The sequence below is a fragment of the Streptomyces sp. NPDC102406 genome (genome assembly GCF_044765725.1).
Classification (GTDB): domain Bacteria; phylum Actinomycetota; class Actinomycetes; order Streptomycetales; family Streptomycetaceae; genus Streptomyces.
Map to the genome: position 1 here is coordinate 1 of NZ_JBIWKP010000007.1, position 57,671 is coordinate 57,671.

General features: G+C 70.5%; 47 protein-coding genes (1 of these 47 running past the window's edge). 16 read left to right on the forward strand and 31 right to left on the reverse strand.

Features of this window, described 5'->3' with window-relative positions; all coding sequences use genetic code 11:
* Positions 1-400: 400 nt before the first annotated feature.
* The 3 genes from ACIRF8_RS25930 to thyX all read right to left on the reverse strand — a co-directional run bounded on the left by ACIRF8_RS25930 (position 401) and on the right by thyX (position 4,096).
* Positions 401-2,086, reverse strand: coding sequence for a ribonuclease J (locus ACIRF8_RS25930; RefSeq protein WP_404218226.1), 1,686 nt, complete (start codon positions 2,084-2,086; stop codon positions 401-403).
* Between the two features lie 139 nt (positions 2,087-2,225).
* The gene (dapA, locus tag ACIRF8_RS25935; protein WP_404218228.1) at positions 2,226-3,125 is read right to left on the reverse strand and encodes a 4-hydroxy-tetrahydrodipicolinate synthase; all 900 of its coding nucleotides are present in this window, start codon (positions 3,123-3,125) and stop codon (positions 2,226-2,228) included.
* 230 nt (positions 3,126-3,355) lie between these two features.
* The gene (gene thyX / locus ACIRF8_RS25940; RefSeq protein ID WP_404218230.1) at positions 3,356-4,096 is read right to left on the reverse strand and encodes an FAD-dependent thymidylate synthase; all 741 of its coding nucleotides are present in this window, start codon (positions 4,094-4,096) and stop codon (positions 3,356-3,358) included.
* 222 nt (positions 4,097-4,318) lie between these two features.
* Between thyX and ACIRF8_RS25945 the strand changes: the two genes are divergently transcribed.
* Together ACIRF8_RS25945 and ACIRF8_RS25950 are read left to right on the forward strand one after the other, a co-directional pair.
* Complete coding sequence (locus ACIRF8_RS25945) at positions 4,319-4,558, forward strand: hypothetical protein (protein ID WP_404218233.1); 240 nt, start codon at positions 4,319-4,321, stop codon at positions 4,556-4,558.
* Positions 4,559-4,663: 105 nt separating this feature from the next.
* Positions 4,664-5,218 carry a hypothetical protein gene (locus ACIRF8_RS25950; protein WP_404218235.1) on the forward strand — a complete coding sequence of 185 codons (555 nt, stop codon included), beginning with the start codon at positions 4,664-4,666 and terminating at the stop codon, positions 5,216-5,218.
* A gap of 80 nt (positions 5,219-5,298) precedes the next feature.
* Here ACIRF8_RS25950 and ACIRF8_RS25955 read toward each other — a convergent pair whose 3' ends face one another.
* The 6 genes from ACIRF8_RS25955 to eccD all read right to left on the reverse strand — a co-directional run bounded on the left by ACIRF8_RS25955 (position 5,299) and on the right by eccD (position 12,415).
* On the reverse strand, positions 5,299-5,751 hold the full coding sequence (locus tag ACIRF8_RS25955; protein ID WP_404218237.1) for a hypothetical protein: 453 nt from the start codon (positions 5,749-5,751) through the stop codon (positions 5,299-5,301).
* Positions 5,752-5,759: 8 nt separating this feature from the next.
* A complete protein-coding gene (gene dapB / locus ACIRF8_RS25960) occupies positions 5,760-6,515 on the reverse strand; it encodes a 4-hydroxy-tetrahydrodipicolinate reductase (protein WP_404218239.1) in 756 nt (251 codons plus the stop codon).
* A gap of 29 nt (positions 6,516-6,544) precedes the next feature.
* Positions 6,545-7,924, reverse strand: coding sequence for a M16 family metallopeptidase (locus tag ACIRF8_RS25965; protein ID WP_404218241.1), 1,380 nt, complete (start codon positions 7,922-7,924; stop codon positions 6,545-6,547).
* Positions 7,921-10,137, reverse strand: a complete 2,217-nt coding sequence (locus ACIRF8_RS25970) for a polyribonucleotide nucleotidyltransferase (protein ID WP_404218243.1) — start codon at positions 10,135-10,137, stop codon at positions 7,921-7,923. The genes ACIRF8_RS25965 and ACIRF8_RS25970 overlap by 4 nt, the downstream gene beginning before the upstream one ends.
* Before the next feature lie 282 nt (positions 10,138-10,419).
* The gene (gene rpsO, locus ACIRF8_RS25975) at positions 10,420-10,707 is read right to left on the reverse strand and encodes a 30S ribosomal protein S15 (protein ID WP_324768127.1); all 288 of its coding nucleotides are present in this window, start codon (positions 10,705-10,707) and stop codon (positions 10,420-10,422) included.
* Positions 10,708-10,900: 193 nt separating this feature from the next.
* Positions 10,901-12,415: a type VII secretion integral membrane protein EccD gene (eccD, locus tag ACIRF8_RS25980; RefSeq protein ID WP_404218768.1), complete on the reverse strand. Its 1,515-nt coding sequence runs from the start codon at positions 12,413-12,415 to the stop codon at positions 10,901-10,903.
* Between the two features lie 393 nt (positions 12,416-12,808).
* Here eccD and eccCa point away from each other — a divergent pair, with 393 nt between their 5' ends.
* The 3 genes from eccCa (at position 12,809) to ACIRF8_RS25995 (ending at position 18,572) form a co-directional block, all read left to right on the forward strand.
* The gene (gene eccCa, locus ACIRF8_RS25985; RefSeq protein ID WP_404218246.1) at positions 12,809-16,774 is read left to right on the forward strand and encodes a type VII secretion protein EccCa; all 3,966 of its coding nucleotides are present in this window, start codon (positions 12,809-12,811) and stop codon (positions 16,772-16,774) included.
* 179 nt (positions 16,775-16,953) lie between these two features.
* Positions 16,954-17,298, forward strand: a complete 345-nt coding sequence (locus tag ACIRF8_RS25990) for a DUF397 domain-containing protein (protein ID WP_404218248.1) — start codon at positions 16,954-16,956, stop codon at positions 17,296-17,298.
* Between the two features lie 104 nt (positions 17,299-17,402).
* Positions 17,403-18,572 carry a hypothetical protein gene (locus tag ACIRF8_RS25995; protein ID WP_404218250.1) on the forward strand — a complete coding sequence of 390 codons (1,170 nt, stop codon included), beginning with the start codon at positions 17,403-17,405 and terminating at the stop codon, positions 18,570-18,572.
* A gap of 41 nt (positions 18,573-18,613) precedes the next feature.
* Here the strand turns inward: ACIRF8_RS25995 and ACIRF8_RS26000 are convergent, their stop codons facing one another.
* The 7 genes from ACIRF8_RS26000 to ACIRF8_RS26030 all read right to left on the reverse strand — a co-directional run bounded on the left by ACIRF8_RS26000 (position 18,614) and on the right by ACIRF8_RS26030 (position 25,687).
* The gene (locus tag ACIRF8_RS26000) at positions 18,614-19,660 is read right to left on the reverse strand and encodes a hypothetical protein (protein WP_404218252.1); all 1,047 of its coding nucleotides are present in this window, start codon (positions 19,658-19,660) and stop codon (positions 18,614-18,616) included.
* A 34-nt stretch (positions 19,661-19,694) separates the two neighbouring features.
* Positions 19,695-21,170, reverse strand: coding sequence for a PQQ-binding-like beta-propeller repeat protein (locus tag ACIRF8_RS26005; protein ID WP_404218254.1), 1,476 nt, complete (start codon positions 21,168-21,170; stop codon positions 19,695-19,697).
* Positions 21,171-21,293: 123 nt separating this feature from the next.
* Positions 21,294-21,593, reverse strand: a complete 300-nt coding sequence (locus ACIRF8_RS26010) for a WXG100 family type VII secretion target (protein WP_404218256.1) — start codon at positions 21,591-21,593, stop codon at positions 21,294-21,296.
* Positions 21,594-21,655: 62 nt separating this feature from the next.
* On the reverse strand, positions 21,656-21,991 hold the full coding sequence (locus ACIRF8_RS26015; RefSeq protein ID WP_404218259.1) for a WXG100 family type VII secretion target: 336 nt from the start codon (positions 21,989-21,991) through the stop codon (positions 21,656-21,658).
* Between the two features lie 121 nt (positions 21,992-22,112).
* On the reverse strand, positions 22,113-23,345 hold the full coding sequence (locus ACIRF8_RS26020; protein WP_404218770.1) for a S8 family serine peptidase: 1,233 nt from the start codon (positions 23,343-23,345) through the stop codon (positions 22,113-22,115).
* Positions 23,346-23,435: 90 nt separating this feature from the next.
* Positions 23,436-25,238 (reverse strand): hypothetical protein, encoded by a 1,803-nt coding sequence (locus tag ACIRF8_RS26025; RefSeq protein ID WP_404218262.1) that lies wholly within the window; start codon positions 25,236-25,238, stop codon positions 23,436-23,438.
* Between the two features lie 2 nt (positions 25,239-25,240).
* Positions 25,241-25,687: a hypothetical protein gene (locus ACIRF8_RS26030; protein WP_404218264.1), complete on the reverse strand. Its 447-nt coding sequence runs from the start codon at positions 25,685-25,687 to the stop codon at positions 25,241-25,243.
* 785 nt (positions 25,688-26,472) lie between these two features.
* Between ACIRF8_RS26030 and ACIRF8_RS26035 the strand changes: the two genes are divergently transcribed.
* A complete protein-coding gene (locus ACIRF8_RS26035; protein WP_404218266.1) occupies positions 26,473-27,135 on the forward strand; it encodes a hypothetical protein in 663 nt (220 codons plus the stop codon).
* A gap of 23 nt (positions 27,136-27,158) precedes the next feature.
* Here the strand turns inward: ACIRF8_RS26035 and ACIRF8_RS26040 are convergent, their stop codons facing one another.
* The 5 genes from ACIRF8_RS26040 to eccB form a co-directional block, all read right to left on the reverse strand.
* A complete protein-coding gene (locus tag ACIRF8_RS26040) occupies positions 27,159-27,677 on the reverse strand; it encodes a hypothetical protein (RefSeq protein WP_404218268.1) in 519 nt (172 codons plus the stop codon).
* Between the two features lie 71 nt (positions 27,678-27,748).
* Positions 27,749-29,044: a putative T7SS-secreted protein gene (locus ACIRF8_RS26045; protein ID WP_404218270.1), complete on the reverse strand. Its 1,296-nt coding sequence runs from the start codon at positions 29,042-29,044 to the stop codon at positions 27,749-27,751.
* 55 nt (positions 29,045-29,099) lie between these two features.
* Complete coding sequence (locus ACIRF8_RS26050) at positions 29,100-29,405, reverse strand: hypothetical protein (protein WP_404218272.1); 306 nt, start codon at positions 29,403-29,405, stop codon at positions 29,100-29,102.
* A gap of 153 nt (positions 29,406-29,558) precedes the next feature.
* On the reverse strand, positions 29,559-30,824 hold the full coding sequence (gene mycP / locus ACIRF8_RS26055) for a type VII secretion-associated serine protease mycosin (protein WP_404218274.1): 1,266 nt from the start codon (positions 30,822-30,824) through the stop codon (positions 29,559-29,561).
* A gap of 74 nt (positions 30,825-30,898) precedes the next feature.
* A complete protein-coding gene (eccB, locus tag ACIRF8_RS26060; RefSeq protein ID WP_404218276.1) occupies positions 30,899-32,428 on the reverse strand; it encodes a type VII secretion protein EccB in 1,530 nt (509 codons plus the stop codon).
* 261 nt (positions 32,429-32,689) lie between these two features.
* Between eccB and eccE the strand changes: the two genes are divergently transcribed.
* From eccE to ACIRF8_RS26100, 8 genes are all read left to right on the forward strand, one after another.
* Positions 32,690-34,102 (forward strand): type VII secretion protein EccE, encoded by a 1,413-nt coding sequence (gene eccE, locus ACIRF8_RS26065; RefSeq protein ID WP_404218278.1) that lies wholly within the window; start codon positions 32,690-32,692, stop codon positions 34,100-34,102.
* A gap of 5 nt (positions 34,103-34,107) precedes the next feature.
* Positions 34,108-34,839, forward strand: coding sequence for a hypothetical protein (locus tag ACIRF8_RS26070; RefSeq protein WP_404218280.1), 732 nt, complete (start codon positions 34,108-34,110; stop codon positions 34,837-34,839).
* Between the two features lie 331 nt (positions 34,840-35,170).
* The gene (locus ACIRF8_RS26075; RefSeq protein WP_404218282.1) at positions 35,171-37,903 is read left to right on the forward strand and encodes an SCO5717 family growth-regulating ATPase; all 2,733 of its coding nucleotides are present in this window, start codon (positions 35,171-35,173) and stop codon (positions 37,901-37,903) included.
* 314 nt (positions 37,904-38,217) lie between these two features.
* Entirely contained in the window at positions 38,218-40,104 is a 1,887-nt protein-coding gene (locus tag ACIRF8_RS26080; RefSeq protein WP_404218285.1) for an ABC transporter substrate-binding protein, read from the forward strand.
* 60 nt (positions 40,105-40,164) lie between these two features.
* Positions 40,165-41,253: an ABC transporter permease gene (locus ACIRF8_RS26085; protein ID WP_404218287.1), complete on the forward strand. Its 1,089-nt coding sequence runs from the start codon at positions 40,165-40,167 to the stop codon at positions 41,251-41,253.
* The gene (locus ACIRF8_RS26090; protein ID WP_404218289.1) at positions 41,250-42,173 is read left to right on the forward strand and encodes an ABC transporter permease; all 924 of its coding nucleotides are present in this window, start codon (positions 41,250-41,252) and stop codon (positions 42,171-42,173) included. The genes ACIRF8_RS26085 and ACIRF8_RS26090 overlap by 4 nt, the downstream gene beginning before the upstream one ends.
* Positions 42,170-43,162 carry an ABC transporter ATP-binding protein gene (locus tag ACIRF8_RS26095; protein WP_404218291.1) on the forward strand — a complete coding sequence of 331 codons (993 nt, stop codon included), beginning with the start codon at positions 42,170-42,172 and terminating at the stop codon, positions 43,160-43,162. The genes ACIRF8_RS26090 and ACIRF8_RS26095 overlap by 4 nt, the downstream gene beginning before the upstream one ends.
* Positions 43,159-44,157, forward strand: a complete 999-nt coding sequence (locus ACIRF8_RS26100) for an oligopeptide/dipeptide ABC transporter ATP-binding protein (RefSeq protein ID WP_404218293.1) — start codon at positions 43,159-43,161, stop codon at positions 44,155-44,157. The genes ACIRF8_RS26095 and ACIRF8_RS26100 overlap by 4 nt, the downstream gene beginning before the upstream one ends.
* 70 nt (positions 44,158-44,227) lie before the next feature.
* Here ACIRF8_RS26100 and ACIRF8_RS26105 read toward each other — a convergent pair whose 3' ends face one another.
* From ACIRF8_RS26105 to rimP, 10 genes are all read right to left on the reverse strand, one after another.
* Complete coding sequence (locus ACIRF8_RS26105) at positions 44,228-44,716, reverse strand: carboxymuconolactone decarboxylase family protein (protein ID WP_404218295.1); 489 nt, start codon at positions 44,714-44,716, stop codon at positions 44,228-44,230.
* A 107-nt stretch (positions 44,717-44,823) separates the two neighbouring features.
* On the reverse strand, positions 44,824-45,786 hold the full coding sequence (locus tag ACIRF8_RS26110; RefSeq protein ID WP_404218297.1) for a bifunctional riboflavin kinase/FAD synthetase: 963 nt from the start codon (positions 45,784-45,786) through the stop codon (positions 44,824-44,826).
* A 202-nt stretch (positions 45,787-45,988) separates the two neighbouring features.
* On the reverse strand, positions 45,989-49,318 hold the full coding sequence (locus tag ACIRF8_RS26115) for a trypsin-like peptidase domain-containing protein (RefSeq protein ID WP_404218299.1): 3,330 nt from the start codon (positions 49,316-49,318) through the stop codon (positions 45,989-45,991).
* A 258-nt stretch (positions 49,319-49,576) separates the two neighbouring features.
* The gene (gene truB, locus ACIRF8_RS26120; protein ID WP_404218301.1) at positions 49,577-50,482 is read right to left on the reverse strand and encodes a tRNA pseudouridine(55) synthase TruB; all 906 of its coding nucleotides are present in this window, start codon (positions 50,480-50,482) and stop codon (positions 49,577-49,579) included.
* A gap of 2 nt (positions 50,483-50,484) precedes the next feature.
* A complete protein-coding gene (rbfA, locus tag ACIRF8_RS26125; RefSeq protein ID WP_404218303.1) occupies positions 50,485-50,949 on the reverse strand; it encodes a 30S ribosome-binding factor RbfA in 465 nt (154 codons plus the stop codon).
* 38 nt (positions 50,950-50,987) lie between these two features.
* Entirely contained in the window at positions 50,988-51,281 is a 294-nt protein-coding gene (locus tag ACIRF8_RS26130; RefSeq protein ID WP_404218305.1) for a DUF503 domain-containing protein, read from the reverse strand.
* Positions 51,282-51,433: 152 nt separating this feature from the next.
* Positions 51,434-54,523 (reverse strand): translation initiation factor IF-2, encoded by a 3,090-nt coding sequence (gene infB / locus ACIRF8_RS26135; RefSeq protein ID WP_404218307.1) that lies wholly within the window; start codon positions 54,521-54,523, stop codon positions 51,434-51,436.
* A 146-nt stretch (positions 54,524-54,669) separates the two neighbouring features.
* On the reverse strand, positions 54,670-54,948 hold the full coding sequence (locus ACIRF8_RS26140) for a YlxR family protein (RefSeq protein ID WP_404218309.1): 279 nt from the start codon (positions 54,946-54,948) through the stop codon (positions 54,670-54,672).
* A gap of 104 nt (positions 54,949-55,052) precedes the next feature.
* Positions 55,053-56,039: a transcription termination factor NusA gene (gene nusA, locus ACIRF8_RS26145; RefSeq protein ID WP_404218311.1), complete on the reverse strand. Its 987-nt coding sequence runs from the start codon at positions 56,037-56,039 to the stop codon at positions 55,053-55,055.
* Between the two features lie 2 nt (positions 56,040-56,041).
* Positions 56,042-56,551 carry a ribosome maturation factor RimP gene (gene rimP, locus ACIRF8_RS26150; protein WP_404218314.1) on the reverse strand — a complete coding sequence of 170 codons (510 nt, stop codon included), beginning with the start codon at positions 56,549-56,551 and terminating at the stop codon, positions 56,042-56,044.
* A 196-nt stretch (positions 56,552-56,747) separates the two neighbouring features.
* On the opposite strand from rimP, the gene ACIRF8_RS26155 reads away from it, so the two are divergent.
* Together ACIRF8_RS26155 and ACIRF8_RS26160 are read left to right on the forward strand one after the other, a co-directional pair.
* Positions 56,748-57,251, forward strand: a complete 504-nt coding sequence (locus ACIRF8_RS26155; RefSeq protein WP_404218316.1) for a hypothetical protein — start codon at positions 56,748-56,750, stop codon at positions 57,249-57,251.
* A 4-nt stretch (positions 57,252-57,255) separates the two neighbouring features.
* On the forward strand, positions 57,256-57,671 hold the 5' portion of the coding sequence (locus tag ACIRF8_RS26160) for a ferritin-like domain-containing protein (RefSeq protein WP_404218318.1). Its footprint extends 49 nt past the window's final position; only the first 416 of its 465 coding nucleotides appear in the window; the start codon lies at positions 57,256-57,258; its stop codon lies beyond the right edge, outside the window.

The window sequence follows — 57,671 nt, forward strand, 5'->3', positions numbered from 1 at the left end:
CCGACCTGACGGCCGGGACAGGGTTGTCAATCTGGCGTTGACTTTTGGCACGCTGTTGAGTTCTCAAGGAACGGACGCTTCCTTTGTACTCACCCGCAGACACTGTCTGAGGCTTTCCTCCGGGCGCTTCCCTTCGGTCTTGCTGTCTTGCGTTTCCGACTCTATCAGATCTTTTCGATCCGATTTCCTCGGGGTCTTGCTCCGCTTTCCAGGATTTCGCTTTCGCGCTTTCCTTTCCGGCGATTCCGACTTTATCAGAGATTCTGAGTCGGAATTTCCGACCCGGTGGAGGCTTCTCCGAGCACGTCGAGTGCGCGGGCTTCCCCCTCGGGCGGAGCCGTAAACCTACTGGAGCGAGGCGCCTCGATGCAAATCGAGGCGCCTCGCTCCAGTACAGCCGTCAGACCTCGACGACGACCGGGAGGATCATCGGGCGCCGACGATAGGTGTCGGAGACCCACTTGCCCAGCGTGCGGCGGATGAGCTGCTGGAGCTGGTGGGGCTCGACGACGCCGTCCTGGGCCGACTTCTCCAGGACGTCCTGGATCTTCGGGACGACAGCGATGAACGCCGAGTCCTCGATACCCGAGCCACGTGCCTGGATGTTCGGGCCACTGGTGATCTTGCCCGTGCTGGAGTCCACCACCACGAAGACCGAGATGATGCCCTCGTCCCCGAGGATCTTGCGGTCCTTGAGCGCGGGCTCACCGACATCGCCGACGGAGAGGCCGTCCACGTAGACGTAACCGGCCTGCACCTTGCCGACGATCTTCGCCTTGCCCTCGACGAGGTCGACGACGACGCCGTCCTCGGCGATGACGATGCGGTCGTGCGGGACGCCGGTGAGGGCGCCGAGCTCGGCGTTGGCGCGCAGGTGGCGCCATTCGCCGTGGACCGGCATCAGGTTCTTGGGCTTGCAGATGTTGTAGAAGTACAGGAGCTCGCCGGCCGAGGCGTGGCCGGAGACGTGCACCTTCGCGTTGCCCTTGTGGACGACGTTCGCGCCCCAGCGGGTCAGGCCGTTGATGACGCGGTACACCGCGTTCTCGTTGCCCGGGATCAAGGACGACGCCAGGATCACCGTGTCGCCGGAGACGATGCGGATCTGGTGATCGCGGTTGGCCATCCGGGAGAGGGCGGCCATCGGTTCGCCCTGGGAGCCCGTGCAGACCAGGACGATCTGGCTGTCCGGGAGGTCGTCGAGCGTCTTGACGTCCACGACCAGGCCCGGCGGAACGCGCAGGTAGCCGAGGTCGCGGGCGATACCCATGTTGCGGACCATCGAGCGGCCGACGAAGGCGACCCGGCGCCCGTACTCGTGCGCGGCGTCCAGGATCTGCTGGATGCGGTGCACGTGGCTGGCGAACGACGCGACGATGATCCGCTTCTGGGCGCCGGCGAAGACACCCCGGATCACGTTCGAGATGTCGCGCTCCGGCGGTACGAAGCCCGGGACCTCGGCGTTGGTCGAGTCGGACAGGAGCAGGTCCATGCCCTCCTCGCCGAGCCGCGCGAACGTCGGCAGGTCCGTGAGGCGGCGGTCCAGCGGAAGCTGGTCCATCTTGAAGTCGCCGGTGTGGACCACCATGCCGGCCGGGGTGCGGATGGCGACGGCCAGCGCGTCCGGGATCGAGTGGTTGACCGCGACGAACTCGCAGTCGAAGGGGCCGAGCCGCTCGCGGTCACCCTCGGACACCTCAAGGGTGTACGGGCGGATGCGGTGCTCCTGGAGCTTCGCCTCGATGAGGGCGAGGGTCAGCTTGGAGCCGATCAGCGGGATGTCCGGCTTCTCGCGCAGGAGATACGGGACACCACCGATGTGGTCCTCGTGCCCGTGCGTGAGGACGATGCCCTCGATGTCGTCGAGGCGGTCACGGATGGACGTGAAGTCCGGCAGGATCAGGTCGATTCCGGGCTGCTCCTCCTCCGGGAAGAGCACTCCGCAGTCGACGATCAGCAGACGGCCGTCGAACTCGAAGACGGTCATGTTGCGCCCGATCTCGCCGAGACCGCCCAGCGGGGTGACGCGCAGGCCACCCTTGGGGAGCTTCGGCGGGGCGCCCAGTTCAGGATGCGGATGACTCAAAAGACTCTCCCTTAAGCATGCGCGCCACGTACCTGTGGGCACGTGGCGCGCATGACGTTCGTGCAGTAGCAGTTGTCGGTGTTCTTCGGTCTTGATCGTGTTCTGTTGATTCAGTTGTGGAGCTGTGCGAAGTCGATGGTTAGAGCTGTACCCCGCCGGCAGCAAGATCGATCTTGAGCTGGGCCGTCTCCTCGGGGGTGAGCTCGACGAGCGGCAGTCGCAGCGGCCCGGCCGGCAGCCCCTGGAGAGAGAGCGCCGCCTTCGTCGTGATGACGCCCTGCGTGCGGAACATGCCGGTGAAGACGGGGAGCAGCTTCTGGTGGATCTCGGTGGCCTTGTGCACGTCACCCGACAGGTACGCGTCGAGCATCGCGCGCAGCTCGGGGGCGACCACGTGGCCGACGACGGAGACCAGGCCGCACGCGCCGACCGAGAGCAGCGGCAGGTTCAGCATGTCGTCGCCGGAGTACCAGGCGAGGCCCGAACGCGCTATGGCCCAACTGGCACGGCCGAGGTCGCCCTTGGCGTCCTTGTTGGCGACGATGCGCGGGTGCTGGGCGAGCCGGACGATCGTGTCCGTGTTGATCGGTACGCCGCTGCGGCCCGGGATGTCGTAGAGCATCACGGGCAGGTCGGTCGAGTCCGCGATCGCCGTGAAGTGGCGGAGCAGGCCCTCCTGCGGGGGCTTGTTGTAGTACGGCGTGACCGTGAGGAGGCCGTGGGCGCCGGCCTGCTGGGCGGCGCGGGCGAGGCCGATGCTGTGGCGCGTGTCGTTGGTGCCGACTCCGGCGACGACGTGGGCACGGTCCCCGACCGCTTCCACAATGGCTCGTACGAGGTCCGCCTTCTCCGCGTCGCTGGTGGTGGGGGACTCGCCCGTGGTGCCGTTGACGATCAGGCCGTCGTTGCCTGCGTCCACCAGGTGGGTGGCGAGCCGCTGCGCGCCGTCGAGGTCGAGTGCGCCGTCCGCCGTGAAGGGCGTGACCATGGCGGTGAGGACCCTCCCGAAGGGGGTCTGCGGAGTCGAGGTCGGAGCCATGGGTAACACGCTACTCGCTGCTCAGTGCCTGGTCCCCCCTAGGGGGACGCGACAAGTCATGACAAAGATGGAGCCCGGCACTGCCTGCTCGGGGGTTCAAGCAGTGCCGGGTCCGTTTGATCAGGCTAGATGAACTTTCTGAAAAGCCGCAATCCGGACACTTCAACCGCCCATCCGCACATTCGTGCCGTCACCGCACCGAATTGATCAAGGGATGGCCAGGCCCAGGATCACGGCGCCACGCGGCCGTTGGCATTGAACGCGGCGTACGTCAGCGGCATGAGCTTGGCCCACTCCGCCTCCATCTTCTCGCCGACCATCTCGATCTCCCGCTGCGGGAAGGACGGGACCTTGGCCAGCTCGTGCTGGGTGCGCAGGCCCAGGAAGTGCATCAACGAGCGCGCGTTGCACGTCGCGTACATCGACGAGAACAGGCCGACCGGGAGCACCGCGCGCGCCACCTCGCGGGCGACGCCCGCGGCCAGCATCTCCTGGTACGCCTCGTACGCCTGGAGGTAGGAGGCCTCCATGGTGCGGGCCGTCAGCTCCTGCTGGGCCTGCGTGCCCTCGACGAAGCGGTACTTGCCCGGGCGGCCCTCCTGCACGAGCTTGCGGTCGGCGTCGGGGACGTAGAAGACCGACTCGAGCTCCCTGTACCGGCCCGACTCCTCGTTGTACGACCAGCCCACGCGGTGCCGCATGAACTCGCGGAAGACGAAGATCGGGGCGCTGATGAGGAAGGTCATCGAGTTGTGCTCGAACGGGCTGCCGTGCCGGTCCCGCATCAGGTAGTTGATGAGGCCCTTGGAGCGCTCGGGGTCCTTCGACATCTCGTCCAGGGACTGCTCGCCCACCGTGGAGACACGGGCCGCGAACAGCACGTCCGTGTCGCTCGCGGTGTGCTTCACCAACTCGACGGTGACATCGCCTCGGAACGTCGGCTTACGGTCTTCAGCAGGGGTTTCGGTCACGACTCAGGAGGTCCTTCCATCACTTCGCTCGGGCGGCGCCCACTCTACGGGCCGCCACCGACAACGGGTCATTCGCTCGCTTCTGGCGACGATCTCCGGCGAACGAGAGCGAACGGCAGGAAACTTCTGTTATTTCGGCGAAAGTGGGCACCCTTTGAGGTGTTCACTCGTCTGTGTAGATGAACACACTTCGTTCGAACCCCTTGAGGAGAAGCACCGCCCATGTTTCGTCGGCGCGAGCCCGTACCGTTCGCCTTCATCGCCGAAGCCGACAGGTTCCGCAGCAACGTCAAGCCGCCTGAGCGTGAGCGTCCCTCCGCGGGACAGATCGCCGGCCGGACACTGGTGGGGTTGACCGTCGTGGCCGGACTCGTGGGCTCCCTGTTGTTCGGGATGCCCGCCCTGTCGGCCGACCAGACGACCCGGCACGTCCACCAGTCCGAAGCCTCCGACGGGCGCTGAAGCCGCCGCACTCGTCCGGACCCCCTGGGGTGGAGCGGCGAAGCACGCCTGGGTAGCCTCACCGGGCACAGCCCCCATCCAGCGTGGATCGAGTGAGGACCTGTCGTGCCCCTGCCCTTCTTGACGGCCGATCGTGCTTTTGACGAGGTCGCGGAGACTGCGCTGCCCTTCGACGACCGGGACCAGTGGCGCCGCCCCTACCGCCCGGGCCCCTACCGGGTCGGGACGGCCGCGTTGCTGCTGCTCCTGGCGTCGTACGTGCTGTTCGCCGGAGTGATCATCGCGGTGGCCGGAGGCCTCACCGCGGCCGGTGTGTGCGGGGTGCTGGCCGTTCTCGTCATCGCGGCCGCGATGCGGCTGTTGCGCATGGGGACCTGGGTCAGCGGGCGGGGTCTGCGCCAGGTCGGCTTCCTCACGACGCGCACCGCACCGTGGGACGTGGTCGTCTCCGCCCGCACGGTGCAGCAGCCCGTGCGCTGGCTGGGGCTGCCGCGCACCGTGCAGGGCCAGGCGCTGATCCTCGTACGACGGGACCGGCAGGGTGAGCAGACGGCGCTGCTGACCAGCCACAACGGTGACTTCCTGGGCCGGGCCACGGCGTTCGACCGGGCCACGGACACCATCGAGGTGTGGGTCGACGAGTACCGGCCCCGGAGCTGAGCGCCTGTCTTCGCGACGTACGGACACGGTGAAGGGGCCCGCGCCGTCGGTCTGACGGCGCGGGCCCCTTCAGTCGTGCCTCAGGCGTCGACCGGACGGCCTTCCTGGAGAGCGATGGCGCGCTGCATCGCCTTACGCGCGCGCGGGGTGTCGCGCGCGTCCTTGTAGGCGACGGCCAGCCGGAACCAGCAGCGCCAGTCCCCCGGGCTGTCCTCCGTCTCGGCCTTGCGCCGGCCGAAGACCTCGTCGGCGGAGTCGCGGTCGATGCGGCCGTACTGGTCGCGGCGCAGCTCGTCGACGGGCAGCCCGCCCTCGGCCTCCAGGAGTTCGGCGAGGCGGTTGGCCTTGCGGACGAACTGGGTGTTGGCCCACAGGAACCAGACGCCGATGACGGGCAGGATCAGGACGGCCAGGCCGAAGGTGATCGTCAGGAGCGTTCCCTGCTGGATGAGCAGGACGCCGCGGTCGCCGGCCAGGACGAAGTAGACGACCAGGACGGCGGCCGTGACCGCGTAGGTGATTTTCGCGCGCATCGCCGCCGTCAGCCGTTCAGGTCGAGGAAGTGTTCCAGGCCGAAGGTGAGCCCGGGGGCCGCGGAGACCTTGCGGGCGCCCAGGAGGATGCCCGGCATGAAGCTGCTGTGGTGCAGCGAGTCGTGCCGGAGGGTCAGCGTCTCGCCCTCGCCGCCCAGGAGGACCTCCTGGTGGGCGAGGAGGCCGCGCAGCCGCACCGAGTGGACCGGGACGCCGTCGACGTCCGCGCCCCGGGCTCCGTCGAGCGCCGTCGCGGTCGCGTCGGGCTGCGGGGCGCTGCCCGCCTTCTGCCGTGCGGCGGCGATGAGCTGCGCCGTGCGGGAGGCCGTGCCGGAGGGGGCGTCGACCTTCTTCGGGTGGTGCAGCTCGATCACTTCGACGGACTCGAAGTAAGGGGCCGCCACCTCGGCGAACTTCATGGTCAGGACCGCGCCGATGGAGAAGTTCGGGGCGATGAGCACGCCGGTCCCCGGGGACGCTTCCAGCCATCCCCTGAGCTGCGCGAGGCGGTCGTCCGTCCAGCCCGTCGTGCCGACGACGCCGTGGATCCCGTGGCGTACGCAGAACTCCAGGTTCCGCATCACGGAGTCGGGCGTCGTCAGTTCGACCGCGACCTGGGCGCCGGACTCGACGAGGGCGGCCGGATCGTCGCCGCGGCCGAGGGCCGCGACCAGCTCCATGTCCTCGGCGGCCTCGACGGCTCGTACGGCCTCGGAGCCGATGCGGCCCTTGGCTCCGAGGACCGCCACGCGCAGCTTGCTCATGTCTTCCCTGATCCTTACGTAGGTGGCTGTTACGCGACCGCTTCGTGCAGGCGCGCGGCCTGCTTGTCCTTGAGCGGGCCGATGACCGACAGGGACGGGCGCTGACCCAGGATGTCGCGTGCGACCTCGCGCACCTCGTCCGGGGTCACGGCGGCGATGCGCTCCAGCATGTCGTCGACCGACATCTGCTCGCCCCAGCACAGCTCGCTCTTGCCGATACGGTTCATCAGCGCGCCCGTGTCCTCCAGGCCGAGGACCGTGGACCCGGCGAGCTGTCCGACGGCGCGGCGGATCTCGTCGTCGCTCAGTCCGTGCTGCACGACCTCGTCCAACTCGTCGCGGCAGATCTTCAGCACGTCGTGCACCTGGCTGGGACGGCAGCCCGCGTAGATGCCGAAGAGGCCGCAGTCCGCGAAGCCCGAGGTGTACGAGTACACGCTGTACGCCAGACCGCGCTTCTCGCGGACCTCCTGGAAGAGGCGGGAGGACATGCCGCCGCCCAGCGCCGTGTTGAGTACGCCCATGGCCCAGCGGCGCTCGTCGGTGCGGGCCAGGCCCGGCATGCCGAGGATGACGTGGGCCTGCTCGGTCTTGCGGCCGATGACCTCCATCCGGCCTGCCGTGCGCAGCGCCTTGCGGCCTCCGCGCGGGCCGACAGGGGCGGCGGGCGGGCCGTCCAGGGCGCCCGCCCGCTCGAAGGCCGCACGGACCTGGCGGACGACCTTGTGGTGGTCGACGTTGCCCGCGGCGGCGACGACCAGGTGCGTCGGGTCGTAGTGCTTCTTGTAGAAGCGGCTGATCTGCCCGCGGTCGAGGGCGTTGATCGTGTCGACCGTGCCGAGGACGGGGCGGCCGAGGGGCGTGTCGCCGAGCATCGTGTGCGCGAACAGGTCGTGCACGCAGTCGCCCGCGTCGTCCTCGGTCATGGCGATCTCTTCGAGGATCACGCCGCGCTCCGCGTCGACGTCCGCCTCCTCGATGAGGGAGCCGGTCAGCATGTCGCAGACGACGTCTATGGCCAGCGGCAGGTTGGTGTCGAGCACGCGCGCGTAGTAGCACGTGTACTCCTTCGCCGTGAAGGCGTTCATCTCGCCGCCGACCGCCTCGATCGCGGCGGAGATGTCGAGGGCGCTCCTGCGGGAGGTGCCCTTGAAGAGGAGGTGCTCCAGGTAGTGCGTCGCGCCGTTCAGCGTGGGCGTCTCGTCGCGCGAGCCGACGTGGGCCCAGATGCCGAAGGTGGCCGAGCGGACGGCGGGCAGCGTCTCGGTGACGATGCGCAGGCCGCTCGGAAGGGTGGTCTTGCGGACCGTGCCGATGCCGCCGGTGCCCTTGATCAGTGTTTGGGTACGGGCGACGGCCCGCGCCTCCGAGGAGGTGCGGGCCGTCGCCTTGGTGTTACGAGACGTCACTTGTCGGTGTCGTCCTTCGCGTCGTCGCCCTCTTCGCCCTCGACCACGGGGATGAGGGAGAGCTTGCCACGGGAGTCGATCTCGGCGATCTCGACCTGGACCTTGGCGCCCACGCCCAGAATGTCCTCGACGTTCTCCACGCGCTTGCCACCGGCGAGCTTGCGGATCTGCGAGATGTGCAGCAGACCGTCCTTGCCCGGGAGCAGGGAGACGAACGCGCCGAAGGTCGTCGTCTTCACGACGGTGCCCAGGTAGCGCTCGCCGACCTCCGGCATGGTCGGGTTGGCGATGCCGTTGATCGTGGCGCGGGCGGCCTCGGCCTGCGAGCCCTGGGCGGCACCGATGTAGATGGTGCCGTCGTCCTCGATCGTGATGTCGGCGCCGGTGTCCTCCTGGATCTGGTTGATCATCTTGCCCTTCGGGCCGATGACCTCACCGATCTTGTCCACCGGGATCTTGACGGTGATGATCCGCGGGGCGTTCGGGGACATCTCGTCCGGGACGTCGATCGCTTCCATCATCACGTCGAGGATGTGGAGGCGGGCGTCGCGGGCCTGCTTGAGGGCGGCGGCCAGGACGGAGGCCGGGATGCCGTCGAGCTTCGTGTCGAGCTGGAGGGCCGTCACGAACTCCTTGGTGCCGGCGACCTTGAAGTCCATGTCGCCGAACGCGTCCTCGGCACCGAGGATGTCGGTGAGGGCGACGTAGTGCGTCTCGCCCTTGATCTCCTGGGAGATCAGACCCATGGCGATACCGGCGACGGGGGCCTTCAGCGGCACACCGGCGTTCAGCAGCGACATGGTGGAGGCGCAGACCGAGCCCATCGACGTCGAGCCGTTGGAACCGAGAGCCTCGGAGACCTGGCGGATCGCGTAGGGGAACTCCTCGCGCGTCGGCAGGACCGGCACGATCGCGCGCTCGGCGAGCGCGCCGTGGCCGATCTCGCGGCGCTTCGGGGAGCCGACGCGGCCCGTCTCACCGACGGAGTACGGCGGGAAGTTGTAGTTGTGCATGTAGCGCTTGCGGGTCACCGGGGAGAGGGTGTCCAACTGCTGCTCCATGCGCAGCATGTTCAGCGTGGTGACACCCAGGATCTGGGTCTCGCCGCGCTCGAACAGGGCCGAGCCGTGCACGCGCGGGATGGCCTCGACCTCGGCGGCCAGGGTGCGGATGTCGGTGACACCGCGGCCGTCGATGCGCTTCTTCTCCTTGATGACGCGCTCACGGACCAGGGACTTGGTCAGCGAGCGGTACGCGGCGGAGATCTCCTTCTCGCGGCCCTCGAACTGCGGGAGCAGCTTCTCGGCGGCCAGACCCTTGACGCGGTCCAGCTCGGCCTCGCGGTCCTGCTTGCCCGGGATGGTGAGGGCGGCGGACAGCTCGGTCTTGACCGCGGCGGTCAGCGCCTCGAGCACGTCGTCCTGGTAGTCCAGGAAGATCGGGAACTCGGCGGTCGGCTTCGCGGCCTTCGCGGCGAGGTCGGCCTGGGCCTTGCACAGCACCTTGATGAAGGGCTTCGCGGCCTCGAGACCGGCGGCGACGACCTCCTCGGTGGGCGCCTCGGCGCCGCCCTTGATGAGCTGGATGGTCTTCTCGGTGGCCTCGGCCTCGACCATCATGATCGCGACGTCGCCGTCCTCCAGGACGCGGCCGGCGACCACCATGTCGAAGACGGCGTCCTCGAGCTCGGTGTGCGTCGGGAACGCGACCCACTGGCCGTTGATCAGCGCGACGCGGACGCCGCCGACCGGGCCGGAGAAGGGCAGACCGGCGAGCTGCGTGGACGCGGACGCGGCGTTGATCGCGACGACGTCGTACAGGTGGTCCGGGTTGAGCGCCATGATCGTGGCGACGACCTGGATCTCGTTGCGCAGGCCCTTCTTGAAGGACGGGCGCAGCGGGCGGTCGATCAGGCGGCAGGTGAGGACGGCGTCCTCGGAGGGGCGGCCCTCGCGGCGGAAGAAGCTGCCGGGGATCTTGCCCGCGGCGTACTGCCGCTCCTCGACGTCCACCGTGAGGGGGAAGAAGTCGAGCTGGTCCTTGGGGTTCTTCGAGGCCGAGGTGGCCGAGAGCACCATGGTGTCGTCGTCGAGGTAGGCGACGGCGGAACCGGCGGCCTGGCGGGCCAGGCGGCCCGTCTCGAAGCGGATGGTGCGGGTGCCGAAGGAGCCGTTGTCGATGACGGCCTCGGCGTAGTGGGTCTCGTTCTCCACTAAAAATTCTCCGTTACTTTCGTCTGATTCGTCTTTTGTCCACTGCTGCCCGTGTGGCAGCGGGACGGGCGGAGAAGCGCGCCGTGAATGCGGGCCGGTCTTCGATCGAAGCTCCCGGGGATCCTCGTGCGTCTCCGGGGGCCACTACCGAGGACCGGCGGCGGCGAGGGTGCGCTTCTCCTCTTCGTACGTCACCAGAGTACAAAGCGCCGGTGACAGTGCGCACGTACGGCAAAGGGAGCGGCCCCCTCAAGAGTGGGAACCGCTCCCCTTCAAGGCGTCTTAGCGGGCGCCGGCCGCACCGCGGCGGATGCCGAGGCGCTCGACCAGCACACGGAAGCGCTGGATGTCCTTCTTGGCCAGGTACTGCAGAAGGCGGCGACGCTGGCCGACCAGGATCAGCAGACCACGACGCGAGTGGTGGTCGTGCTTGTGCGTCTTGAGGTGCTCCGTCAGGTCGGAGATGCGGCGGGAGAGCATGGCGACCTGGACCTCGGGGGAGCCGGTGTCGCCCTCCTTCTGGCCGAACTCCGAGATGAGCTGCTTCTTCGTAGCGGCGTCGAGCGACACGCGTACTCCTCATAGTGTTCTTCGTGGCCACCGAGCGCCCCTGGTCTACATCTCAGGGGAGCTTCCGTAACTCGGAGGCGGGGATACGTCGCGCGCTGCCCCCGACGTGCGGGGTGGGGGCGCGTACACAAACGTCCGTCACACAGCCTACCAGCCGCCGGGAGCGCCCCCGACCGGGTGCGGGACCTCGGTTCTAGCTGGTCATGGCGCGCGCCGACGCGTACACGTCGAAGACCGCGAGGGCCAGCGGGATCAGGGTGAGCAGGACGAACGTCTCGGCGATCTCCAGGAAGCGGCCCCAGAAGGGGGTGACGCCGCGGCGCGGGGTGATCAGGCCGATGGCGGTGACCAGGGCGGTGGCCGCGCCGATGGCCGCGGCGATCCACACCGTGCGGATGTCGAGCGCCGTGGTGTCGTTCTTGGCGGCCTCGTACAGGTAGTCCACCGGGGGGTGCAGCGCGAGGCCGAGGCCGAGGAAGACGAGGGCCGCGAGGCCCGCCGCGAGGGTGGCTCCCACCTGCGCGGTGTAGCGGAACAGGTGGGCGCGCATCAGCATCGCGATGCCGGTGGCGAGGGCCAGGAGCTGTCCCCATACGTTGCTGGAGAAGCCGAGGACGATCGACGCGCCCACGGAGACGAGGGCGCAGCCGCCGACGAGGCCGACGAGCAGTTCGTGGCCGCGGCGGGCCTGGGCGGCGACGCGCTCCGCGTCGACGGCCTCGTGCGGGTCGGCGGGGTCGGTGGTGGAGTCGTAGCCCGCGCGCGCGGGGTTGGGCGGCGCGAAACCGATGGGCAGGCGCGAGAAGCGCATCGACAGGCCGGGCAGGAACGCGAGGGCGCTCACGGCGAGCGGGGCGCAGACGGCGGCCGTCTCGATGGGCTTCAAGTGCGTGAGGATCGCGATGAAGGTGGTCAGGAGACCGATCAGGGACGCGAAGACGAACGCCACGAAGGGGCCGTCACCGCCGGGCGACACCAGGGTGAGGATCACGGAGGCGACCAGGACCGCCGCGCAGGCGAGCAGGAACTGGAGGCGGCCGATGCCCTGGCCCGCGGAAAGCGGCAGCAGTCCCGAGCCGGCCACCGCGATGTTCGGCAGGGCGCCGAGGCCGAGCGCGACCGCCGAGCCGCGATCGGCGTAGACCCGCGCGCGTACGCACGCCAGGGTGACCAGGAGGAGTCCCGCCACGCCGGCGAGGATGCCCTGGAGGCTGTACATGTCGTGGCGGACCTGGGAGTTCCAGGCCACGAAGGCGATCAGCGCGGGCAGGATGCCGCCGGCCACGAGGCCCGCCGCGCGCGTGAGGTCGCCGCTCCACAGGGTGCGGTCCTTGGTGACGGCGGAGGCCACGGCCTCGGAGACGTCGTCGAAGACGGCGGGCGGCAGCGACTCGGCGAACGGGCGCAGCGTGAGCAGTTCGCCGTCCAGGATGCGCTGCGCGGCGAACGAGCGGGCACTGTCGAGCACCGTGCCGTCACGGCGTACGAGGTGGTAGCCGACGGGCGCGCCCTCGGCCGGGCTCTGCTGGGAGAGCCGCAGGATCTCGGGGTACAGGTCGGCGACCGGTACGTCGTCGGGCAGCGCCACGTCGATGCGACTGTCGGGCGCCACGATGGTGACGCGGCAGAAGCCGAGGCCCGTGCCCGCCGTGGCAGGGGCTCCGGTGCCCGTTGCGCCGGCTCGGCCGGTCGGCGCGGAGGCCGTCATGCTCACCTGCTGTTCCCCCTTTTTGCGAAGACTCTTGTGAGGCTCTTTGGCTCTTGTGAGGCTCTTTGCGAAGACTCGGTCGTGCGGGAACGCGCGCGGTGGAGCACCGGGCGCGTCCGTTTGTCTGTAAAGATCCTGTGCACATTGCGCTCCGCGTCCCGCTGGGCCGGTCACACGCGCTCCGCCACCCGCGGCGCGGGGACGGCCTACGTTCCGAACCGTGCGGATTGCCCGTTTTGCCTGGGCGGCTTCGCAACTGCTCACGGGTATCACCGGCACCCTACCGCCCGCTGTTGTCAGTGGTTGTCAGTAGGATCGCGAACCGCGATCGACGTCCGCCTGACACGGGGCGGTGGACGGAAAAGCTCGGTCCGGCAAGGGAATTGGTGCAGAGTGAGCCACATCGTCGTCAAGCGCCCACCTCGGGCACTGCCGTCCGAGGTGCCCACGGAGGAGGTGGTGCTGCAACCTCCGCCGGAGCTGCCGCGGGGGCAGCAGGAGGGCGCGCTGATGCAGATTCTGCCCATGCTCGGCATGGGTGGCTCGGTCGTGTTCTTCTTCAATCCGCAGGCCCAGCCCTTCATGAAGATCATGGGCATGGTGATGGTGGCGTCGACGATCGCGATGGGTGTCGCGATGCTCGTCCGCTACCGCAAGGGCAATCAGGGTCAGATGGCGGACATGCGCCGCGACTACCTGCGCTATCTGTCGCAGACCCGGCGGGAGGCCCTGGGCACCGCCCGCAAGCAGCGCGACGCGCAGTACTACCTGCACCCTTCGCCCGAGCAACTGTGGGCGCTGGTCGCCGAGGGCAGCCGCGTGTGGGAGCGGCGCAGCGGTGACGAGGACTTCGGGCAGGTTCGGGTGGGCCTCGGCCCGCAGAGCCTCGCCACTCCCCTGGTGCCGCCGCAGACCGCCCCGGTCGACGAGCTGGAGCCGCTGACGGCGGGCGCCATGCAACGCTTCCTCGCCACGCACAGCACGCTCGAAGAGTTGCCGATGGCGGTGTCGCTGCGCGCCTTCTACCACGTGTCCGTGAGCGGGGAGCCCGGGACCGTGCGCGGCTCCGCGCGCGCCCTGGTCGCCTCCCTCGCCTCGATGCACTCCCCCGAGGACCTCGTCATCGCGGTCGCCGCCGGGCGCCAGACCGCGCCGGAGTGGGAGTGGGCGAAGTGGCTCCCCCACAACCAGGTGCCCGGGCTGACCGACGGTGCGGGCAGCCGCCGCCTCATCACCACCGACGCCGGTGAACTGGAGGACCTGCTCGGCACCCGCCTGGAGGGCCGCCCGCGCTTCCACCCCGGCGGCGCCCCCGTCCCCGAGCAGCCGCACGTGGTCGTCGTCCTCGACGGTCTCTCCCTGCCTCCCACGTCGCTGCTGGCCAGCCCCGAGGGCCTGCAAGGCGTGACGGTCCTGGAGGTCGTGCCCGGCGACCTCGCCGCGGGCCGCGGCGACCTCTCCGTCGTCGTCCACCCGAAGGTGCTGCGCCTGGAGTCGGCGCACGGCATGGTCTACGAGGGCACCCCGGACGTGCTCTCGTACGCCGCCGCCGAGGCGCTCGCCCGGCAGCTCGCGCCGCTGCGCATGGCGACGGGCGGCGACAGCGACGACGAACCGCTGCTCGCCAACCTCGAGTTCACCGATCTGATGAACCTGGGCGACGCGGCGACCGTCGACACCAAGCGCACCTGGCGCCCCCGTTCGCAGGCCGAGCGGCTGCGCGTGCCCATCGGTGTCGGTGACGACGGCCGGCCCGTGATGCTCGACCTGAAGGAAGCCGCGCAGGAGGGCATGGGGCCGCACGGTCTGTGTGTGGGCGCCACCGGTTCCGGCAAGTCGGAGCTGCTGCGCACCCTGGTCCTCGGTCTCGCGGTGACGCACTCCTCCGAGACGCTGAACTTCGTCCTCGCGGACTTCAAGGGTGGTGCGACGTTCGCGGGCATGGCCCAGATGCCGCACGTCGCCGCCGTGATCACCAACCTCGCCGACGACCTCACCCTCGTCGACCGTATGGGCGACTCGATCCGCGGTGAGCTCAACCGCCGCCAGGAGATGCTCCGCGACGCGGGCAACTACGCGAACATCCACGACTACGAGAAGGCGCGCGCGGCCGGTGCGCCGCTCCAGCCGATCCCGTCGCTCGTCCTGGTGATCGACGAGTTCAGCGAGCTGTTGACGGCGAAGCCGGACTTCATCGAGATGTTCGTGCAGATCGGCCGGATCGGCCGGTCCCTCGGCGTGCACCTGCTGCTGGCCTCGCAGCGCCTGGAGGAGGGCCGTCTGCGCGGCCTGGAGACGTACCTGTCCTACCGGATCGGTCTGCGGACCTTCTCCGCCGCCGAGTCCCGTGCCGCGCTCGGTGTCCCCGACGCCTACGAGCTGCCGAACGTGCCGGGTTCCGGCTTCCTGAAGTACGGCACCGACGAGATGGTGCGCTTCAAGGCGGCGTACGTGTCCGGGGTGTACCGCACCGGTTCCGTGCGGGCCGCGACGCCCGGTGGGCCGCTCCCGGTGGACCGGCGGCCGGCGCTGTTCACGGCGGCCGAGGTGCCCGTCCAGTACAGCCCCGTGCCGCAGCAGCGCGAGGAGTCGCCGCGCGAGGAGAAGGACGACGCGCTGGCCGACACCGTGCTCGACGTGATCGTGCGGCGCCTGGAGGCGCAGGGGCCCGCGGCGCACCAGGTGTGGCTGCCGCCGCTGGACAGCCCGCCGTCGCTCGACTCGCTGCTGCCCGGCCTCGCGCCCGTGCAGGGCCGTGGGCTCACACAGCCCGGCTACGAGGGCGCCGGACGCCTTGTCGTCCCGGTCGGCCTCGTCGACAAGCCGTACGAGCAGCGGCGCGACCCGCTGTGGATCGACTTCGGCGGCGCCGCCGGTCACATGCAGATCCTGGGTGGTCCGCAGTCCGGGAAGTCGACGCTGCTGCGTTCGATCATCGCGTCGTTCGCGCTGACGCACACACCGCAGGAAGTGCAGTTCTACGGCCTCGACTTCGGTGGTGGCGGTATGGCGGCCGTGGCCGGTCTGCCGCACGTGGGCGGCGTGGCCTCGCGCCTCGACCCGGAGAAGGTGCGGCGTACGGCGGCCGAGGTCTACGGCGTGCTGACGCGTCGTGAGGAGTACTTCCGCACGGCGGGCATCGCCTCCATCGCCGACTTCCGCAACCGCCGCGCGCGCGGTGACATCTCGATGACCGACCAGCCGTGGGGCGACGTGTTCCTGGTCATCGACGGCTGGGGCAACTTCCGCACGGACTACGAGGCCCTGGAGCCGCTCGTCCTGGACATCGCGGCGCGCGGTCTCGGTTACGGCATCCACGTGATCCTGACGGCGTCGCGGTCCATGGAGGTCCGGGCGAACATGAAGGACCACCTCATGAACCGCCTGGAGCTGCGGCTCGGCGACACGATGGACTCCGAGTTCGACCGCAAGGTCGCGGCCAACGTGCCGACCGGTGTGCCCGGTCGTGGTCAGACCCCGCAGAAGCAGCACTTCATGGCGGCGGTCCCGCGCATCGACGGCCTCTCCTCGGACACGGACCTGGCCGAGGCCACGTCCGCGCTCGCCACCGAGGTCACCCGGCACTGGACGCAGCCGGGCGCGCCCGAGGTCCGGCTGCTGCCGCGCGAGTTCCCGGCGCGCCAGTTGCCGCCGGGCGACCGGTTCCCCGAGCGCGGTATCTCCTTCGCGCTCGACGAGGACAACCTGGAGCCGGTCTTCGTCGACTTCGACCAGGACCCGTTCTTCCTGATCTTCGGCGAGAGCGAGTCCGGCAAGTCCAACCTGCTGAAGCTGATCATCCGGCAGCTCACGCAGCGCTACAGCGGCGACGTCTGCAAGCTGTTCGTGGTCGACAACCGGCGCTCGCTGCTCGATGTCACACCGGCCTCGCACCTGGCCGAGTACATCCCCATGTCGAACCAGATGGCGCACCACATGGACGCGCTGGCCGACCTGATGCAGCGCCGCACGCCGACCGCGGACGTGACGGCCCAGCAGTTGCGCGACCGCAGTTGGTGGCGCGGACCGACCGTCTACGTCGTCATCGACGACTACGACCTGGTGTCGACGTCCAGCGGCAACCCGCTCTCGGGCCTGACCGAACTGCTGCCGTTCGCCCGGGACGTCGGTGTGCGCTTCATCATCGCCCGTTCCACGGCCGGTTCCGGCCGCGCCGGGTACGAGGCGTTCATGCAGCGCATCAAGGAACTCGGCGCGCAGGGCGTCGTCCTTGCCGGTGACCCGGCCGAGGGCGATCTGCTCGGCGGGGTGCGGCCGCGGCCGATGCCGCCGGGGCGCGGTGTGTTCGTGTCGCGCAAGCGCGGCAAGCCGTTGATCCAGGTCGGTCTGGAGCAGTAGGCGCACCCGACCATCCCCCAGGGGGCTCGGGGAGAGCGGGAAGGGGGTCGCACTCTACTGGGTGCGGCCCCCTTCTTCCTGCGTACGGGGGCTTTGTGGCGGGACCCGTGGGTCGGCGGGGGTGCGCCAAGTAGGGTGGCCGAGCAGGCAGTTCGTACCTCCGGAAGGGGCCATTGACCATGGCGGACGCACAGAATCAGCCCACCGCGCCGGAGTCCCGGCAGCCCGAGACCCCCGAGGAGATCAAGGCCCGCAAGGAGCGCGAGAAGAACGAGTTGTACGCGCTCGACATCTCCGGTGTGGAGTGGCACAGCGCGCCGGGCACGGAGCAGCACGAGGAGCGCGTGGAGATCGCGTACCTGCCGGAGGGCGCGGTGGCGATGCGGTCGTCACTCGAACCGGAGACCGTGCTGCGGTACACGGAAGCGGAGTGGACGGCGTTCGTCCTCGGGGCCAGGGACGGGGAGTTCGACCTGGAGCCGACTTCGCGCAATGGGGGTGTGGTGGGAGACGGCCAGGAGTAGTCGGGGGGAGCGGGGTCGACGACGGGGCGGGCGGGATGAGCGAGGCCGACGGAGTTGCCGGTGCTGGGGGTCCTGATGGGCTGTGGCGGCGCGGCCGGGGTTGGGTGCTGCGACACCGGGTGATGGCCGGGGTGGCGGGCGTGGCGATCGTCGCGGCGGGTGTGATCGTGCCCGTGTCGTTCGCCGGGTCGGCCGACGCGGCGCCCTGTTGGAGCGTTCCGGCGCGCACGCGGGCGCTCGCCGACGACCCGGCAGCCGCCACCTCGTTCCTCGACCCGCTGGACGACACGAGCCGGACGGGCCGCGTCGAGGGGCTTCTCGACCATGAGGCGTACTGCGGTGACGGTGCCCGCGCCGTCGGCCGCGCGATCGTCGCCGCCGCGTCGGCCGCTCCCGGCAAGCCGCACACCGAGGCGCAGGCCCGCACCGCGTACGCGGTGATGTCCGTGCTGTCCTTCCGGAGCGGGGTGCCCGCCCCCGGACTCGAACCCGCGGTGGCGCGCGTGATGGCCGAGTACGTCGTCGATGTGGCCCGTACCCCGTGGCTGAGCGATGACCACGAGGTCACGGGCCCGGCCGAGCCCGCCGCCGGCGCCACGGCACTGGACGAGGCCGGGCGCACGCCGTTCGGCAGCTTCCTCAACCCGCGCGAGGCGCACGCCGTCTTCGGCCACAGGGATCCTCTGCGGCGCACGCGGGGCGCCGCCTTCGACGGCCTGATCTCCCGCCTGGCCCGGAACCCCGAGGCGTTCGCCGTCCTCTACGACGCCGAACGCGCCTACTTCGCGTACTACCTGGAGCGCCTGACGAACCGGGGCGGCGACCCGGCGGCGCGCCCGACCGCCCGGGACGAGGCCGAGGCGCGCAAGGCCGACTCGGACCGGTGGCGCTACGACCTCACGTCACCCGACCAGGATCTCGGCGCGATCGCGGAGCGGATCGGCATGTTGACGGGACTGCGGACAACCCTTGCGACGGACGGCACTATCGAGGACCTGTCCGCGTTCGACAGCGCGATCCGCGAGCACACCCGTGGCACGTACCGGCCGAGCGCACGCCGCGTGACCACACTCCCGGCGATGAACACCATCGCTGCCAGGGCGGCGTCCGGCGCGGTGCGTGGGGATCTCTTCGACGGTCGGGCGCAGTTGTACTCCGTGTACGACACGTGGGTGCGGGAGCGCGGCGTCCCCGCGGGGCGGGCCGAGCAACTGCGTCAGTTGCTCGACGAGCAGTACATGACGGGATTCTGGACGGCTTCCGTCCAGTGGTGAGACAGCGGTGAGGCAGCGGTCGCGGCGGTCGCGGCGGTCGCTCAGAACGTGAAATCGGGCTCCCCCGTGCAGCGCCCGTCGCGGCGCATCTGGTCCTCGACGAACGCGCGGAGGAGTCGCCGCTGCGTCGCACTGCTGACGCTGCCCTCGGCGGTGGTGAGCGAGAAGTTGGCGCGGGTGCCGTCGCAGCGGGCGGTCGCGGTCATCGGGTCGCGCACGCCGGAGTGGGAGTCGCGGCTGAGGAAGCGAGTGCCCCAATTCCCGTAAGTGGCGTGGAGGGTGACCCCCTGGGTGCCCGGGTCCGGACCGTCGAGGGTGCAGGAGGCGAGCATCGCCGCGGGCCCGCCGCTCGCGGACACCGACCAGTCCCGCGCGTGCGGCAGCCGGACCGTGGAGACCCAGCCGCAGGCGGTGCGCCCCGCATCGGGTACGGAAACACTGGGGGCGCGCGACTCATCGGCGTCGCGGGCACCGGGATCGGCGAGCGGCGCCCTGGCCGCCGCGCCGGGCACCTTCAACGGCGCGGCCTCACACCCCACCCTTCGCGCCGCCGCGTTGGTGAAGGAGACGGCCGCGCGGTACGCCGCGCCCGGCACACCATGCAGGGCGTCTCGGGCCACCGCGACCCGGGTGAGCATCGAGTTCGGCGTGGCCGTGCCCCGGCAGGGGACGCGCATCACGATGTTCTGGACCCTGTCCACGAACCCGGGCAGCTCACCGGGCAACATCTGGTGGTACTCGGTCCCGAATTGCGGGAACGACGCGTACATCACACGGTCCTGGTCGTCGCCGCGCGTGTACGCCTCCATGCGCAGCAGCGGCCAGTCCTTGGCGTCGCGTTCACGCTGCTGGGCGGTGAGCGTGCAGGTGTAGGTGCCGAGCAGCGCCAACCGCTGTTCCCGCGCCTCCTTCAAGTGCAGGTCGTCCGGGGTGAGTTGTTTCACCACGGACTCGCTGACGGCTCCGTCGCACACGTCGCGGGCCACGAGTTCGTCGCGGACGGTGGGTTCGGCTACGTACGCACCGATTCCCAGGGCGGTGGCGGCGACGGTGGTCCAGAGCAGGGTGCGCTTGGTACGTCGCTTCATGTTCGCGTTCTCCCGGGCCTCCGCAGGCACACCATCAGTCCGCCCTTCCGATACCGACAGCCATCCATTGGGAATCGGGCAGACTCTTCTTACCGCTCCCGGTCACGACCGAATTGCCGAAGTAGATCCTGGCGTCCTCGATCACGACCGTCGTCGTGTTGTCCAGGCTTTTATCGGTAGCGCCGGCGGGGAGATTGAAGCTGAAATACGGACGCTCGCCACCAGTGGCAGGGTCCAGTTCGACGAGGGTCATGGGCGCCACTTCGTCCGTGCCCTCCTTGACGGCCAGAATCCGGCCACCGCTCATCCGGATGGGATGCAATGTCTGATCGGGTCCCGCCTCGAACTTCACGCCCGATCTGCCGGTCGCGAGGTCGAAACCGACGAGCCAGTTCGTGTCGTTCCCGAGACTCTCGCTCGCCGCTCCGCTCGCGACAAACACCTGGTCGTCCGTGACGATGGCACCCGCACAACCGTCCCCTCGCTCGGGGTCACAGTTCACTTCGTAGTGGTCCCCTTCCATGCGGATGGTCGCGCGCAGTTTTCCGTGGTCATCGAGGGAGAGCAGGTCCGTGATCTCGTTTTCTCCTGCCTCGACCGCGATGACGGTCGGCTTGCTCGACACGACGTACGCGTGAACGTACCGAGCCGCCTGATAGGACCACACCACTCGACCGGAACGCGGATCGAGTTTCTGCACCTTGTACTGAACATCCCGGTAATCCGTACCATTCGAGCAATTGTTGCTGACGACGAGCGCCTTTCCACCCTGGAACTGGGCGTCATGACACTTCTTGGTCCGACTCCGCTCCCAAAGCGTCTTTCCGGTACGCATATCCACGCCCACGGCGCCCTCCCACCACGTCGCGACCACCACACCGCGCGTCATGGTGACCCGGGTGGGCTCATCAAAAAGGGAGGACTTCCACGGGATCTTGGTGTCCCAGAGCTTCTTTCCGGTGTCGAGATCGAACATCGTCAGGTGATCGCAGGCGTCCTCGTCCTGTTCGCCCTTCGGCGCGCCCTTCTGCTCACCTTCGTAGGCAACAGCCGTACGGCCGTCGACCGTCACATAGGGGGCTGCCGCGCATATGGTTCCCGGGAGCTGAGTCCGCCAGGCATCCTCTTCAGAGGTGCCGATCTTGACAGCTACGAGGGCATCTTCGACCCCCTTGACCAGGTTTTCCTTGGTCACCCATGTCCCTGAAGTGAGCTGGTCCTTACCCGGTGCCACGCCCCGCGCCATCATCACGGACTCGAGGTGCCCGGCTCCCCCTCTGGGACGGGCCTCCACGCTCTCCCTGATGTCGTCAGCGGCAGGTGACGGCGTCGCCTTCCTGTCCAGCTCCGCCGGGGAGCCCGACATCTCGGACCAGAGGAACCAGAGGCCCGCGAGCAAGGCGAGAACAGCCACGAAAGAAACGGCCAGCGCATAGGAACGGCGTCGACCCCGCCCTCTGGCTTCCTGCCGCGACTGCGTGAACTCTGAGGGCGGCGGCCCGAACGTCATGGCAGTCTGTACCTTCCTGAACCGTCGGGCGACACCCAGAATCCGGAAACTCGCCGTTTTGGGAAAAAAGAAGGTGGGCGCCTCCCGCGCGCGCCCACCTGAACTCCTTGTACAACCGCTCTGCTACTGGAAGTAGCTGGCAGCCTTCTTGTCGCCGTCCATGTACGTACCACCGGAGGTACCGACCACGTGGCCGATGCTCTGGAGCGCCGCGTGGATGTCGGCGGCTTCCTTGTCCCACTTGGCGAGCTTGGTGCCGAAGGTGTCCTGGGCGGAGCCGGCCCAGTACTCGCGGCTCTTCACCACGAGCTGCTTGAGCTCGGCCAGGTCGGACTCGAGGGTCTTCGCCTCGTTGCCGATCTGGGTCGCCGCCATGTCGAGACCGTCGTATGTGACGAGCAGGCCGTCGCCGTTGCTGACCATCTGCGTTACCTCACTAAATCCTGGGATTGACCGACTTCTGAGACTTCGACGCGCTCAAGGCGTCAGAAGGAGCTCAGGGACGACGCGCCGTCCGTCGTGGAGATCTTGGACACCGACGCACGCACGTCGTCTTCCGTGCTGTCCTTGATGTTGCGCGTCTGGTTCATTGCGTCGATGACGTCGGCCAGGATCTTGCCGATGTTCTGCAACGAGGTGTTGATCTCAAGCTGCTTCTTGTCGAACTCGGCACGGCCGATGCCCTGCCACTTGCCCTCAAGGCCGTCGATGACGCCCTGCAGCTTGTGGACGCGCTGCCGGATGCCGTCGTACTTCTCCGACATCTGCTTCTCGAGCTTGATTACTTGTGCGTCTTCGAGCTTCTGCTGTGGCGTTGCCATGCCGCTCCTGCCCTTCTTCGGTCTGCCTCTTGATCCATTACTCCGGCTCCGCCCCGCTAGAGGCCGAACCGCTCCCCCGTGGCCCGCTTGAGAAGCGCAGGAAACCCCACGGTTGAAAGTCTCACCGGCCGCGCCGCGCCCGCATCACAGCGAAGCCGCCACCACCCAGCACGATCACCACGGCGACCGCACCGAGCGCAATCCACAAGGTATTGCTGTCACTTGACGATTCTGCTTCCGATCCTGCCGCTTCGGTAGGGACATCTGAAGCCTTCTGCGTGGGCTGTGACGAGCCTGATGCAGAATCCGATGCGGCGGCGGAGGGCCGCGTCTCGCTCCCCGCATCGGTCTTCGCCGCGCCGCCGTTCTCCTTGGCGAGCGGGTCGGACCCGGCGGGACCGGCGTCGTAGTCGGCGTTCTCGAGTACCTTGCGCGGGCGGACGGTTCCGTACCCGAGGTACTTGCTCGGGTCGTTCTTCTTCCACGTGCGGCTGGCCGTGTCGATCAGCGCGCGCAGGACCTGGTTCGCCGTCCAGTCGGGGTGGGCGGACCAGACCAGGGCGGCGGCGGCGGAGGCGATGGCGGTTGCCGAACTGGTTCCGCCGTCGCGCGTGCAGTACGACTGGAAAGACGTGTCGCACCAGCCGGGAATGTCGATACCGGGCGCCGCCAGATCCACGTATCGGCCGTACGAGGAGGTCTTGGAGACCGTTCCGCTCTGGTCCACGGCGCCCACGCCGACCGCGTACGGGTAGGCAGCCGGGTATCCGATGTGCCCCGACCGGACACCTTCGTTGCCGACAGCGACCATCAGCAGCTTGCCCTTGGAGGCCGCGTACTCGAGTGCGGCCTTCTGGTCGGGATCGACGGTTTCCGAACCGAACGACATGCTGATGATCTTGGCGTCCGAATCCGCCGCCGCCTTGATCGCTTCGGCGGGCTCCGGCGTCTTGTTCAGCTCCGCCGCGCCCTTGAGATCATCCATCTGGACCCGATAAGGGATGATCTTCGCGTCGGGCGCGAGACCCTTGATGCCGCCACCGGCGCCCGTCCCGGCGATCAGCTCCGCCATCGTCGTGCCGTGACCGGAGAAGTCCCGAGTCACGTGGTACGAGACGGACTTGGAGACCTCGTTCGTCAGCACCTGCCCCTTGAGGGACGGGGTCCGGTCGTTCACACCGGAGTCGATGACAGCGACCTTGACGCCCTTGCCCGTGCTGACCTTCCACATCTGCTCAGCCTGCATCGGACCCAGATACCACTGCTTGGACTGGGCGTCATAGGCGGAAGCGCCCGGCGCGAACCCCACACTCACCACTGTCAGGGCGCCGACCACCGCCCCGACCGCGCGCATGCGTCTGCCACGGCCGACCTTGTGCGGCGTGGCCCGGTCGGATCGTCGGCTGGTACCTGACTTCATGGTGCTGTGTGTCCTCGCTCGGCTTCAGTTGACGACCGGCGGCACGTCGCGCCGGTTGGCGGGCAGGTGGGTGTTCACGTCCTCGACGACGTAGTCGGGGCGCTCCGCCGCCTCCGTCTCTTCCTCACGCGGCTCACCGTTCCGGCCGGGACCACGCACCAGACCCGTACCGCCGCGCGTCATACCGTTGCGCTCGGCGCGCGTCGCCGAACCGCGTGAGGTCGGGTTTCCGGTGACCGCCTCGCTAGCCGCGGCACCGTTCCGGGGTCCGGACGCGTTACGTCCTGCCGGACCGGCCGCAGAGCCGGGTGCACCGATGACGCCTCGCTGGCCCACGCGTCCCGCACTCGACCGGCCGTTGCCCGCGGCTCCCTCGACGCCCATCACCGAGCCACGAGGAATACGCGAACCGCTCTGTCCTGTGGGCGAGGCCGTCGGGCGACCGCCGACCACGCCGTTGGACCGACCGGCACCCGTCCCACCGGCCGTCCGGGGCATCTGCCCTCCGGTGGCCCTCGGGGAGCCACCCGTGATGCCCTGGCCTCCCGCCCCGGGCAACGTCCTGCCGCCCGGGCCACCGGCCTTGGCGGTCGAGCCCGCCCTGCCCATCTCACCCGCACCGCCGCGTCCCCCGGAACGGGTCGTACCGGCATCGGCGGTGCCGGGCGCTCCTGCGGACCGCCCCTGCGGCAAGAAGGGGGCTCGTGATCCGGCGGGACCCGTGGTGCGACTGTTCATGCCGCCCTGCATCGGAGGCACGTAACCGTTGCTGAAGCTGGGGGACGTGGGCGCCGTGGGGTTCGGCCCGCCCGACACCGGAGCAGGTCCGGTCGACGGCGGCGTCGCGGTGGGCGACGGCAGTGTGCCGACGCTGTCGATCTCCGTACCGACAGGACGGTCCGGGTTCGTGATGGAGCCGTCCACCTCCTTGACCGGGGGCGCGTCGACGGTGGGAGGCGCTACCACGTGAGCACCGCCGCTCTCGTGCGCACCGTCGATCTGAGGACGGGCCCTCTCCGTGACCTGCCCGTCACTGTTCGAGGCGCCTGCCGCGCCGACACCGGAGCCGCCACCGGTCGTCTCACCCCAGCGCCGGGCGATCTTCGGCTTCGGCACCCCCACATCCGGCATCGTCCGCAGCTTCGGCGGATTGGCGTTCAGTGTGTTGAGCTGCTTCGTGGAGACGGCGTAGTACGAGGACAGCCGGTTCATCTGGTTGATCGCCTCTTGGCGGTTCTTCTCAACCTTGACCGCTGCCGCGTAGTCGGGGTCGCTGTCGACCTTCTTGTGCGCCGGGTAGTCCTTGGGCAGCATGCCCTGCTTGTCGGCCGGGCGTGTGTCCCGTTCCGGCATGGCGCCGCGCACGGACGCCAATCCCATGGAGGCCGCGGAGAGTTGGTCGCCGGCGCTGCCCGCGAACGTGCTGAGCTGCTCCCCGTACGCGACCAGGTCCTTGCCGAACTCACGGAAGCTGTCGCCGGACTCACCGACCCAGTGCACCCGGGTCACGTGTCCGTCGAGTTCCGACGCGGCCTTCTTGATGGCGTCGCGCGCGTTCCACAGGGCGGTGCCGGACGATTCGAGGTCCGCCGGGTCGGTCTGCTCGACCATGTCGAGCAGCGTGTTGAGACGGATGTCGTCGCTCTCGAAGTCGGACCGCCGCGTGTCGAGAGCCTGGCCCACCGGGGTGACTCCGACGGTGGCACGCAGGAGGTTGTTCAACCAGCCGCCGCCCGCGTGGTTGTCCTCCACGTCGTGGGCGAAGTCCGTGAACTGAGCCTGCTGATGGACCCGCTCTCGGTCCGTCTCGTGGTCGTGTCCGGTCATGGTCAGAACCCAGCCTGATTCGAGTTGTTGGTGTGACCCGTGTCCTTGGCGGCCTGGAGCTCGGAGATCTCGGTCTGGATCGCCCAGAACCGCTGCCGTTGCTCTTCCTCGAGATTTCCGAAGCCTCGGTGCGCGCCTTGTACAGCGATGCTGATGGCCTCGATCTGAAGGCTGAGCGTCTTGGAGAGCGTGACGAGGTTGCTGTGCACCGAGTTGTACGCCTCGTACAGTTGGTCGGCCTCAGGGAACGCGCGGCCTGCCGCCGTGTTGTGCAGAGATGTCTTCTTGATGCTCTGCGCGCTCACCTTCGCGGGACTGCCCGCCGAGGCGTCCAGGTCCCGGAGTACCGCGTCCACCCGCTTTTGGAAGGCCGTCAACGCCTCGTTGGTGACCTCCAGATTCGCCGCCCTGGTCGCTGACGGCCCTCCCACCATGTCTGCCGGAAGCACGACGCCTTCCTCCCCGTTTCCCCGTGATGCAACTCGACCGCGGCAGCCTCACCGCCTGCCGAACGATCGCAAAGCACGTCACTTCCTACAACGCGCTTACCACTGTAGTCACCCTGTACATCTACTCCAACCGAGCTATGCCGCAACTCCGTCACGAGACGGCATCAGGCGCGACCATATGTCCGTTTCACCCCGGGCCCGTTCTGGAATGTGCCGTCGGCGTCGGCGCTGTGGCGGTTCAACCTCGCGACCTACGCGGCAAGTTGACCCGCCGCATCGGTCGCGGCTTCCAGGGCGCGTCGTGGGTCAGCTCTGCGCCGGTGTGAGCGGCTTGTCCGCCTCGATGCCGTGCTCGATCTTGCCCCGTCGTGGCGGCGAGCCTCTCGGCGACCCCGTCGGCCGGCGAGCAGCGCGCCCGCGGCCCGGGCCGAGAGGGCGCACGTTGCTACAGAGAAGCGCGCCTTCGGCATGGCGAATTCCGTTCAGGGCACACGAAGAGGGGAAGGAGCAGCCGAAATGCCGCTTTTTCGGCGGGCTCGGCATAGGTGGCGCGCCAGAGCCGACACTTGACGTGTTTCTTGTGGAATCGGGCAAACGGCGAGGCTTCATCGGCTCTTCGCCTCATCCACCGATGATCTTCACTTCGAGTGGCCGTCCCACCCGCGACGCTGTCCCACGAAAAAGCCTCGGTTCACAGCAGCACACACCGTCCGCAATAATCTCGCCCCATGGAACAGCTCGGTGGGATCCTCGTGAAGGTCCTTTTGTTTGTTTTCGTTGCGGGGATGTTCACCCTTGTCATCAGGGCGTTCGTCCGCAGCGGCCAGGAGGACAAGAGGGTTCGCAGAGGCTGGGAGGAGCTGGCGCGGGTCGCCGCGGAGCGTGGTTGGACGCATGAGCGGCGTGCCGCCGGGCGAGCCACCGAGTACTGCGGTGTCGGTCCGATGCCGGGCAGCGGCGACAATCTGACCGCCTGGCACTACATCACCGGCGAACACCGCGGCCGTTCCTTCACGTGCTTCGAGTACCGGTACGCGAATCCGTTGTCGGGCAGCAGCCAGGTCGGGGAGAGCAAGAAACTCACGTTCGAGTCCGTCTTCCTCGTCTCGGCGCCCGGCTCGGGGCCCTTCTTGCAGCTAGGGCGAGTCGGCACGTTCGACACGGTGATGGGGCGCGGCCCCAGGACGCTGCTCGGCGTGCCGGAGTTCGACGAGAAGTTCCGCGTCGACACGGAGGACGAGGCTTTTGCCCGTGCCTTCCTGGACGACGGGGTGCGGGCTTTCCTACTGGGCGATGAACGCGCCCTGAAAAACCCGCTCCGTGTACGCCACGACGAACTCTTCACCTGGTACACCGGCACCCTGTCGCCGCAGGCGCTGGAGGAGCGGCTGGACTATCTGTGCGACGTGCTGGACCGGATTCCCGCGCGGACATGGGCAGCCGCCTGAGGGCGAGGCATGTGAGCGGTCGCTCAGGGGGCCGACTGCGGGTCGCCCGGGCCCACCGTGCGCAGGAAGTCCTTGTAGTCGCCGATGACCTCGCCGATCTGGTTCTGCTTCGCGGTGAGGACGATCTCCAGTACGGCGCGCTGCGCCGGGTTCCGAACGTCCTCCAGGCCCAGGAACACCTGGCTCTGGCACAGCTCGATCGGTTCTCCGCGCAGCGTGGTGGAGAGCACGAGGTCCTGCGCGATCCCGGGGGCGTCGGTGAGGCCGGGGAGGTCCGGCGTACCGATCTCGGTCTTCTTGAGGACGCGTACGGGGCCGCCCTGCTGGAGGCGGGGCACCGCCTCGTCGGCGATCTGCGAGATGGTGGCGCTGTCGTTGCGCATCTCACCGGAGATGGTGATGTTCGCGGTGAAACCGTCGTCGATCGAGGCGGGATGCAGCGCGACGAAGGCCACGTTCGGTGCTCCCACCTCGTCCGGCGGCGCCGCCCGCCAGCCGTCCGGCAGCGAAAAGGAAATCTTGACCGGCAATGTGGCCGCCATGGTGGATCCAATCCTTCGGTGTGTTTCGGCGCGTATTGCGGCCCATGCGTCGGCTGCGCGTCGGGAAGGCTCTAGAGCCAGCTTCCGACGGTGCTGTCCCAGGCGTCGCCCACGGCGTCGGCGCCGTCGCCGAGTGCGTCGCCGAGTTCGCCGGGGTCGACGGTGACATTGAAGCCGACCTTGCCGCCGACGCCCAAGCCCACTCCGACGTCGCCTCCGATGGTGAACTTGCCGTCCTTCATGCCGAGGTCGGCGTGGGCCTCCGCGCCCGCTCCGGCCCATGCCTCGCCGTTCACACCGGCGCCGACACCGGCGACGTCGGCGGAGGCGGAACCGGTCGCCTTGGCTCCGGCGAACGCTTCGGCACCGGCGTGCAGGCCGTCCTTGCCGGCCGAGATCTTCGTCGCCGCGTCGGCGCCCACGAAGGCCTTGCCCTCGGCCTGGGCTCCGACGATGCCGTACTCGAGGCTGCCGCTCGCGGACGCCTGGGCGAGGTAGGCGCTGCCCGAGACACCGGCCTGGAACTGTCCGTTGGTGACACTCGCGCCGACGGAGCCGTCCACGCCGAGCGTCTGGACGCCCGCCTCGTACTTGTACTTGGTGCCGCTCCAGGTGCCGTCGCCGTCGACACCGGCCGACCACACGCTGGACTTGCCGGACCATTCGGCGAGCTTGATGCTCCACTCGGCTTTCTTGCCGGGGGTGGCCTCGTCGTCGGCCGCGGGGTCACCGGTCTTCTCCCGCAGGTACCAACTGCCGTCCTCGCCCTTGCCCCATTCCCGTTCCCTGTGGCGCGGGTTGTCCGGGGTGCCGAACCAGGACTTCTTCTCCCGGGCCCAGGCCTCGGGCGCGATGGCGCTCTTGCCGACCCCGTGGTCCTCGGCCCACTTCTTGGCGTCGACGCCGCTGCGGATCCCCGCCAGCCAGCCGGGGCTGTCCTTGGCGTCGCCCGCGAGGCTGTGAAGTTTCTTGGTGAACTTCTCGGCCTCTTCTTCGAGCTGCTTGCGCGCGCCGCTCAGCAACTGTTCGGCGCCCTCGTGGTCCCCGGCCTTCCACTTCCCGATCGCGGTCCCGGCCTGACCCTGTGCCCAGGTCAATGTCGTGGAGTACGCGTGCGCCGCCTTCGCGGCGTCGGACATCGCGTCGCTCGCGTAGTACCAGTTGGTCTTCTCTTCGGCCAAGGTGGGCCAGAAGGCGTCGCTGGCCTGGCCGATCCAGCCCTTGATGCGCACGTCGCGCAGGCCGTCGCCGATCTTCTCGAACGTGTCCGACCACTTGTCGAGGGCGGTCTCTATCTCGCCGAGTTTTCCGGCTTCCCCCGGGACGAGGTCCTTCGGGTCGTCGGTCGACCCGAGTGTGGCTGCCATTGCTGCGGAGTCCCCGTTCTTCTTCCTCTGCCTGCGCGGACCTGGACGGTCGCTGTCAGGCCAGGGCCGTCCTGACGGTCTTCACCGCGTCGCGGATGGCCTCGTCGGTGTCCTCGTAGTCGCCGTTGGCCTTGTCGAGTCCGCCCGCCAGGCCCGCCGCGCAGTCGGCCAGGAATGAGGCGCCCGACTCCCACGTGGCACAGAACGTCACGAGGGCTGCTGCCGCGTCGTCGTCCCCGACCTTGGAGGCCGCCTCCGCGGGGTCTCCGAGGTCCACCTTCTTGACCGGTTCGAGTACTTTCACGATGTCCTTCGCACCCTTTTTCAGGACGCCCGGACCCACTCCGAGATCACCGGCCACGGTGTCTCCCCCCTCTTCAACCGCACGTGCACGTAAGCGCGTCAGCGCTGAACTCAGGCACGCTATCAACGAGATCAAGCCAGGAAACGCTCGCTCACCGGCTCTTCACGATCTCGCCCCCGCAGCCCCTCGGCACGACGGCACGGGGGCCCGTCACGCGCCGTGCTCCACCCGGCCCCGCCTGCGCCGCGCGTCCCGTACCGCCACCGCCGCGCCGGCGAGGCCCACGACGATGACGACCGCGCCGACCGCCGCGTAGGTGCCCAGGCGCGCGTTGCGTTCGTCGGCGGTCTCGCCGAAGTGGACGCGGGCGAGTTCGGGCGGGTCGACGGTGGTGACGGCCGCGTCGGGCTTGGGGGACTCGATGGGGTTCTTGGGGTCGGCGATCTCGGTGACCGCCCTGACCGGGTCGACGACGCCCCAGCCCACCCGGTTGTCATGGCCGGGGATGGAGCGTTCGGCGGTCTGCTCGATCTGGGCGACGATCTCCTGGGCCGACCAGTCCTTGTGGTGCTGCTTGAGGAGGGCCGCCACGCCTGCCACGTACGGGGCCGAGAAGCTCGTGCCGTTGTCCGAGCAGTGGCCGCCCTTGGGGACGGTGGAGATCATGTCGACGCCGGGGGCCGCCACGCCCACGTAGTCGCCCGACTGGGAGAAGGGGGCCCGCTCGTTGTTGCGGTCCGATGCCGCGACCGCGAGGACTCCGTCGTAGGAGGCGGGGAAGGTCTCCTTCTGGTTGCCGCCCAGGCCGTCGTTGCCCGCGGAGGCGACGACGACGACCTTGTGCGCGAGGGCGTTCTTGACCGCCAGTGCCAGCCTGGAGTCCTCGGACAGCGCCTTCTCCGTGTCCTGGGAGATGTTGATGACGTCGGCCTTGGCCCGCACCGCGTAGTTGATCGCCTCGGCCAGGTCGTTCGAGTCGCCGTGGCCCTCGGCGTCGTTCTGCTTGATCGGGATGATCGTGGCGTCGGGGGCGAGGCCCACGAACCCGGTGGTCTTCTCCGCCTTGCGGGCCGCGATGATTCCGGCGACGCGCGTGCCGTGGCCGACCGTGTCGGTGGTGCCGTGCTCGTTGCCGCGGTCCTCGATCTTCTCGCCCTTGTCGTCCTTGGGCGGAAGGAAGTTGCGGCCCGCCGAGGCGTCGACAGCGTCGGCGAGTTGGGGGTGGCTCGGGTCCACGCCGGTGTCGATCACCGCGACCCGGACGCCCTTGCCCGTCGCGCCGGCCCACAGTGCGTCGAGGTTGACGCGTTGCAGCGCCCAGGGTCGGCCCTTGTACTGCTTCCCGCCGAACGTGCACTCCCCGCTGTCCGCCAGGGCGGGCGCCGCCGGCAGGGCCAGCACCGAGACGGAGGCCGTCAGTGCCGTGGCGGCGAGCAGTGCGCCGGGGCGCCGCAGGGCCTTCCTCGTTCTCGACATCAGTGTTCTCGACCCCAGTCGCTGCATCGGTTGGTGTCCTCTACCGTTCCTGTCCCGTCACGCCCGCCCGCCGCTCACGAACCCTGCGGCTGACCCGCGTCCGGCTTCGACAGGCGCGGACCGGTGGGCAGGAACGTGGACCAGGTCGCCGGGACCGGCCGCGGCGTCACCTTGTCGTAGCCGAGCAGCTTCTGCGTGGTCTGCGTCTCCTGGGCCAGTTCCTTGCGCTCCTTGGCGGTCATGCCGACGCTGGTGTCGCTGGTGGTGCTGTCGCCGTTGGACTGGAGGGCGTAGCGCAGGCCCGTGTCGGTGACCAGGAAGATGCCGCCCGCCTTGGTCTCCGTGCCCTGGACCTGGCGGAAGACCTGGCCGGAGCCGGGCGTGACGTAGGCGCTGGAGGAGCCCGTCGGCAGGTCCTCGGGGAAGTCCGTGCCGACCCAGGTGGAGAGCGTCGTGCCGTCGGCGGCGACCTTGCGCAGGACGTTGCAGACGGTGTTGCGGCCGCTGCTGGCGCTCGTGCCGTCGTTCACGGTCTCCGGCTGGTGGGTGGGCCAGTCTGCCTTCTCGCCCTCGAAGGGCACGCTGTTCCCCACCGCGGCGAGGTTCACCGCCTGGGCCTGCGGGGACAGGTTGACGTCGACGAGTTGCTCGCTGTGCAGCAGGAGCTGCGAGGTGAACTCGGAGATCCGCGCGACCTTGCCCTGCAACACCACGTAGTACTGCGTCTTGGTGCCGTCGAGCGACTTGAGGACCGTGCCGACCTTGTCGAACTTCGCGTAGCCGTTGCCCGTGAGGGCGTTGGCGGTCTGGCCGGGGGTGCCGGGGACCTCGGGGATCGCGACGGGGGCGCCCTGGTGCAGCGTCGCCAGCCATTCGGAGGAGACGCGCTGCGGGGGGCGGTTCTGGGTGTCGAGCGCGCTGAGCAGGCCGCTCTGGGCGGGGTCGGCGATCTCGTAGGCGGTGCCCTGCGCGTCGACGACGTACTGCTTCTTCGTGACCGAGTCGCTCACGTACATGAGCCGGCCGCCCTTGAGCTGGTTGCGGCCCTCGGTCTTCTTCCAGTCCTTCCGGGCGAAGACGAAGGCGGCCTTCTGTATGGCGCGGCCACCGTCGCTGGGGCGTTCGCAGACCATCCAGCGCTTGGCCTCCTGGGCCTCCTCGGCGCTGGGCAGCCGGTCGGGGGCGTACGGGATGCCGAGAGTGGCGCCGTGCGGGAGGTCGCCGTTGTCGAGGACGCCTTCGTCGACGTTGACGACCTTGTCCGTGTAGTCCTTGAGGAGGAGCTTGGCCGAGGCCATGTTCAGGACGGGGTGGAGCTGGCGCTGCTTGCCCGTCTTCAGGACCACGTAGCGGGTGGTCGAGTCGCTCGCGACGATGACGTTCGTCGCCGTCTGGTCCCAGCCCTTCGGCGCCGTGGGGCTGAACAGGCCGATGCCGCCGAAGACCATCAGGATCACCACGCCCATGATGGTGCCGGGCAGGACCGCGCGCAGCGGCCTGGGAGCCCCCTCCTCCGAGCCCGACGGTGAGGGCTGCACGAAGGCCGCGAGCGTGCGGCGCTTCGCGAAGGTGTAGGCGTTGAGTTCGTCCCGCCGTGATGCCATCTGTGTCCGCTCTCTCCCCGTGCGGAGCCGTGGGGGCGCGTTCCCCCGACTTCGGTCGACCGGTGTCGACTGTGCGTGCCTCGGGCCGCCGAGCGAGCTTCGTGCGGCTGCCGTGGCTGTCAGACCCGGCCCCTACTATGCCTGTTACGACGTTGTGCGTGTGGCACGGGTAGGGTGCTGAGGCCTTTCCAGGGCCCCGTGGGTCCTTCACGAGGAGCCTTTGCGCATGGGATTTCGGGAGAGTTCGGGGGGTTTGGAGTGATGGCTTCCGCAACGCGGGCTCGATCGCGGTCGCAATCGAGGTCACGATCGGGTGACCGTTCGGGGCAGGGTTCACCGCAGGGCTCCCCCTCTCCTTCACCGATGGCACACATGCCTGCACATGACCCGCTTGATTCCCGTACGCGCCCCGGTGCTCCGGCGTCGGCCCCGCATCGCGGACCGGTGACGCCGCACCTGAAGTCGCGTACCGGACGTGGTGGTTCGTTCCGCGCGCAGCGGCTCGTGATGATCGAGCTGGCCGCGGCCCTCGTCGTCTGCGGCTGGGTCGCCGACAACATGGCGGCGCTGATCGCGACGGGTGTCGTCGCCGCCGTTCTGCTGCTGCTCGCTCTCGTACGTCGCCGTGGGCGCTCCCTGCCGGAGTGGCTGGGCACCGTGCTCGCGATGCGGGCCCGGCGGCGCGTGGCGGCGGGCACGCCGGTGCCGCCGGGGACCGAGCCCGGCCTCGCGCCCGCCGTCGAGTGCGACCCGAGCCTGCGCACCTACAGCCACCACCGCGGGGACGACCGCGACCAGCGCCCGGTGGGCATGGTCGGGGACGGCGGCTTTCTGACCGCAGTACTTCAGGTCGAGTCCGACGCCACCGCGCTGCGGGCCGAGCGCAGCCGCAGACCGCTGCCGGTCGGTCTGGTGCGGGACGCCCTGGAGGTGGACGGCATCCGCCTGGAGTCGGCGCAGGTCGTGCTGCACACGCAGCCCGCCCCCGCGCTGCACCTGCCGCAGCAGTCGGTGGCCGTCAGCAACTATGCGCCGTTGCAGGCGCAGACCGGTTCGCCCGCGGTGCGCATCACGTGGATCGCGTTGAAGCTCGACCCTGAGCTGTGCCCGGAGGCCGTGGCCGCCCGTGGCGGCGGTCTGGTCGGTGCGCAGAAGTGCCTGGCGCGGGTCGCCGAGCATCTGTCGAGCCGGTTGAGCGGCGCCGGGTTCCGGGCGAGCGTGCTCACCGAGGAGGAGCTGATCGCCGCGGTCGCCACGTCGGCGTGCGCCAACCCGATGGTGACCGCGCAGGCCGGGCGGAGCGAGGCGCCGCAGCGGCGCACCGAGGAGTCCGGCCGCAGTTGGCGCTGCGACAACCGCAGGCACACCACGTACTGGGTGCGACGCTGGCCCCAACTGGGCACCGGCGACGCCACGTTGCCGCAGCTCGTCGCCCAGTTGACGACGGTGCCCGCGCTCGCGACGACCTTCAGTCTGACGCTGGCCAAGGGCGACCAGCAGGATGTCACCCTGGCCGGGCACATGCGGATCACGGGACGCAGCGACAGCGAGCTGACCACCGCCCGGCGGGATCTGGAGCGAGCCGCACGCCAGGCGCGTACCGGGCTCGTCCGGCTCGACCGTGAGCAACTGCCCGGCGTTCTCGCCACCCTGCCGCTCGGAGGTGCCCGCTGATGGCCATGACCAGCCAGATTCCCGGTATCGGTGAGCGGTTGCGGACCGGGTTCGGTCTGCTCGGGCCGAGACACCAGCGGCACGCCCTCTCCCCGGAGCAGCTCGACACGCTGTCGCTGCCCATCGGGGACGACGGTGTGGTCGTCGGTGTGGACGCCGAGGGGCAGCCCGCCGTGATGGGCATCAACCGGCCGACGCCGTACGACATCGTGCTCATCGGTGGCCTCTGGACGGCGCAGGTACTGGCGTTGCGGGCCGCCGCGACGGGTGCGCGGGTCGCCGTGGAGACGGGCCGTGCGCAGCAGTGGGCGCAGCTCGTCCAGGCGGTCGGCGGCGGGCAGTCGGGGATGACCGTGCACGACGTGGGGCGGGTGCCGCCGCAGGGTGCTTCGGCCGGTGGCCCCGTGCTCGTCATCCGCGACTGCGGTATGCGGCCCCCGCGCGGGCGCGTGGCCTCGGCGCCCTGGCAGTCGGTGCTGACGCTGCTGCCGTACCTGAGCCCGGTCGCGCCGCGTCTGATGCGGCAGGCCCGGCTCGTGGGTGTGCAGCGGGTGTCGCCGGACGAGGCGACGGAGATCGGGCGCGTCCTCGGGTTGCCCCGCGGGGAGTACGAGTCCCTGCCGACGCTCGCCGACGGCGTGACCCTGTGGTGCACCGACCGCGACCGGCAGTATGTGATGACGCAGGCGACGGACGCCGAGACCGGATTGTTGGGAACCGCGCGGCGCATGGATTGAACGCGGCGCACGGATCGAACGTTTCGGACATTTGACGGCGATGGACGGCGATGGACGGCGTTGGACCGTGTTTGTTCGTCACGTTTTGGTGTACGTCCGGCGTGGGCGCGAGTGCTTTCGGGCCCTACGTGACGCAGCGGACGTCCGCGGTGAGGTGGACGGACCTGCCGTGCGCATGGTTTTCGTGATTAGGCTGGGGCAGGACGTTTCGTGAGCACTCGTGTGCGGGTGCCTCGGGCGTCAGGGGGCCAGGGGGTCAGCCCGGCGGATCGATCAGGAACGGTCGGCCCCCAGCACGGCACGAGGGTGCTCGACCACACCAGGAGGCATTGTGAACAGCGATCGGGACGGTATCCGCGGGGGCTGGGATTCACCCGTCGATGATCAGTCCGACGCGGAGTCCAGTGTCGAGATGACGGGCGAGTTCACCATCGACTACGCCCCTCCGGCCTGGTACACGCAGAACGCGTCGGCGACCGCCGCCGCACCCGAGCCGCCCGCGCCCCCGGCGCCCGCGGCTCCCACTCCCCCGCCCGCCTCCGTCCCCCCGGTCCCGGCTCCGGCCGCTCCGGCGCCTGTCTCCCCGGAGCCGGACCTCGGTTCCGCCAACGGGGACCTGGAGAGCGGCGCGACGATGAAGTTCTCCGCGGCCTCGCTGAAGCGGGAGTTCGAGGAGCTGGCCGCGCTCGGCGAGCGGAACGACACGCCTGACGCCGCCGCGGCGCAGGGTGACGCCGCCGCCGATGACGGTGCCAATGCCGGTGCCGGTGCCGGTGCCGGTGAGTCGCCCCGGTCCTGGGTGGACACCCACGGTGCCTCCGGTACGTCTGGAGTCTCCGGTACGCCTGGTGATTCCGGTGTGCCTGGTGCGCCTGGTGCGCCTGGTGCGGACAACGCTCAAGCCGCCGCCTCCACCGACACTTCGGGCGACACGGACTTCCCCCTGGCCGACGCGAACGACGCGGCCGGCGAGAGTGCCGGCCACGAGACGGGCGCGGAGCCGGAGGCCACCGCGGACCAGCCGGGTCAGCCCGACACTCAGGTCCAGGCGGACCAGGGGAACCAGGGGAACCAGGACGCCCCGGAGGGCGCCGCCGACGGCGAGCCCGACATCGCCGCCGAGCCCCCGGCCCCTGTCCCAGCCCCAGCCCCGACCCCCGCCCCCGAGACGGCCCCGGACGCCGCCACCACGCCGGCCCCCGCACCGGCCCCGGCCCCCGCCCCCGAAGCCGCCCCCGCCGCGGCCTGGACTCCCCCGCCCGCGCCGGACGGTGGGGTTCCGCCGCTGCCCCCGGCGTTCCAGCCGGCCGCGCCGCCCGCCGCGCCGCAGTGGACCGACCCGGCCGCGGCGCAGCAGCCGCCTGCCGCTCCGCCCGGCTGGCCCGCGCAGCCCGGCGCCGCGGCGCCCGCCCCACCGGCACAGCCGCAGCCCCAGCCCCAACCGCAGCCGCACCAGGCACCGCAAGCCCCGCCGCAGAGCGGCTACGGCTTCCCGCAGCAGGCACAGCCCCAGCCCCTGCCCCAACCGCAGCCGCAGCCGCACGCGCAGCCCCCGGCCCCCGGCCCGCAGCCCGGCTACGGTTTCCCGCAGCAGGCGCAGCCCCCGGCGCAGGGCCAGCCGCAGCCCCAGCCGCACCAGGCCCCCCAGTCCCCGCAGTCCCCGCCGCAGCCCGGTTACGGCTTCCCGCCGCAGCAGCCCCAGCCCGCCCCGCAGCCCCCGTACGGCGCTCAGCAGCCGCCCGTCGCCGACCCGCGCTCCGGTGCCGCCTGGCCGCAGCCCGTGCAGCACGACCAGCGTCAGCCCACGAACGTCGGTGGCGCCCCGCTCGGTTACACGGCCGCCGTGGAGCTCTCCGCCGACCGGCTGCTCAACAACAAGAAGCAGAAGGCGAAGAGCGCCCGCCCCGGCAGCGGCAACGCCCGTTTCAAGCTCGGCGGCAAGAAGGAGGAGGCCGAGCGGCAGCGGAAGCTGGAGCTGATCCGTACGCCGGTCCTGTCCTGCTACCGGATCGCGGTGATCAGTCTGAAGGGCGGCGTCGGCAAGACGACGACCACCACGGCGCTCGGTTCGACCCTCGCCACCGAGCGGCAGGACAAGATCCTCGCGATCGACGCCAACCCGGACGCGGGCACGCTCGGCCGCCGCGTACGCCGCGAGACCGGCGCGACCATCCGCGACCTGGTGCAGTCGATCCCGCACCTGCACTCGTACATGGACATCAGGCGGTTCACCTCGCAGGCGCCGTCCGGCCTGGAGATCATCGCCAACGACGTGGACCCGGCGGTCTCGACGACGTTCAACGACGAGGACTACCGCAGCGCCATCGACGTGCTCGGCAAGCAGTACCCGATCATCCTGACCGACTCCGGTACGGGCCTGCTCTACTCCGCGATGCGCGGGGTGCTCGACCTCGCCGACCAGTTGATCATCATCTCGACCCCGTCCGTGGACGGTGCGAGCAGCGCGAGCACGACGCTTGACTGGCTCTCCGCGCACGGCTACGCGGATCTCGTCGCGCGCTCGATCACAGTCATCTCCGGGGTCCGCGAGACCGGCAAGATGATCAAGGTGGAGGACATCGTCAGCCACTTCGAGACGCGTTGCCGCGGTGTCGTCGTGGTGCCGTTCGACGAGCACCTGGCGGCCGGTGCCGAGGTCGACCTCGACATGATGCGGCCGAAGGTGCGGGAGGCGTACTTCAACCTCTCCGCGATGGTCGCCGAGGACTTCTCGCGCGCCCAGCAGCAGCAGGGCCTGTGGACCTCGGACGGCAACCCGCCGCCCACCATGGCCCCGCCGATGCCCGGCGGCCAGCAGCCCTACCCCGGGCAGCAGCCGTACCCCGGTCAGCAGCAGCCCTACCAGCCCTACCCGGGCCAGCAGCAGCCCGCGCCCTACCCGCCGCAAGGGGCGCCGCCGCAGGGCCCGCCGCCCGCGCAGCCGCAGGCACCCGGCCCGCAGCCCGGCTGGCAGGCCCCGCCGCCGCACCAAGCGCAGCAGCCGCCGCAGCCCCAGCAGCCCGGCCCGCCTCCGGGCTGGCAGCAGCAGCCGCCGCAGCAGTAGCGGCAACTCTCCGAAAGACCCGCACCCTTGGCCGGTGCGGGTCTTTCGCGTGTACTGGACCGTACCGGCGCGACCGGGGCGCCACCCGCTGGCCTGCAAAGCGTCAGAGGTCTTGACCAATGTGCGTGAATTGCGGGTCAACTCGTTATTTCCGCAGGCCACATGGGGTTCAACTGCCGTTGACGTGTGTCAACTGCCGCTGATAAACCAACACTTCATTCCCCCCGAACGTCCGAACACAACGTTTCGAACACAACGTTCCGAACACCCAAGTCCAGCCATGCTGTGCGAGCGATGCGTGAGGTCCCCGACCGATGGATACAACGGCTCAGCAACACCAGCACCACAGAACGGCTCGTGCCGGGCGTCGCGGCGTGCGGCTCCTCCTCGCGGCCGGTGCCGCTGCCTTCACCCTGACGGCGGGCCTGGCGACCCCGCTCAACCCGGCCCCCCAGCAGGCCGAGGCCAAGGCCGACAGCGGTAAGAAGACCCTCACGGTGGCGGTCGCGCAGAGCGTCGACTCGCTGAGCCCGTTCCTGGCGCAGCGCCTCCTCAGTACGAGCATCCTGCGTCTGACGAACGAGTTCCTGACGAACTACGACCCGAAGGACAACCACGTCGTCCCGGGCTTCGCCACGAAGTGGGAAGCATCGTCCGACAAGTTGACGTGGACGTACACCATTCGGTCGAACTCGAAGTGGTCCGACGGCCGGAAGGCGACCGCCAAGGACGTGGCGTTCACGTTCAACAAGATGATGACCGACGAGGGCGCGGCGACGGCCAACGGCTCGTTCGTCGGCAACTTCAGGAAGGTCACCGCGCCCAGCGACACGCGGCTCGTCATCGAGCTGAAGAAGCCGCAGGCGACCATGACGGCCCTCGACATCCCGATCGTGCCGGAGCACATCTGGAAGGACGTCAAGGACTACGCGAAGTTCAACAACGACGAGAAGTTCCCGATCGTCGGCAACGGCCCGTTCGTGCTGACGGACTACAAGACCGACCAGTACGTGAAACTGGAGGTCAACAAGGACTTCTGGCGCAAGTCGAAGACGCCGCAGTTCGACGAGATCGTCTTCAAGACGTACAAGGACCAGGACGCCGCGGTCGCGGCCCTGCGCAAGGGCGAGGTCTCCTTCGTCGCCGGTTCCCCCGCCCTGACGCCCGCGCAGGCCGCGTCGCTCAAGGGCGAGCAGAACATCAAGGTCAACGAGGGTCCGGGCCGCCGCTTCTACGCGATCGCGGTCAACCCGGGCTGGAAGACCAAGGACGGCAAGAAGTTCGGTGACGGCAACAAGGCGCTGCTCGACAAGAAGGTGCGCCAGGCGCTGTTCCGTGCGGTCGGCACCAAGGCCATCGTGGACAAGGTCTTCCAGGGCCACGCCGTGCAGGGCGCGGGCTATATCCCGCCGCGCTTCTCCGACTACTTCTGGCAGCCCTCGGACAGCCAGAAGCTGACCTACGACGTGACGGCCGCGGGCAAGATGCTCGACGAGGCGGGCTACCCGCTCAAGGACGGCAAGCGCGTCGGCAAGGACGGCAAGCCGCTCGACCTGCGCATGCTGTGCCACGCCACCGACCCGAACGACAAGGCGGTCGGCAAGTACCTGAAGGAGTGGTGGGGCAAGATCGGCGTCGGCCTCAAGCTCAACTGCGTCGACGACGTGTCCGTGCCCTGGTACGCGGGTGAGTACGACCTCGCCTTCGACGGCTGGTCGGTCAACCCGGACCCGGACTTCGTCCTCGGCATCCACACCTGCGCCGCCCTGCCCACCAAGGCACGGGAGACGGCGGCGACCGACAACGGCATCTGCGACAAGACGTACGACGACCTCTACGACAAGCAGCTCGCCGAGTACGACCCGGCCAAGCGCGCCGGTTACGTCAAGCAGATGGAGTCGTGGCTGTACGACTCCGGGTACATGAATGTCATGGCCTACCCGAACGCGGTCGAGGCGTACCGCACGGACCAGATCAAGTCCATCCAGACCATGCCCACCGCGGCCGGCAACATCTACGGCCAGGACGGGTACTGGAGCTGGTGGTCGGCCGAGCCGGCGTCCGCGTCCAGCAGCGACTCGGACTCCTCCGGTTCCTCCACCGGCATCGTGATCGGGATCGTGATCGCCGCGCTCGTCGTCATCGGCGGCGGCGTCTTCTTCGCCATGCGGCGAAGGACCACGGCGGACGACCGCGAGTAGTCCCTTTCGAGGACCACGAACGGCTCACACCCGCACGAGTAACGAGAGTTCGCATGAACCATGACTGCTGACAGCACTCCCGCGCTCGTGCGGGACGCCGCCGCGGCCGACGGCGACCCGGCCTTCCCGGCCGGGGCGTCGCCGGGCGCCCGCGGCCCACGGGCCCGTAACACCACGGCGTACCTCCGGTACGCGGCGGCGAAGATCGCGGGCGCGATCGTCTCCCTCTTCGCCGTCCTCGTCACCAGCTTCTTCCTCTTCCGTCTCATCCCGAGCGATCCGGTCAAGCAGATGACCGGCGGCAAGCGGGTCTCCGAGCAGCAACTGGAGAACCTGCGCCACCAGTTCGGCCTCGACCAGCCGATGTGGCAGCAGTTCACGTCGTACATCGGGGACGCGCTCACCGGGGACTTCGGCACCTCGTACCAGTTCCACACCCCCGTCATCGACAAGATCACCGAAGCGCTCCCGGCGACGCTGCTGCTGACCGGCACGGCGTACGTCCTGTACTCGGCGCTCGGCATCTGGCTGGGCACGCGCACGGCCTGGCGCAACGGTTCGCGCAGCGACCGCTTCAACACGGCGTTCGCGCTGACCCTGTACTCGGTCCCGTCGTTCTGGCTCGGTCTGCTCCTGATCATCGTCTTCGCGGTCGGCATCGGTCCGATCCCGGGCATGTTCCCGACCGGCGGCCTCGAATCGGGTGGTGAGACCGGGTTCGCGTACGTCATCGATGTCGCGCACCATCTGGTCCTCCCCGTGATCACGCTCGTCGCGGTCGGGTACGCGCAGACGCTGCTCGTCATGCGCTCCTCGCTCCTCGACGAGATGGGCAGCGACTATCTGACGACCGCGCGGGCCAAGGGGCTGCGCGACGACGTGGTGCGCCGCAAGCACGCGGTGCCGAACGCGATGCTGCCCACGTTCACGCTGATGTTCGTCAACCTCGGGCATGTGGTCGCCGGGCAGATCCTCGTCGAGACGGTCTTCTCCTGGCCGGGTCTCGGCGGTCTGTTCTACTCGGCTCTGTCCGTGCCCGATCTCCCGCTCGTCCAGGGCCTGTTCTTCGTCTTCGCCACCGCGGTGATCCTCGCGAACACCCTCGCCGACATTCTCTATCCGCTGCTCGACCCGAGGGTGGGCCGATGACGACCGAGACCGCTCCCGTCACCGAGACGGGCGATCCGCGGGCCCTGGCGCGGGCCCGCAAGCGCCAGTCCCTGACCCGCTTCTGGCGCTCGTACCGCGCGCACCGCAGTGGGCTGTGGGGGCTCGGGCTGCTCATCCTGATCGCGCTCATCGCCGTTCTCGCGCCGGTCCTGGTCGGCGCGGACTCGCAGAACGTGACGGACGCGCCCGGCGGGCCCCTCGAAGGCCCGAGCGGCGCCTTCCCGCTCGGCACCGACCAGTTCGGCCGCAGCGTGCTCGCCCTGCTGGTGTACGGGGCCCGCGTCTCGCTCACCGTGGGCCTGCTCGCCGCGTTCCTGTGCGTGGCGATCGGCACGGTCATCGGGATCGTCGCCGGGCACTTCCGCGGCTGGTACGCGACCGTGCTGATGCGCGTCACGGACTGGTTCCTGGTGATGCCGACGCTGGTCCTGGCCATCGCGCTCGCCACGGTGATGGACCGCTCCATGTGGACGGTGATCATCGCGATCGGCGTGACGACGTGGCCGACGACGGCACGCCTCGTGCGCGCCCAGACCCTGGCCGTGGAGTCGCGCCCGTACATCGAGCGCTCCCGCGCGCTCGGCGGCGGCCACGGCCACATCATGACGCGGCATGTGCTGCCCAACGTGATGCCGCTGGTCCTCGCCCAGACCACCATGATCATCTCGTCCGCGATCCTGACGGAGGCGACGCTCGCCTTCCTCGGCCTGTCCGACCCGACGATCACCTCGTGGGGCGGCATGCTCCAGGACGCGCGCGAGGCGGGCGCGGTCAGCGCGGGCGACTGGTGGTACCTGGCCCCGCCCGGCATCGCCATCGCCGTCGTGGCCCTCGCCTTCACCCTGTGCGGACGCGCGATCGAGGCCGTCCTGAACCCGAAACTGGGGGCCCGGTCATGACACTGCTCCAGGTGAACGACCTGACGGTGACGTACGCGAGCGGGGCGCGGGCCGTGCGCGGCGTGGACCTGTCCGTGGAGGCGGGGAGCAAGCTCGGCATCGCGGGCGAGTCGGGCTGCGGCAAGTCGACGCTCGCCCTCGCGCTGCTGCGCCTGCTGCCCGCCGGGACGAAGGTCACCGGCGAGATCCTGCTCAACGGCGAGGACGTCCTGACGATGAAGTGGGGCCGGGTCCGCGCGGTGCGCTGGGCCGGTGCCTCCATCGTCTTCCAGGGCGCGATGCACTCGCTCAACGCCGTGCACCGCGTCGGCGACCAGATCGCCGAGCCGATCCTGCTGCACAAGAAGGCGACGCAGGCGGGCGCGAAGAAGAAGGTCGCCGAGCTGCTCGACCACGTAGGACTGCCCGCCGCGCGCGCGTCCGCGTATCCGCACGAGCTGTCCGGCGGTCAGCGCCAGCGCGTGATGATCGCGATGGCGCTCGCCTGCGAACCCGAGCTGATCGTCGCGGACGAGCCGACGACGGCCCTGGACGTGATGATCCAGGCCCAGATCCTGCGCCTCATCGAGCAGTTGGTGGCGGAGCAGGACCTCGGACTCATCATGATCAGCCATGACCTGGCGATCCTCTCCGACACCTGTGACCGGCTCGCGGTGATGTACGCGGGCCGCGTCGTCGAGGAGGGACCGGCGACCCAGGTCTACGAGAACGCGCTGCACCCCTACGGCAACGCCCTGTCGGCGGCGTTCCCGACCATCGGCGACCCGGCGTCCCGGTTCGCGCCGCGCGGTCTGCCCGGCGATCCGCCGGACCCCGCCGCGCTGCCCTCGGGCTGCACGTTCCACCCGCGCTGCCCCAGAGCGCTGGAGGTGTGCGCCGTCGAGGACCAGCCGTTGCGGGACGCGGGCGACGGGCGCCGGGCGGCCTGTGTGCACGTGGCGGGCGGGATCGGGGCGCTCGACGTAGAGGCAAGGAGCACCACGGCATGACGGGTACGCGGCATCTTTTGTCGGCCGAGCAGTTGAAGGTGACGTTCCCGGGCCGGCGCGGCGCGTCCGAGGCGCGGGCCGTGGACGGGGTCGACCTGGACATCGCGCCGGGCGAGATCGTGGCCCTGGTCGGCGAGTCCGGCTGCGGCAAGACGAGCCTGGCGCGCACACTGCTCGGCCTCGAACGGCCGACGGCGGGGCGGGTCACCTTCGCGGGTGAACCGCTGGACCACGGCTCCCGCGCGCTGAAGGCGTACCGCAAGCGGGTGCAGTTGGTGCTCCAGGACCCGAGCGGTTCGCTCAACCCGCGGCACACCGTGTACGACGCGGTGGCGGAGGGGCTGCGCATCCACGGGTACGCGGGCGACGAGCGCGAGGCCGTCGGGCATGCCCTGTCGCGGGCCGGGCTCCGGCCCCCCGAGCGGTTCTTCCTGCGCTATCCGCACGAGCTGTCCGGCGGGCAGCGCCAGCGTGTCGTCATCGCGGGCGCGCTGGTCCTGGAGCCCGAACTCATCGTGGCGGACGAACCGGTGGCGTCCCTCGACGCGTCGGTGCGCGGCGAGATCCTGGCGCTGCTGCTCAGGCTCCGCGACGAGCTGGGTCTCTCGGCGCTGGTCGTCACGCACGACCTGGGCCTGGCCTGGAACATCGCGGACCGGGTGGCGGTGATGTATCTGGGCCGGATCGTGGAGACGGGCAAGGTCGAGGAGGTGCTGACCGCGCCGCAGCACCCGTACACGCAGGCCCTGTTGTCCGTGCTGCCGGAGGCACCCGGCGATCCGGTCGTCCTCACCGGGGAGCCGCCGGACCCGTCACGGATCCCGGGCGGCTGCCGGTTCCACGCGCGCTGTCAGGTCCTGGCGAGCGGGGAGGCCGAGCGGGTGGGCGTCGCCGACTCCTGCCGCTCCGTGGATCTGCCCGTGCTGTCGGGCGGGGGCGAGGCGCAGGTGGCCTGCCATTGGGCGCGGGCACGCGTGGCCGAGGGCGCGCCTTAGCGTCCGCGGAACCCTCCCGGGTGGGACCGCGCGCCCGACGGCGCGCGGTCCCACCCGGGAGCGGGGCGGTTCAGCCCTTGTGGAACGCCGCCGCCTGACCGACCTCGTAGCCGCCCGCGGGCTGCTGGGTGATGACGTTCAGGCGGTTGAAGGCGTTGATGGCGGCGATCAGGCACACCAGCGCGCCGAGCTGGTCCTCGTCGTAGTGCTTGGCGGCGTCGGCCCATGCCTCGTCGGTGACGCCGCCGGCCGCGTCGGCGATCCGGGTCCCCTGCTCGGTCAGTTCCAGGGCGGCCCGCTCGGCCTCGGTGAACACCGTGGCCTCCCGCCAGGCCGCGATCAGGTGGAGCCGCAGCGGGGTCTCGCCCGCGGCGGCGGCCTCCTTGATGTGCATGTCGAGACAGCCCGAGCAGCCGTTGATCTGGCTGGCGCGGATCTTGACGAGCTCCTGCGTCGCGGCGGGCAGGGTCGAGTCCGAGAGCGGCTGGTTGACCGCCACGAGCCGCTTCACGAAGCTCATGGCGGTCTTGTTGGCGAACATGTTCAGACGGGCTTCCATGACGAACTCCCTGTGCCGTGGTGAGTGCTTTCACCAACCGGACGGGACAGGGGGGTCCGTTCGTGACATGGCGCGGGTGTGACCTGCGCCACCGCTGGCGTCCGCCTTCAGAGCCTGTCGTCGGCGCCGAACGCCTCGACGAGTTCCCGGGAGCGCTTCACGTCGTTCGCGATGGCCTCGATGAGCTGGTCGAGCGAGTCGAACTTCGCCATGCCGCGCACGAACGCCAGGAAGTCCACGGCCACGTGCAGCCCGTACAGGTCGAGCCCCACCCGGTCGATGGCGTACGCCTCGACGGTGCGCTCGACGCCGTCGAACTGGGGGTTGGTGCCCACGGAGATCGCCGCGGGCATCGCCTCATCGTTCACGTGCAGCCAGCCGGCGTAGACGCCGTCCGCCGGGATCGCCGTGTGCGGCAGCGTCTCGACGTTCGCGGTGGGGAAGCCCAGCTCGCGTCCGCGCTGCGCGCCGCGGACGACCACGCCCTCCACGCGGTGCGGGCGGCCCAGGATCTCCCGGGCCCCGTCCATGTCGCCCTCGGCGACCAGCCGGCGCGTCAGTGTGGAGGAGAACGGCTGCCCGCCGCCCGCGGTACCGCTCACGTACAGATCCACGACCTCGACCTCGAAGTCGTAGGTCCCGCCCTGCTCGGCGAGGAAGGCGACGTCGCCCGCGGCCTTGTACCCGAAGCGGAAGTTGGGGCCCTCGACGACGACGCGCGCGTGCAACCTGTCGACCAGCACCTTCGCCACGAACTCGGCGGGTGACAGCTTCGAGAACTCGGTGGTGAAGGGCAGGATCAGCACGGCGTCGACGCCCAGCTCGGCCATCAGCTCGGCGCGCCGGTGGTGCGGGGCGAGCAGCGGCGGGTGCGAGCCGGGGCGCACGACCTCGCTCGGGTGCGGGTCGAAGGTGACGACGACCGCCGGGAGGCCCAGCTCGCGCGCCCGCTCGACGGCCCGCCCGATGATCAACTGGTGTCCGCGGTGCACCCCGTCGTAGGAGCCGATGGTGACGACGCTGCGCCCCCAGTCCTGGGGGATGTCCTCCAAGCCACGCCAGCGCTGCACGGTGATTGCTCCTCGCAAACCTGTGTACGACGAATCCGTCTCTGCGGTCTCTGCGCTCCCGGTGGCCCGACGCTCCCGACGGTCTCGACGGCTCTCGCGTCTCCTGCCGATGTCCGCCACCGATTACGCAGGTCTAAGAGTGCCATGCCGACCGCCCGCGTCCGTCATCGGGCGGGTACGCCGACGCTTCCCGGGCGGTCTCTCAGGCGGGTACCCGCACCCCGGCCACGCTCTCGACGGCGCGCCGGGCGCTCGGCCCCACCAGGGCCGCCCACTCCCGGGGCGCGGCCGCGAGCCAGTGCGCCAGCGGCGCGGCGAACCCGGGGACGCTCCGCGCGAGTTCCACCAGGGTCCGGTCGAAGCGGGCGGCGCCCTCCGGGGTGCGGACGAGGAGGGTCCCCGTGCGGTGCACCAGTTCGCGCGTCCGGGGCTGTCCGAGCCGCACCGCGCCGCGCGCGGCGGCGCGCACCACGGCGGCCAGGACGTCCAGGTCGCGTTCCCGTCCGAGCAGGACGTCGAGCAGTTCGGCCCGCGTCCCGCGCGAGGTGGCCGTGCCGGGCGCGGCGAGGACCGGCGCGAGTGCGGCGCGGACCGGGGTGGGTCCGGTCCGCAGCAGTTCCGCGACGAGGGGGAACAGGGCGCCGCGGGCGGCGGAGCCGTGCTCCAGGCGCCGGTCGACGAAGGCCGCCACGTGCCCGGCCGCGGTGTGGGGCGCGACCCGGGCCAGCTCCGCCATGAGGGTGGCCGCGCGCCGTGCGAGAGCGGGCGTCGTGAGGTCGGCCAGGGTCAGCGGTAGCTCGGCCGTGCCGGGCCCCGGCGCCGTGAGCCGGGTCCTGAACGCCTCGAAGACCTGCTCCGGGTGCGTGGTGAGGGCCGGGGCCAGCGCCGACGCGGGAAGCCGCGGATCCCCTTCGGCGAACCGGCGCAGGGCCCGCTCCAGATATCCGGGCCGCGACCGCGGATCCTGTACGAGCACGGCGAGCGCGGCGCTGTGCAGGGCCTGGTCGAGGGGGCGGTCCAGCAGGGCGCGCGCGGCGCGGCGCAGCGGTTCCCGGTCGGCGTCGGCCGTCACGCGGGCGGCCACCCGCGGCCCGTGCGTCGCGGCTGCCGTGTGCCGGGCGGGCCGCTCGTCCTCGGCCCACCGGGCGACGGCCCGGCACAGCGCGGACGGCTCCTCGTCGGTGAGGGCGGTGAGCAGTTCGCCGGCGCGCGGGTGGGCGCGGTCGGCGAGCGCGTCGAGGAGGTCGTCGACGGCCCGGTGCCGGTGGGTGTGGAGCAGGGCCTGGGCGGCGGTCGCCACGGTGGCGTCGGGCAGCGCGGGCAGCGGTCGCTCGTCGTCGAACCAGCGGATGAGCCGCCGCTGCGCCCGCGTCGGATCGGCTGCCAGACAGGCGGCGACGGCGTCGAGATACCGGCCGCCCGGCTCGCGCGCGTCGTGCACGACGAGCCGCCGCAGCAGTTCGAAGCGCAGGTCCTCGTCCACGGGCAGCGCGGTCCAGAACCAGGGTCCGAAGGCCCCGCGGTCGGCGAGCCCTTCGAGGACGAGCCGGTAGGGGCGGGCGTCACGGACGCGCAGCAGCACCTCGCTGGCGAGGTGCCCGGCCCACCAGCCCGCCTCCTCCGCTGTCCCGTGCGGTCCGCACCACTGCGCCAACTCTCGCAACCGGGCACCCAGTTGATCCGTTCCACCCTGCCGCTCGACCAGCAGCAGCGCGCGCACCACGGGCCCGGCCCGGTGGCGCGGCACCGGCACCGATCCCCCGCTGCGCCGCCGCAGCACGAGCGCGTCGAGGGCCCCGTCCAGGTCCAGGTGCATGCCCTGGATCCAGTCGGCGACCTCCTCGTGCGCGAACCGGTATCCGCTGCCCGCGGGCACCAGCGCGCCCTCCGCGAGTACGGCCGACGCCCAGCCGCCCGCCCTGCCGCGCGCGCCCCAGGGGAACAGTTCCTCGAACGTCTCGCGGTCCAGTTCGCCCTGCCCGGGTCCCAGGCTGCGCCGGGCCGCCTCGTGCAGCCGCCCGGAGACCCGCGCGGCGAGCCGCCGCACCCCTCTGCCCCGCACGCCGTCGGCCGCCGCGAGCCGCACGGCCACCCGCAGGCACAGCAGATCGAGGTGGGCCGCGAACACCTCCTCGCGGTCGGGGCGGCCGAGCGTCCTGTCGGGCAGCGCCGCCCGCACCTCGCCGAGCAGCCGCAACACGAGCGGATGCCCCGCGTCCGCCGGTGCGAGCACGCCCTCGGGGATCCCGTACCGCTGGCGTGCCCGGCGGGCCTGCGCGGCGGTCAGCTCCCCGACGCGTACGCACGCGGGCAGCCGCCCGGCCCGCCCGTGCAGCGCTTCGCCGGTGAACAGGGGCCCGGCCTGCTCCCAGTACTCCGGGCGGCACGCCAGGACGAGCCGCACCCCGGCGGCCGTCAGCCATCGCTCGGTCTCCCGGGTCCACCCGGCGAGCCGGTGCGCGAGCACGGGCGGCATCTCCTCGGGCCCGTCGAGCAGCAGCACCAGCGGCCGGCCCGCGGCGCGGGCGATACCGGCGACGCTCTCCGGCGAGAGGTCCCCGAGCGCGCCGGGCTCGACGGACCGGGAGGCGGCGACGATGCGTCCGGCCCGCGCCAGCGCACGTCGTACGGCGTCGGCGACCGAGGTGTCGTCGGCCCGCAGATCGGCGCCGCGCAGCCACAGGGTCGGCGCGGCGCCCTCTCGTCCTGCCCGTCGCGCGGCGAGGGCGGCGAGTTCTGTCGTACGACCGCTGCCGGGCGCCCCGACGAGGGCGAGCACGCTCGCTCCGCCCGCCTCGAAAGCCGTCAACTCCCCTTGCAAGTCCGGGCGTTCGACCGGCGCGACGGGTGCGGGGCCGGGGCCGTCGCTGCCCACGGAGACGGCGGTCAGATGGAGCACCCCGGCCAGGTTCAGCCCGGAGCCGTAGACGGGCACGGCTGCGTCGTTGCGGGCGAGGAGCGCGGCCAGCCGGGGTTCGGCGGCGGCTGCCGCGCGCAGCGGCACCGCGAATCCGGCGGCCTGGCGTCCGGCCCGCAGGGCGGTTGCGAGGACCGCGACGACGGCGCCGGTGCGGGCGTCGAGGACGGGCCCACCGGCGGCCCCGCCGCCGAGTCGCAGCGCGTCGGCGCCGGCCGTCCCGACCGCCAACTCGATGGCGTCGCGCACCAGATGGGAGCGGCCCGCGGCGGTGTAGGTGACGTCGGCGCGGTCGAGCACCCGGGCCTCGCGCCAACCGCAGGCGGCGATCCGCAGATACGCCCCGGTGCGCCCGGCCGGGCCGCCCGCGACGGGCAGCGGCGGCACGCCGAGCCCCCGCGTGCGCACCAGGGCGAGGTCGACCCCGGGCAGTTCGACGACCGATCCGGGCCCCACCCGGTCGCTCGTCCCGTCCGGCGCGTGCACCACCAGGCCCTCCAGCCCGTCCACCACCTCGTGGCTGGTCAGCACGGTGCCGCGCTCGTCCGCGACGAACCCCGTCCCGCGTGGCCGCCCGGCCAGATCGCAGATCCGTACCAGAGGCGGATCCCCCATGCCGCGCCCCTCCTGCCGCTCTCCGTTACGCCCCGTATGTCCGACCGTAGGCGCGGGATGATCAGCGGGACAGACCCCGGAGCGAACGCGCCCCCTTCCACTCCCCCGTATCACTCCGAGCGCCTGCTCGAAGGGGTGAACCGATCGGGTGTGCCGGAGAGACCCTTGGAGGGGGAACAAGGGGGAACAGGGGGGAACGTGGAGCGGCGGCCACCCAGAGACCGGACAACCGCCGCTCCACCGAAAAGTCCGGTGCTCTCAGCCGAACACGGCGAGGCTCTTGGCCTTGCCCTTCGACTCCTCGACGAGCGCCAGGAACTGACCGGCGGGATCGAACACGCCGATCGGGCCCCGGCCGGCGTACTCGCCGGGCATCTCGAGCCGCACACCGTTCAGGAGCAACTTCGCCCGGCGCTCGTCCACGTCCCACCGGGGGAACGCGGCAGCGGCGGCGTCGGCCACCGGCAGGACGGACAGCTCCTGCTGGTGCTGGTCGAGGGTGCGCGCCGCGTCGAGCTTGTAGGGGCCCACGCGCGTGCGGCGCAGCGCGGTCAGATGCCCGCCGACGCCGAGGTCCGCGCCCAGGTCGCGGGCGAGCGCGCGGATGTAGGTGCCGGACGAGCACACCACGGAGACGACGAGGTCGAGCACCGGCGTACCGTCCTCGGCGACGCCGTCCCTGACGTCGTACACGGTGAAGGAGGAGACGGTGACCGGCCGCGCCGGGATCTCGAAGTCCTCGCCGTCCCTGGCCCGCTTGTAGCTGCGTACGCCGTTGATCTTGATGGCGCTGACCTTCGACGGCACCTGCATGATGGCGCCGGTCAGCTTGGCGATGCCCGCGTCGACGGCCTCGCGCCTGACCCCGGACGCGTCGGCCGACGAGGTGATCTCGCCCTCCGCGTCGTCCGTCAGGGTGTTCTGTCCCAGGCGGATGGTGCCCAGGTACTCCTTCTCGGTCAGCGCGAGGTGGCCGAGGAGCTTGGTGGCACGCTCGACGCCGAGCACGAGCACACCCGTAGCCATCGGGTCGAGGGTGCCCGCGTGGCCGACGCGGCGGGTCTTCGCGATCCCGCGCATCTTGGCCACGACGTCGTGCGAAGTGAAGCCCGACGGCTTGTCGACGATGACAAGCCCGTCGGGCGGTGGGGTGCGGTCGGACATGCTCAGGCGTCGTCCGTCTCGTCATCGTCGTCGGCTGCGTCGGCGTCTTCCGGCTTCCGGTACGGGTCGGCGCCGCCGGCGAACGTGGCGCCCGCGGACGTCTCGCGCACCTTCTCGTCGGACTGCCGCGCCTTGTCGAGGAGGTCCTCGATCGTCTTGGCGTTGTCCGGCAGGGCGTCCGCGACGAAGGTCAGGCTGGGCGTGAACTTCACACCGGCCGCCGCTCCGACCGCGGACCGCAGAACGCCCTTGGCGCTCTCCAGACCGGCCGCGGCCTCGGCCCGCTCCTCGTCGTCCCCGTACACCGTGTAGAAGACGGTCGCCTCCCGCAGGTCACCCGTGACCCGGGTGTCCGTGATGGTGACGTGGGTGCCGAGCCGCGGGTCCTTGATCCCACGCTGGAGCTTCTGGGCCACCACCTCTCGGATGAGGTCCGCCAGCCTCTTGGCGCGCGCGTTGTCGGCCACTGGTCCGTCTCCTTAGTAACTGTCTCGCTCTTGTTGCTTCAGTCTTCGTCGCTGTGGAGCCTGCGTCGAACCGAGAGCAGTTCCACCTCGGGCCGCCCGGCGACCAGACGCTCGCAGCGGTCCAGTACGTCGGTGAGGTGTCCCGTGTCCCCGGAGACCACCGCGAGCCCGATCTCGGCCCTGCGGTGGAGGTCCTGGTTGCCCGTCTCCGCCGCGCTCACCGCGTACTTGCGGACGAGTTCGGCCACGATCGGGCGGACCAGGGAGCGTTTCTCCTTCAGCGAGTGGACGTCGCCGAGGAGCAGATCGAAGGACAGAGTCCCTACATACATGTATGTGTCCGGATGTCCCGCCGGTTCGGGGTCGTATGGGCGCACTTCCGGTACGCCGATACAGGAACCGTACACGCAACGGCCGGGGCCGATCGACGGAAATAAGCTCCGCCGACCGGCCCCGAACCTGCTGCCGCGTGGATCCGTGAGGATCAGGCGCGCGGCTTCTCGCGCATCTCGTACGTCGCGATGACGTCGTCGACCTTGATGTCGTTGAAGTTGCCGAGGTTGATACCGCCCTCGAACCCTTCGCGGATCTCGGTGACGTCGTCCTTGAAGCGACGCAGACCGGAGATGTTGAGGCTCTCCGCGATGACCTTGCCATCGCGCAGCAGGCGCGCCTTGGTGTTGCGCTTGACCTCGCCGGACCGGACGAGCACACCGGCGATGTTGCCCAGCTTGGACGACTTGAAGACCTCGCGGATCTCCGCCGTGCCGAGCTCGACCTCTTCGTACTCCGGCTTGAGCATGCCCTTGAGGGCCGCCTCGATCTCCTCGATGGCCTGGTAGATCACCGAGTAGTACCGGACGTCGACACCCTCGCGCTCCGCCATCTGCTGCGCACGGCCGGCTGCCCGGACGTTGAAGCCGATGACGATGGCGTCGGAGCCGGTCGCCAGGTTGATGTCGGACTCGGTGACCGCACCCACACCGCGGTGCAGGACGCGGATGTCGACCTCGTCGCCGACGTCGAGCTGGAGCAGCGAGGACTCGAGAGCCTCCACCGAACCGGACGCGTCGCCCTTGATGATGAGGTTGAGCTCCTGCACCAGACCGGCCTTGAGGGCCTCGTCCAGGTTCTCCAGGGAGAACCGGATGCCGCGGCGCGCGAAGTTGGCGTTGCGCTCGCGGGCGGCACGCTTCTCGGCGATCTGACGGGCCGTACGGTCCTCGTCCACCACCAGGAAGTTGTCGCCGGCGCCCGGGACGTTGGTGAGACCGAGCACGAGGACGGGGGTCGAGGGACCCGCCTCCTCCACGTTCTCGCCCTTGTCGTCGAGCATCGCGCGGACACGGCCGTACGCGTCGCCGACCACCATCGTGTCGCCGACCCGCAGCGTGCCTCGCTGGACGAGGACGGTCGCCACGGCACCGCGACCACGGTCGAGGTGCGACTCGATCGCAATACCCTGCGCGTCCTGCTCCGGGTTGGCCCGCAGGTCGAGCGAGGCGTCCGCGGTCAGGACCACGGCCTCGAGCAGGGAGTCGATGTTGAGACCCTGCTTCGCCGAGATGTCGACGAACATGGTGTCGCCGCCGTACTCCTCGGCCACCAGACCGTATTCGGTGAGCTGACCGCGCACCTTGGTCGGGTCGGCGCCCTCGACGTCGATCTTGTTGACCGCGACGACGATCGGCACCTCGGCGGCCTTGGCGTGGTTGAGCGCCTCGATCGTCTGGGGCATGACGCCGTCGTTGGCCGCGACCACGAGGATCGCGATGTCGGTCGACTTCGCACCACGCGCACGCATGGCGGTGAACGCCTCGTGACCCGGGGTGTCGATGAAGGTGATCTTGCGCTCTTCGTCGTTCACCTCGGTCGCGATCTGGTACGCGCCGATGTGCTGGGTGATGCCGCCGGCCTCGCCCGCGATGACGTTCGTCTTGCGGATGGTGTCGAGCAGGCGGGTCTTACCGTGGTCGACGTGGCCCATGACGGTCACGACCGGCGGACGGGAGACCAGGGCCTCTTCGCCGCCCTCGTCCTCGCCGAACTCGATGTCGAAGGACTCGAGCAGCTCGCGGTCCTCCTCCTCCGGGCTGACGACCTCGAGGACGTAGTTCATCTCGCCCGCGAGCAACTGGAGGGTCTCGTCGGAGACGGACTGCGTGGCAGTGACCATCTCGCCGAGGTTCATCATCACGGCGACGAGCGACGCCGGGTTGGCGTTGATCTTCTCCGCGAAGTCGGTGAGCGAGGCACCGCGCGACAGGCGGACGGTCTGTCCGTTGCCGCGAGGCAGCATGACGCCGCCGACCGACGGGGCCTGCATGGCCTCGTACTCCTGGCGCCTCTGACGCTTCGACTTGCGGCCACGACGGGCGGGCCCGCCGGGACGGCCGAACGCACCCTGCGTGCCACCGCGGCCACCGGGACCACCGGGACGACCGCCACCGGGACGACCGGCGAAACCGCCGCCGCCACCGGGGCGACCGGCGAAGCCGCCGCCACCGCCGCCGCCACCGGGACGACCGGCGAAACCGCCGCCACCACCACCGGGACCGCCGGGACGACCGGCGAAGCCGGGACGACCGCCGCCGCCACCGCCACCGGGACGACCGGCGCCGCCGGGACCACGGCCACCGCCGGGGCCACCACCGGGACGCGGGCCCGCGGCGGGACGCTGCGGCATCATGCCCGGGTTCGGACGGTTACCGGCGGGGCCGCCGCCGGGACGCGGACCGGCCGCGCCGCCCTGCGGACGAGGCATGCCGCCCGGGGTCGGACGGGCGCCGCCCTGACCCTGCGGACGGGGACCACCCTGGCCGGCACCCTGCGGGCGCGGGCCGCCGGGGGCACCCTGGCCACCCGGACGCGGGGCGCCGCCCGGACGGGGCGCCTGCGGGCGCGCCATGCCGGTGGAGCCACCAGAGGTGAAGGGGTTGTTGCCGGGACGCGGACCCGCGGGACGGGCACCGCCCGGCCGGGGAGCGCCCTGGCCCTGGCCGCCCTGGCGCGGAGCGCCCTGACGGTCACCGCGGTCGCCGCGGTTGTCACGGCCCTGCTGACCGCCCTGGCCGGGGGCCGGACGGCCACCGGGCTTGGGGGCACCGGGGCGGGCGCCCGGACGCGGGCCGCTCGGCGCCGGGGCCGACGAGGCGGCCGGGGCGGCGGGGGGCGCCGTGAACTCGGGTGCGGCCGGAGCCGGCGAAGCGGGCTTGGGAGCCGGCTTGGCGGGCGCGGGACGCGGGCCCGGCGTCGCCGCGGCCGGAGCCGGGGCGGCGGGCGCCTGCTCGGCGGCCGGCTTCGGGGCCGGCGGACGAGGCGCGGCAGGCTTCGCGGCCTGCGCGGGGGAAGGGGTGGGACGCGGCGCCGCGGGCTTCGCGGGCGCGGCCTTCTTGGCGGCGGGCTTGCCGCCGTTGCCCTGCTGGAGGGCGTCAGTCAATTTGCGTACAACCGGCGCCTCGATCGTCGAGGACGCAGAACGTACGAATTCACCGAGTTCTTGGAGCTTGGCCATGACGACCTTGCTCTCTACGCCGAACTCCTTGGCGAGTTCGTATACCCGGACCTTAGCCACTTCGCTCCTTTTAGGTCCGGGTTACGCCGGACCGTCGCTACTTCATGGGCGTACTCATCGCGTGCTCATCGAGTGCTCATCGCAATCTCGACCTACTTCCAACTCGCGGGGTACCAGGGCCGCACAGGGGTTCCGTGCGGCGCTTCTTACGGTGTCGCCTGCTCGACCCGGTGGCGCAACGCCTCCGTGTCGAACGGTCCAGGGGCCTTGAAAGCCCGCTGGAACGCCCGGCGGCGGAGCGCCAGGTCGAGACAGACCAGGGCGGGGTGCACGTAGGCACCCCGGCCGGGCAGCGTACCGCGATCATCGGGGACACATCGGCCCTCGGTCACCACGATCCGCAGCAGATCGCTCTTGGCCGCTCGCTCCCGGCATCCCACACAGGTTCGCTCAGGGCATGCGCGGGCATGCGTCCGGCCAGACACGCTTAAGTCTACCTCCCCGTACCGACCTCACCCCTCCGGGGCATAAATCGAACGGCTGTTTCTTGTCACATACTGTCGTGATCCAAGCGCGGAGCGCCCGGGATTTATTCCCCGGCCTGCTCGGTGTCGGGACGGATGTCGATGCGCCAGCCGGTGAGGCGGGCCGCGAGCCGGGCGTTCTGCCCCTCCTTGCCGATGGCGAGGGAGAGCTGGTAGTCCGGGACCGTCACGCGGGCCGAACGGGCCGCCATGTCGACGATCTCGACCTTGGAGACACGGGCGGGCGAGAGGGCGTTGGCGACCATCTCCGCCGGGTCGTCCGACCAGTCGACGATGTCGATCTTCTCACCGTTCAGCTCGGCCATCACGTTGCGCACGCGACCGCCCATGGGGCCGATGCAGGCGCCCTTGGGGTTGAGCCCGCTGCGCGTCGAGCGCACGGCGATCTTCGTGCGGTGCCCGGCCTCGCGCGCGATGGCCGTGATCTCCACGGAGCCGTCGGCGATCTCCGGCACCTCCAGGGCGAACAGCTTCTTCACCAGGCTCGGGTGCGTGCGCGACAGGGTCACGGACGGGCCGCGCACCCCCTTCGCGACGCGGACGACGTACGAGCGCAGCCGCATGCCGTGCTGGTACTCCTCGCCCGGCACCTGCTCCTGCACGGGCAGGATCGCCTCGAGCTTGCCGATGTCGACCAGCACGTTCTTCGGGTCGCGGCCCTGCTGGACCATGCCCATGACGATGTCGCCCTCACGGCCGGCGTACTCGCCGAGCGTCGCGTCGTCCTGGGCGTCGCGCAGCCGCTGGAGGATGACCTGCTTGGCGGTGGTGGCGGCGATGCGGCCGAAGTCCGACGGGGTGTCGTCGAACTCCTTGGCCTCCTGGCCCTCTTCAAGATCGGCCGGGTCCTCCGTCGCCCACACGGTCACGTGGCCGCTCTCGCGGTCCAGCTTCACGCGTGCGCGGCGGAAGCTCCCCTCGGTGCGGTGGTAGGCGATGAGGAGGGCCGACTCGATCGCCTCGACCAGCAGATCGAAGGAGATCTCCTTCTCCCGGACCAGACCCCGCAGGGCACTCATGTCGATGTCCACGGCTACGCCTCCTCTGCTTCTGATGCGTCGTTCTTGTTCTTGCGGTTGAACTCGACCTGCACGCGCGCCTTGGCGACGTCGGAGAAGGCGAGTCGTCGGGCGGTGGCCTTGCGGCCCTTCACGCCCGGTACTTCGAGGTCGAGGCCGTCGTCGTCGACCTTGAGAATGCGCGCGACCAGCTCGGACTCGTCGGTGAGCTGGAACCTGACGAGGCGGTCCGTGGCGCGGACGTAGTGGCGGTGCTCGGTGAGGGCGCGCTCGGCGCCCGGCGTCCCGACCTCCAGCTCGTACTCGCCGTCGCCCATGGCGTCGCTCTCGTCGAGCTTCGCCGAGAGCGCGCGGCTCACATCGGCGATCCGGTCGAGGTCGGCTCCCTCGTCGGAGTCCACGACCACACGCAGCACCCGCTTCCGTCCTACCGAGGCGATCTCGATCTCTTCGAGGTCGAGCCCCTGCGAGCTGACGAGCGGTTCCAGTAGTTCCCGCAGCCTCTCGTTCTGGGTCGTGCTCATCCGGGTGACTCCTCGGCCGCGTGTGCTGTTGTGGTGTGGCATTCCATGCGTGTCAGGTCAAAGGGTATCCGGTCCAGGGGGGTGTTGCGGTCCACCGGGCGGGGGGCGACTGTACGGTGATCACCGGCCGCTCCGTCCCGGTCGCGCCGAAGCCTTTGCCGAAACCCCTTCCCGAGTCTGTCGAGGACGACCACCCGTGCCGCTCACCCCCCAGGCCCGCTCCGGGCCACGCCGTAGGAGTCTGCTCGCCTCGCTGGCCGGGGCCGCGCTGCTGACCGGGTGTTCGGCGGGCGGTGACGAGAGTGCCGGGGGCGGCCGGGGCGCGCCCGCCGCGACGCGGGAGAAGCGGCTCAGGGCGCGGGCGGCCCGGGAGAGCGCGGACCTCCTGGGCGGTTACGACGAGGCGCTCGCCGCGCACCCCTCGCTCGCGGCCCGGCTCGACCCGCTGCGCGCGGAGATCCAGCGGCACGTGGAGGCGTTCGGCGGGGCCGGCGCGCCGTCCGCGCTCGCCCCCTCGACTTCGACGCCGCCGGTCGCCGAGAAGGACGTGCTGAAGGCGCTGGCGGCGGCCGAGCGGGCGCTGTCGGACCGCCGCATGACGACCCTCGCCGATCCGGCCACCCCCGCCGAACACGCGCGGCTGCTCGCCTCGGTCGCGGCGGCCGGGGCCGGGCACGCGTACCTGCTGACGGAGGGCTGACGGGATGAGCGAGAGCGACCTGCTCGCGGCGGTTCAGGCGGCACTGCGCGCCGAGCACGCGGCGGTGTACGGGTACGGGGTGGTCGGCGGGCGGATCCGCGAGGGGCGCCGCGCGGAGGCGCGGGCCGCGTACGACGCGCATCGCGCCCGCCGGGACGAGCTGCGGCGCACCGTGCGTGACCTGGGCGGCGACCCCGAGGAGTCGGCGGGGGCGTACGCGCTGCCGTTCCCGGTGCCGGACTCGGCGGCGGCGGCCCGGCTCGCGGCGGACATCGAGGACAAGGTCGCCGGGGTGTACGCGGACCTGGTGCGGGCGGCGAGCGGTGAGCGGCGCCGGGGCGCGGCGGACGCGCTGCGCGAGGCGGCGGTCCGTGCGGTGCGCTGGCGCGGCGGGAGCGTAGCCTTCCCTGGGCTCGCCGA

Coding starts and splice junctions, on each gene's coding strand:
- dapA (WP_404218228.1), bottom strand. CDS start 3,125: ATGGCTCCGACCTCGACTCCGCAGACCCCCTTCGGGAGGGTCCTCACC.
- ACIRF8_RS25945 (WP_404218233.1), top strand. CDS start 4,319: ATGTTTCGTCGGCGCGAGCCCGTACCGTTCGCCTTCATCGCCGAAGCC.
- ACIRF8_RS25955 (WP_404218237.1), bottom strand. CDS start 5,751: ATGCGCGCGAAAATCACCTACGCGGTCACGGCCGCCGTCCTGGTCGTC.
- dapB (WP_404218239.1), bottom strand. CDS start 6,515: ATGAGCAAGCTGCGCGTGGCGGTCCTCGGAGCCAAGGGCCGCATCGGC.
- eccD (WP_404218768.1), bottom strand. CDS start 12,415: ATGACGGCCTCCGCGCCGACCGGCCGAGCCGGCGCAACGGGCACCGGA.
- ACIRF8_RS25990 (WP_404218248.1), top strand. CDS start 16,954: ATGGCGGACGCACAGAATCAGCCCACCGCGCCGGAGTCCCGGCAGCCC.
- ACIRF8_RS26000 (WP_404218252.1), bottom strand. CDS start 19,660: ATGAAGCGACGTACCAAGCGCACCCTGCTCTGGACCACCGTCGCCGCC.
- ACIRF8_RS26005 (WP_404218254.1), bottom strand. CDS start 21,170: ATGACGTTCGGGCCGCCGCCCTCAGAGTTCACGCAGTCGCGGCAGGAA.
- ACIRF8_RS26010 (WP_404218256.1), bottom strand. CDS start 21,593: ATGGTCAGCAACGGCGACGGCCTGCTCGTCACATACGACGGTCTCGAC.
- ACIRF8_RS26015 (WP_404218259.1), bottom strand. CDS start 21,991: ATGGCAACGCCACAGCAGAAGCTCGAAGACGCACAAGTAATCAAGCTC.
- ACIRF8_RS26020 (WP_404218770.1), bottom strand. CDS start 23,345: ATGCGCGCGGTCGGGGCGGTGGTCGGCGCCCTGACAGTGGTGAGTGTG.
- ACIRF8_RS26025 (WP_404218262.1), bottom strand. CDS start 25,238: ATGACCGGACACGACCACGAGACGGACCGAGAGCGGGTCCATCAGCAG.
- ACIRF8_RS26035 (WP_404218266.1), top strand. CDS start 26,473: ATGTTCACCCTTGTCATCAGGGCGTTCGTCCGCAGCGGCCAGGAGGAC.
- ACIRF8_RS26040 (WP_404218268.1), bottom strand. CDS start 27,677: ATGGCGGCCACATTGCCGGTCAAGATTTCCTTTTCGCTGCCGGACGGC.
- ACIRF8_RS26045 (WP_404218270.1), bottom strand. CDS start 29,044: ATGGCAGCCACACTCGGGTCGACCGACGACCCGAAGGACCTCGTCCCG.
- mycP (WP_404218274.1), bottom strand. CDS start 30,824: ATGTCGAGAACGAGGAAGGCCCTGCGGCGCCCCGGCGCACTGCTCGCC.
- eccB (WP_404218276.1), bottom strand. CDS start 32,428: ATGGCATCACGGCGGGACGAACTCAACGCCTACACCTTCGCGAAGCGC.
- eccE (WP_404218278.1), top strand. CDS start 32,690: ATGGCTTCCGCAACGCGGGCTCGATCGCGGTCGCAATCGAGGTCACGA.
- ACIRF8_RS26070 (WP_404218280.1), top strand. CDS start 34,108: ATGACCAGCCAGATTCCCGGTATCGGTGAGCGGTTGCGGACCGGGTTC.
- ACIRF8_RS26080 (WP_404218285.1), top strand. CDS start 38,218: ATGGATACAACGGCTCAGCAACACCAGCACCACAGAACGGCTCGTGCC.
- ACIRF8_RS26085 (WP_404218287.1), top strand. CDS start 40,165: ATGACTGCTGACAGCACTCCCGCGCTCGTGCGGGACGCCGCCGCGGCC.
- ACIRF8_RS26090 (WP_404218289.1), top strand. CDS start 41,250: ATGACGACCGAGACCGCTCCCGTCACCGAGACGGGCGATCCGCGGGCC.
- ACIRF8_RS26095 (WP_404218291.1), top strand. CDS start 42,170: ATGACACTGCTCCAGGTGAACGACCTGACGGTGACGTACGCGAGCGGG.
- ACIRF8_RS26100 (WP_404218293.1), top strand. CDS start 43,159: ATGACGGGTACGCGGCATCTTTTGTCGGCCGAGCAGTTGAAGGTGACG.
- ACIRF8_RS26105 (WP_404218295.1), bottom strand. CDS start 44,716: ATGGAAGCCCGTCTGAACATGTTCGCCAACAAGACCGCCATGAGCTTC.
- ACIRF8_RS26115 (WP_404218299.1), bottom strand. CDS start 49,318: ATGGGGGATCCGCCTCTGGTACGGATCTGCGATCTGGCCGGGCGGCCA.
- truB (WP_404218301.1), bottom strand. CDS start 50,482: ATGTCCGACCGCACCCCACCGCCCGACGGGCTTGTCATCGTCGACAAG.
- ACIRF8_RS26130 (WP_404218305.1), bottom strand. CDS start 51,281: ATGTATGTAGGGACTCTGTCCTTCGATCTGCTCCTCGGCGACGTCCAC.
- rimP (WP_404218314.1), bottom strand. CDS start 56,551: ATGAGCACGACCCAGAACGAGAGGCTGCGGGAACTACTGGAACCGCTC.